The sequence below is a fragment of the Hymenobacter lapidarius genome, assembly GCF_001816145.1.
Taxonomy (GTDB): Bacteria; Bacteroidota; Bacteroidia; order Cytophagales; family Hymenobacteraceae; genus Hymenobacter; species Hymenobacter lapidarius.
Genome location: NZ_MDZB01000120.1, coordinates 1 through 57,343, shown reverse-complemented (window position 1 = coordinate 57,343; position 57,343 = coordinate 1). Strand labels below are relative to the sequence as shown.

General features: G+C 62.7%; 49 protein-coding genes and 1 tRNA gene (1 of these 50 cut by a window edge). 30 read left to right on the top strand and 20 right to left on the bottom strand.

What is annotated here, in order from left to right:
• The 3 genes from BEN47_RS13320 to BEN47_RS13310 all read left to right on the top strand — a co-directional run.
• On the top strand, window positions 1-2,459 hold the 3' portion of the coding sequence (locus BEN47_RS13320) for a D-alanine--D-alanine ligase family protein (protein ID WP_070728889.1). Its footprint begins 322 nt before the window's first position; the window shows 2,459 of its 2,781 coding nt (coding positions 323-2,781); its start codon lies off the left edge, out of view; the stop codon is at window positions 2,457-2,459.
• 130 nt (window positions 2,460-2,589) lie between these two features.
• Window positions 2,590-3,351: a PASTA domain-containing protein gene (locus BEN47_RS13315; protein ID WP_070728888.1), complete on the top strand. Its 762-nt coding sequence runs from the start codon at window positions 2,590-2,592 to the stop codon at window positions 3,349-3,351.
• Between the two features lie 255 nt (window positions 3,352-3,606).
• A complete protein-coding gene (locus tag BEN47_RS13310; protein ID WP_125921669.1) occupies window positions 3,607-5,388 on the top strand; it encodes a T9SS type A sorting domain-containing protein in 1,782 nt (593 codons plus the stop codon).
• Between the two features lie 112 nt (window positions 5,389-5,500).
• On the opposite strand, the gene BEN47_RS13305 is transcribed toward BEN47_RS13310, so the two are convergent.
• Complete coding sequence (locus BEN47_RS13305; protein WP_070728955.1) at window positions 5,501-6,013, bottom strand: fasciclin domain-containing protein; 513 nt, start codon at window positions 6,011-6,013, stop codon at window positions 5,501-5,503.
• 459 nt (window positions 6,014-6,472) lie between these two features.
• On the opposite strand from BEN47_RS13305, the gene BEN47_RS22900 reads away from it, so the two are divergent.
• On the top strand, window positions 6,473-7,141 hold the full coding sequence (locus BEN47_RS22900; RefSeq protein WP_369073819.1) for an META domain-containing protein: 669 nt from the start codon (window positions 6,473-6,475) through the stop codon (window positions 7,139-7,141).
• Here the strand turns inward: BEN47_RS22900 and BEN47_RS13295 are convergent.
• Together BEN47_RS13295 and BEN47_RS13290 are read right to left on the bottom strand one after the other, a co-directional pair.
• Window positions 7,039-7,647, bottom strand: coding sequence for a DNA-3-methyladenine glycosylase I (locus BEN47_RS13295; RefSeq protein ID WP_070728885.1), 609 nt, complete (start codon window positions 7,645-7,647; stop codon window positions 7,039-7,041). The two genes, BEN47_RS22900 and BEN47_RS13295, sit on opposite strands and share 103 nt — an antisense overlap.
• 61 nt (window positions 7,648-7,708) lie before the next feature.
• Window positions 7,709-7,780, bottom strand: a tRNA-Arg gene (locus BEN47_RS13290).
• A 159-nt stretch (window positions 7,781-7,939) separates the two neighbouring features.
• On the opposite strand from BEN47_RS13290, the gene BEN47_RS13285 reads away from it, so the two are divergent.
• Window positions 7,940-8,407, top strand: a complete 468-nt coding sequence (locus tag BEN47_RS13285; protein ID WP_070728884.1) for an Ohr family peroxiredoxin — start codon at window positions 7,940-7,942, stop codon at window positions 8,405-8,407.
• 83 nt (window positions 8,408-8,490) lie between these two features.
• Here the strand turns inward: BEN47_RS13285 and sucC are convergent, their stop codons facing one another.
• Together sucC and BEN47_RS13275 are read right to left on the bottom strand one after the other, a co-directional pair.
• Window positions 8,491-9,687: an ADP-forming succinate--CoA ligase subunit beta gene (gene sucC / locus BEN47_RS13280; protein ID WP_070728883.1), complete on the bottom strand. Its 1,197-nt coding sequence runs from the start codon at window positions 9,685-9,687 to the stop codon at window positions 8,491-8,493.
• Window positions 9,688-9,905: 218 nt separating this feature from the next.
• Window positions 9,906-11,069 carry a glycoside hydrolase family 113 gene (locus tag BEN47_RS13275; RefSeq protein WP_083322414.1) on the bottom strand — a complete coding sequence of 388 codons (1,164 nt, stop codon included), beginning with the start codon at window positions 11,067-11,069 and terminating at the stop codon, window positions 9,906-9,908.
• Window positions 11,070-11,205: 136 nt separating this feature from the next.
• On the opposite strand from BEN47_RS13275, the gene BEN47_RS13270 reads away from it, so the two are divergent.
• The 6 genes from BEN47_RS13270 to BEN47_RS13245 all read left to right on the top strand — a co-directional run bounded on the left by BEN47_RS13270 (window position 11,206) and on the right by BEN47_RS13245 (window position 18,617).
• A complete protein-coding gene (locus tag BEN47_RS13270) occupies window positions 11,206-11,865 on the top strand; it encodes an ABC transporter ATP-binding protein (RefSeq protein WP_035561930.1) in 660 nt (219 codons plus the stop codon).
• Between the two features lie 320 nt (window positions 11,866-12,185).
• Entirely contained in the window at window positions 12,186-12,965 is a 780-nt protein-coding gene (locus tag BEN47_RS13265; protein ID WP_070728882.1) for a hypothetical protein, read from the top strand.
• Between the two features lie 405 nt (window positions 12,966-13,370).
• Window positions 13,371-15,464, top strand: coding sequence for a PAS domain-containing sensor histidine kinase (locus BEN47_RS13260; protein ID WP_070728881.1), 2,094 nt, complete (start codon window positions 13,371-13,373; stop codon window positions 15,462-15,464).
• A 27-nt stretch (window positions 15,465-15,491) separates the two neighbouring features.
• On the top strand, window positions 15,492-15,890 hold the full coding sequence (locus tag BEN47_RS13255) for a response regulator (RefSeq protein WP_070728880.1): 399 nt from the start codon (window positions 15,492-15,494) through the stop codon (window positions 15,888-15,890).
• A gap of 94 nt (window positions 15,891-15,984) precedes the next feature.
• Entirely contained in the window at window positions 15,985-16,431 is a 447-nt protein-coding gene (locus BEN47_RS13250) for a DUF3828 domain-containing protein (RefSeq protein WP_070728879.1), read from the top strand.
• 290 nt (window positions 16,432-16,721) lie between these two features.
• Window positions 16,722-18,617 (top strand): RecQ family ATP-dependent DNA helicase, encoded by a 1,896-nt coding sequence (locus BEN47_RS13245; protein WP_070728878.1) that lies wholly within the window; start codon window positions 16,722-16,724, stop codon window positions 18,615-18,617.
• Between the two features lie 153 nt (window positions 18,618-18,770).
• On the opposite strand, the gene BEN47_RS13240 is transcribed toward BEN47_RS13245, so the two are convergent.
• On the bottom strand, window positions 18,771-19,070 hold the full coding sequence (locus BEN47_RS13240; protein ID WP_070728877.1) for a rhodanese-like domain-containing protein: 300 nt from the start codon (window positions 19,068-19,070) through the stop codon (window positions 18,771-18,773).
• 138 nt (window positions 19,071-19,208) lie between these two features.
• Between BEN47_RS13240 and BEN47_RS13235 the strand changes: the two genes are divergently transcribed.
• Window positions 19,209-21,548, top strand: a complete 2,340-nt coding sequence (locus tag BEN47_RS13235) for an endonuclease (protein WP_070728876.1) — start codon at window positions 19,209-19,211, stop codon at window positions 21,546-21,548.
• A 358-nt stretch (window positions 21,549-21,906) separates the two neighbouring features.
• On the opposite strand, the gene BEN47_RS13230 is transcribed toward BEN47_RS13235, so the two are convergent.
• Window positions 21,907-22,476 (bottom strand): DUF3575 domain-containing protein, encoded by a 570-nt coding sequence (locus BEN47_RS13230; protein ID WP_070728875.1) that lies wholly within the window; start codon window positions 22,474-22,476, stop codon window positions 21,907-21,909.
• 44 nt (window positions 22,477-22,520) lie between these two features.
• Entirely contained in the window at window positions 22,521-22,796 is a 276-nt protein-coding gene (locus BEN47_RS13225) for a GNAT family N-acetyltransferase (protein WP_070728874.1), read from the bottom strand.
• Between the two features lie 159 nt (window positions 22,797-22,955).
• Here BEN47_RS13225 and BEN47_RS13220 point away from each other — a divergent pair, with 159 nt between their 5' ends.
• Both BEN47_RS13220 and BEN47_RS13215 read left to right on the top strand, forming a co-directional pair.
• On the top strand, window positions 22,956-23,405 hold the full coding sequence (locus BEN47_RS13220) for a hypothetical protein (RefSeq protein ID WP_070728873.1): 450 nt from the start codon (window positions 22,956-22,958) through the stop codon (window positions 23,403-23,405).
• 118 nt (window positions 23,406-23,523) lie between these two features.
• A complete protein-coding gene (locus tag BEN47_RS13215; protein WP_070728872.1) occupies window positions 23,524-23,817 on the top strand; it encodes a hypothetical protein in 294 nt (97 codons plus the stop codon).
• Window positions 23,818-23,884: 67 nt separating this feature from the next.
• Here BEN47_RS13215 and BEN47_RS13210 read toward each other — a convergent pair whose 3' ends face one another.
• Window positions 23,885-26,014: a TonB-dependent receptor family protein gene (locus BEN47_RS13210; RefSeq protein WP_070728871.1), complete on the bottom strand. Its 2,130-nt coding sequence runs from the start codon at window positions 26,012-26,014 to the stop codon at window positions 23,885-23,887.
• Between the two features lie 199 nt (window positions 26,015-26,213).
• Between BEN47_RS13210 and BEN47_RS21025 the strand changes: the two genes are divergently transcribed.
• The 4 genes from BEN47_RS21025 (at window position 26,214) to BEN47_RS13195 (ending at window position 28,374) form a co-directional block, all read left to right on the top strand.
• Entirely contained in the window at window positions 26,214-26,936 is a 723-nt protein-coding gene (locus BEN47_RS21025) for a hypothetical protein (protein ID WP_125921668.1), read from the top strand.
• Between the two features lie 40 nt (window positions 26,937-26,976).
• The gene (locus BEN47_RS13205; RefSeq protein WP_070728870.1) at window positions 26,977-27,531 is read left to right on the top strand and encodes a hypothetical protein; all 555 of its coding nucleotides are present in this window, start codon (window positions 26,977-26,979) and stop codon (window positions 27,529-27,531) included.
• Between the two features lie 123 nt (window positions 27,532-27,654).
• Window positions 27,655-27,957, top strand: a complete 303-nt coding sequence (locus BEN47_RS13200) for a hypothetical protein (RefSeq protein WP_070728869.1) — start codon at window positions 27,655-27,657, stop codon at window positions 27,955-27,957.
• A gap of 138 nt (window positions 27,958-28,095) precedes the next feature.
• On the top strand, window positions 28,096-28,374 hold the full coding sequence (locus BEN47_RS13195) for a hypothetical protein (protein ID WP_070728868.1): 279 nt from the start codon (window positions 28,096-28,098) through the stop codon (window positions 28,372-28,374).
• 73 nt (window positions 28,375-28,447) lie between these two features.
• On the opposite strand, the gene paaN is transcribed toward BEN47_RS13195, so the two are convergent.
• Entirely contained in the window at window positions 28,448-30,106 is a 1,659-nt protein-coding gene (gene paaN / locus BEN47_RS13190) for a phenylacetic acid degradation protein PaaN (RefSeq protein WP_070728867.1), read from the bottom strand.
• A 254-nt stretch (window positions 30,107-30,360) separates the two neighbouring features.
• Here paaN and BEN47_RS13185 point away from each other — a divergent pair, with 254 nt between their 5' ends.
• Window positions 30,361-33,204: a S8 family serine peptidase gene (locus tag BEN47_RS13185; protein ID WP_158011011.1), complete on the top strand. Its 2,844-nt coding sequence runs from the start codon at window positions 30,361-30,363 to the stop codon at window positions 33,202-33,204.
• A 6-nt stretch (window positions 33,205-33,210) separates the two neighbouring features.
• On the opposite strand, the gene BEN47_RS13180 is transcribed toward BEN47_RS13185, so the two are convergent.
• Window positions 33,211-34,542, bottom strand: coding sequence for a Y-family DNA polymerase (locus BEN47_RS13180; protein WP_070728865.1), 1,332 nt, complete (start codon window positions 34,540-34,542; stop codon window positions 33,211-33,213).
• 52 nt (window positions 34,543-34,594) lie between these two features.
• Window positions 34,595-34,906 (bottom strand): LexA family protein, encoded by a 312-nt coding sequence (locus BEN47_RS13175; protein WP_239691609.1) that lies wholly within the window; start codon window positions 34,904-34,906, stop codon window positions 34,595-34,597.
• Between the two features lie 401 nt (window positions 34,907-35,307).
• On the opposite strand from BEN47_RS13175, the gene BEN47_RS21020 reads away from it, so the two are divergent.
• On the top strand, window positions 35,308-35,523 hold the full coding sequence (locus BEN47_RS21020; RefSeq protein ID WP_125921666.1) for a hypothetical protein: 216 nt from the start codon (window positions 35,308-35,310) through the stop codon (window positions 35,521-35,523).
• 203 nt (window positions 35,524-35,726) lie between these two features.
• Here BEN47_RS21020 and BEN47_RS13165 read toward each other — a convergent pair whose 3' ends face one another.
• Complete coding sequence (locus tag BEN47_RS13165; protein ID WP_070728863.1) at window positions 35,727-36,416, bottom strand: TIGR02117 family protein; 690 nt, start codon at window positions 36,414-36,416, stop codon at window positions 35,727-35,729.
• Between the two features lie 164 nt (window positions 36,417-36,580).
• Window positions 36,581-37,321, bottom strand: coding sequence for a Dph6-related ATP pyrophosphatase (locus BEN47_RS13160; RefSeq protein WP_070728862.1), 741 nt, complete (start codon window positions 37,319-37,321; stop codon window positions 36,581-36,583).
• Window positions 37,322-37,550: 229 nt separating this feature from the next.
• Here BEN47_RS13160 and BEN47_RS13155 point away from each other — a divergent pair, with 229 nt between their 5' ends.
• Window positions 37,551-38,294, top strand: coding sequence for an EcsC family protein (locus tag BEN47_RS13155; RefSeq protein WP_070728861.1), 744 nt, complete (start codon window positions 37,551-37,553; stop codon window positions 38,292-38,294).
• A 163-nt stretch (window positions 38,295-38,457) separates the two neighbouring features.
• Entirely contained in the window at window positions 38,458-39,003 is a 546-nt protein-coding gene (locus BEN47_RS13150; protein ID WP_070728860.1) for an REP-associated tyrosine transposase, read from the top strand.
• Window positions 39,004-39,244: 241 nt separating this feature from the next.
• On the opposite strand, the gene BEN47_RS13145 is transcribed toward BEN47_RS13150, so the two are convergent.
• Entirely contained in the window at window positions 39,245-41,536 is a 2,292-nt protein-coding gene (locus BEN47_RS13145; RefSeq protein WP_070728859.1) for an aconitate hydratase, read from the bottom strand.
• 246 nt (window positions 41,537-41,782) lie between these two features.
• Here BEN47_RS13145 and BEN47_RS13140 point away from each other — a divergent pair, with 246 nt between their 5' ends.
• The 3 genes from BEN47_RS13140 to BEN47_RS13135 all read left to right on the top strand — a co-directional run bounded on the left by BEN47_RS13140 (window position 41,783) and on the right by BEN47_RS13135 (window position 44,124).
• Window positions 41,783-43,105 (top strand): peroxiredoxin family protein, encoded by a 1,323-nt coding sequence (locus BEN47_RS13140; protein WP_070728858.1) that lies wholly within the window; start codon window positions 41,783-41,785, stop codon window positions 43,103-43,105.
• A 144-nt stretch (window positions 43,106-43,249) separates the two neighbouring features.
• A complete protein-coding gene (locus BEN47_RS21495; RefSeq protein ID WP_158011009.1) occupies window positions 43,250-43,345 on the top strand; it encodes a universal stress protein in 96 nt (31 codons plus the stop codon).
• Window positions 43,342-44,124, top strand: coding sequence for a universal stress protein (locus BEN47_RS13135; RefSeq protein ID WP_070728857.1), 783 nt, complete (start codon window positions 43,342-43,344; stop codon window positions 44,122-44,124). The genes BEN47_RS21495 and BEN47_RS13135 overlap by 4 nt, the downstream gene beginning before the upstream one ends.
• Window positions 44,125-44,171: 47 nt before the next feature.
• Here BEN47_RS13135 and BEN47_RS13130 read toward each other — a convergent pair whose 3' ends face one another.
• Window positions 44,172-45,584, bottom strand: a complete 1,413-nt coding sequence (locus BEN47_RS13130) for a cytochrome P450 (protein ID WP_070728856.1) — start codon at window positions 45,582-45,584, stop codon at window positions 44,172-44,174.
• A gap of 142 nt (window positions 45,585-45,726) precedes the next feature.
• On the opposite strand from BEN47_RS13130, the gene BEN47_RS13125 reads away from it, so the two are divergent.
• Complete coding sequence (locus tag BEN47_RS13125) at window positions 45,727-46,023, top strand: hypothetical protein (RefSeq protein WP_070728855.1); 297 nt, start codon at window positions 45,727-45,729, stop codon at window positions 46,021-46,023.
• A gap of 173 nt (window positions 46,024-46,196) precedes the next feature.
• Here the strand turns inward: BEN47_RS13125 and BEN47_RS13120 are convergent, their stop codons facing one another.
• On the bottom strand, window positions 46,197-47,207 hold the full coding sequence (locus tag BEN47_RS13120) for a polyprenyl synthetase family protein (protein WP_070728854.1): 1,011 nt from the start codon (window positions 47,205-47,207) through the stop codon (window positions 46,197-46,199).
• 140 nt (window positions 47,208-47,347) lie between these two features.
• On the opposite strand from BEN47_RS13120, the gene BEN47_RS13115 reads away from it, so the two are divergent.
• The 4 genes from BEN47_RS13115 to BEN47_RS13100 all read left to right on the top strand — a co-directional run bounded on the left by BEN47_RS13115 (window position 47,348) and on the right by BEN47_RS13100 (window position 54,634).
• Window positions 47,348-48,208, top strand: coding sequence for an alpha/beta hydrolase family protein (locus tag BEN47_RS13115; RefSeq protein WP_070728853.1), 861 nt, complete (start codon window positions 47,348-47,350; stop codon window positions 48,206-48,208).
• On the top strand, window positions 48,205-48,696 hold the full coding sequence (folK, locus tag BEN47_RS13110; protein WP_070728852.1) for a 2-amino-4-hydroxy-6-hydroxymethyldihydropteridine diphosphokinase: 492 nt from the start codon (window positions 48,205-48,207) through the stop codon (window positions 48,694-48,696). The genes BEN47_RS13115 and folK overlap by 4 nt, the downstream gene beginning before the upstream one ends.
• A 352-nt stretch (window positions 48,697-49,048) precedes the next feature.
• Window positions 49,049-53,584 (top strand): DUF8696 domain-containing protein, encoded by a 4,536-nt coding sequence (locus BEN47_RS22185; RefSeq protein ID WP_070728851.1) that lies wholly within the window; start codon window positions 49,049-49,051, stop codon window positions 53,582-53,584.
• 75 nt (window positions 53,585-53,659) lie between these two features.
• Window positions 53,660-54,634: a PorP/SprF family type IX secretion system membrane protein gene (locus BEN47_RS13100; protein ID WP_070728850.1), complete on the top strand. Its 975-nt coding sequence runs from the start codon at window positions 53,660-53,662 to the stop codon at window positions 54,632-54,634.
• Between the two features lie 154 nt (window positions 54,635-54,788).
• Here the strand turns inward: BEN47_RS13100 and BEN47_RS13095 are convergent, their stop codons facing one another.
• The 3 genes from BEN47_RS13095 to BEN47_RS13085 form a co-directional block, all read right to left on the bottom strand.
• Window positions 54,789-56,015 carry a glycosyltransferase family protein gene (locus BEN47_RS13095; protein WP_125921665.1) on the bottom strand — a complete coding sequence of 409 codons (1,227 nt, stop codon included), beginning with the start codon at window positions 56,013-56,015 and terminating at the stop codon, window positions 54,789-54,791.
• A complete protein-coding gene (gene fabD / locus BEN47_RS13090) occupies window positions 56,016-56,921 on the bottom strand; it encodes an ACP S-malonyltransferase (RefSeq protein ID WP_262490404.1) in 906 nt (301 codons plus the stop codon). It lies immediately after the preceding gene.
• 176 nt (window positions 56,922-57,097) lie between these two features.
• A partial coding sequence (locus BEN47_RS13085; protein WP_139147376.1) for a T9SS type B sorting domain-containing protein occupies window positions 57,098-57,343 on the bottom strand: 246 nt, incomplete at its 5' end.

Below are 57,343 nucleotides of genomic sequence, written 5' to 3'. Positions count from 1 at the left end.
CCCAGCTCATGGACTTCGCGTTTCTGGCCCTGCACGGGCCGGGTGGCGAGGATGGCGCCATTCAGGGCATGCTGGAGTGGCTGGGCATCCCGTACTCGGGTTCCGGCATTCTGCCCTCGGCCTTTGGCATTGATAAAATAGCGCAGAAGAGCCTGCTACACGCCCTGGGCCGGCCCACGCCCGCTTTCCGCGTCATCAAGGCCGAGGAATGGGACAGCACCAACCACGCCGCCACGCTCAGCTACCTGGTGCGCGAGCTGGGATTGCCGCTGGTGCTCAAGGCCCCGCGCCAAGGCTCCAGCATCGGCGTAAGCATTTTGAAAACCGACGATTTAACCAAGTTCGAGGACGCCGTGGAGCGCAGCCTGTTCCGCAAAAACCTGACGAAGGAGGAATGGCTGCGGCTGGGCGAAAAGGATAAGCTGGCCTGGGTGCAGCACCTCACCGACATCCGGGAGGGCATCGGCCTGCCCGTGACGCTTTCGCGTCACAATGAAGAATTAAGAATGAAGAATGAAGAATTGGAGGCCGATAATTCTTCACTCCTCATTCCTCATTCCTCATTAAGCGAAGCGACCGTCTACCACCCCGAAACCCTGCTTTCAGCCCTCAACGAGCGGTTTGAGACGGCCGACAGTGTGCGTCTGACCAACGTGGACGGCGAAACGCAGGTGCTGATTGAGAGCTTTGTGGCCGGCCGCGAGTTTAGCTGCATTGTGGTGGAAGACGCCAACGGCCTGCCCCTGGCCCTGCCGCCCACCGAGATTGTGAAGGGCGACGAGCTGTTCGACTACCGCTCGAAGTACCTGCCCGGCCTGGCGCGCAAAGTCACGCCCATTGACCTGCCCGAGGAGAAAATTCAGGAAATCCGCGAGGCCTGCGAGGAAATGTTCCGCACGTTCGGCTTCCAGGTGTATGCGCGTTTGGATGGCTTTGTGGGCCCCGATGGCAAGCTGTTTTTGAACGACCCGAACACGACATCGGGCATGCTGCCGGCCTCATTCTTCTTCCACCAGGCCGCTGAGATTGGGCTGAATCCCTCGCAGTTCCTCACCTACCTCATCCGCACGTCGCTGGCGGCGCGGCGCCGGGCCGGGTTGCGGCCCGTGAAGCTGGCACAACTGCTCGAAAAGCTCGACACCGCCGTGGCCGGCCGCCAGCACGAGACCACCGAGCGCATCCGGGTGGCCGTGATTATGGGCGGCTACTCGTCAGAGCGGCACATTTCGGTGGAAAGCGGCCGCAACATCTACGAGAAGCTCAGCTCCTCGGCCAAGTACGCGCCGGTGCCGGTGTTCCTCACCGGCTCGGCCGACGAGCACCGCCTCTACGTGCTGCCCGTAAATGTGATGCTGAAGGACAACGCCGATGACATCCGCGAGAAGATTGAGCACGCCGAGGCGGGCGAGGCCCCGCACCCCATTCTGGAGCGCATCCGGCGCGAAGCCGGCACCATCACCAGCACCTACGCCGGTCAGGCGCTGGCGCTGCCGCGCCGCATTTCCTTCGAGGACCTGGCCCAGCTGGCCGATGAGGTGTTTATTGCCCTGCACGGCCGGCCCGGCGAAGACGGCGCGCTGCAGCAGGAGCTGGAAAAATTCGACCTGCCCTACAACGGCTCGGGTGTGGCCAGCAGCAGCGTCACCATCAACAAGTTCGAAACCAACAAGCGCCTGCGCGCCGCTGGCCTGCTGGTGGCCGAGCACCGCATGGCCGCCAAGCTGGAATGGCAGGCCGACGCCGAAAGTTTCTACCGCGCCCTCGAAACCCAGTTCCCCTACCCTTTCATTGCCAAGCCCGCCGACGACGGCTGCTCTTCGGCGGTGAAGAAAATCAAGACCCGCGCGGAGCTGGAAGCCTTCAGCCAGCTCATTTTCCGGACCGAGGAAGACCTTCTGACGGGCCCCGCCGGGGTGCTGCAGCTGGGCTTCAAGGAGGAGTTTCCGCGCAAGGATGCTTTCCTGGTCGAAACGCTCATCGGCCGCGACGGGGCGGCGCATTTTCTGGAAGTCACGGGCGGCCTGCTCACGGCTTACGACGAAGCCGGGCAGCTCAGCATCGAGGTTTTTGAGGCCAGCGAGGCCCTGGCCACCGGCGAGGTGCTGAGCTTGGAAGAGAAATTCCTGGCCGGCGAAGGCCAAAACATCACCCCCGCTCGCTACGACGCGGACCACGCCGAGCGCCAGCGCATCTCTAACGAGGTGAAAGCCGTGCTGCGCCGCGTGGCCGAAGTGCTCGACATTCAGGGCTACGCCCGCATCGACGCGTTTGTGCGCGTGCGCGCCGGGGGCGAAGTCGAGGTGTTGATTATCGAAGTCAACTCCCTGCCCGGCATGACACCCGCGACGTGCATTTTCCACCAAACGGCGCTGGCCGGCTACACGCCTTATCAGTTTATCGACCGGATTCTGGAGTTCGGCAAGGCGCGGGTGGCCAAGGCAGTGCTCTCTAATCAATAAATTAAGAACGTCATGCTGAGCTTGTCAAGCATCTCTACCGCAATAGTAAAATCATTTAGTACAGCGGTAGAGATGCTTCGACAAGCTCAGCATGACGTTCTTTGGTCCATAACAAAGATTTTATTACTCAATGTCATTCTTTTCTGCTAATAGCCCCCTCGACGTTGTGAAGCACTTGGTGCTTATTGCCGTGGCCGGCCTGCTGCTGATTCTGGGGTTCTTCTACGTGTACTTGCCCATGACCACGCACCACGGCGAAACCATCACGGTGCCCAAGGTGACGGGCATGAACGTGGCCGACCTGGAGGACTACCTCGAGGAGCGCAACCTGGCCTACTTCGTGGACGATTCCAGCTACAGCCCCAGCATTCGGCCCTTTACGGTGCTGGTGCAGGACCCCGCGCCCGGCGAGAAGGTGAAGGAGGGCCGCAAAATCTACCTGCAGGTGAGCATGAAAAACCCGCCGGTAATCAAAATGCCCAAGCTCACCGATGGCTCTTCGAAGAATGCCATGCTCATCCTGAAAAGCTACGACCTGGTAGTGGGCCAGATTCAGCTGGTGCCCGACCTGGCTCAGAACGCTGTGCTCAAGCAGCTGGTGAACGGCAAGGAGATAGCGCCCGGCGCCCCCATTGCCAAAGGCACCAAGGTAGACCTGGTGGTGGGCGACGGCCAAGGCAACCAAACCTTTGCCGTGCCCAACTTGGTGAACATGCCCGAAGACGAAGCCATGACCCTGCTCGTGGGCCAGGGCCTGCAAAAAGGCGAAGTATTCCAGGTGCCCGCCGAGGATGGGCAGGTATCCGGCACGGTGGTGCGCCAGCGCCCCATTGCCGGCCCCGACGCCACCATTCGCATGGGCCAGCTGGTCGATATCTGGGTGGCCCAGTAATTCGTATTTGAGTAGCGCGAAGCACCGCTTTGCGCTACTGCACTTTTTCCGGTTCTGCCGTCGTTAGGTTACCAAAGCCCGATTTTATGACTTTACGCTTCCCCACCTACCGCCATTTCCTGTTGCCCACTTTGCTGCTGCTGACCGGCGCGGCGGCCGGCCAGGTGCGCCCGCGCTGCCCCTCGCCGCCGACCCGGCCCGCGCCGTGTACGCTCCCACCAAGGCCCAGCGCGCCCAGCAACGCGGGACGCCGCCGTGGCGCTGCCTTTTTTCGACGACTTCACCACGCCCCTCGAAGGATTGCCCAAAACTCTGAACTGGCTGCCCACCGGCGGGGCCTTGGTCAACAACCGCCTGGCCCTGCAGCCCCTGACCCGCGGCACGGCAACCCTCGATGGCCTGCGGGCCAACGGCCAGAGCTACAGCGGGCTGATTACCAGTTCGTACGGTGCGCTCGATTCGCTCACTTCGCAGCCCATCAATCTGGGCGGCCTGACGCCAAACGATGCCGTGTACCTGAGCTTTGCCTGGCAGGCGGGCAGCATTGTAGGCGTACCCAACGCCAGTGGCGGCACCACGCCGGTACGTCTGGAACTCTACGTGAGAAACAACGCCGGCACCTGGGAACTGGCCTGGAGCCAGGCCAGCACGCGCCGGCGCACTGGCTTCCGCCAGCAGGTCATCGACTTGAACCAGGCCAAGTACCTGCACGGCAACTTCCAGTTTCGGTTTGTGGCCACCGGTAACGCCTCCGACAACAGCGACAACTGGAGCATCGATTACGTGGTGCTGGACCGCGGCCGCACCCGCGGCACCTCCGATACCACCTTTGTGGACATTGCCACCAGCGCCGGCCTGCGCGGCGGCAATCCCTCGGGTGGCCTGCGCAGCCCCCTGCGGCGATTTTCGGCCATGCCGGTGTGGCAGTTCAACGCCGCCCCGGCGGGCACCAGCGAGCTGAACCCGCGCCTGGGCGTGAACCTGAGCAACCTGAACGCCGGCGTGCTGCCAATTCCTATCGATATAACCGGTTCGGTGCGCGTGCTGCCTGCGGGCGCCGCACTGGGCAGCTGGCTAAAAATCAGCCGCCCCCTGCCCGTGAACCCGCGCCTCGACAGCGTGACCGGTGCCGCCAACCGCCAGGCCGTGCCCACCACGGCTTTTGAAAAGCGCCTGCGCTACACGCTGGCCCTGAACACCCAGGAAACCAATCCGCGCACCCTGGCCAACGACACCATCTTCCGCGACGTGGAACTGAGCAACTACTATGCTTACGACGACGGCTCAGCCGAAAACATCACGCAGCTTGTGCCCTACTCCACGGGCCAGTCCGCCGCCTTCGCTTATCGTTTCGACCTCAACCAGCCCGACTTCGTGCGGGGCCTGCGCCTGTATCCCGTTTTCACGGCGTCGGATGCGGCCCCGCGCTCCGTCACCATCAACGTGTGGGCCGATGAGGCCGGCAGGCCCAGCCAGCAGCCCCTGGCTACTAAAACCGCTACCATCACCAACCCGTTGCCGGCCGGCTTCCAGTACGCCGAAATCACCTTCGATGCTCCCGTACGGGTTTCAGGGTCTTTTTACGTGGGCTATTCGCAGCCCTCGCAGGGCCGCGACCTGCACTATGGCCTCGACCTGAACAGTACGTTCCCCCCGCGCCACCTCTGGCGCCGCGACAATACCGGCGCCTGGGACACCGTCAATTTTGTGCCCCGCGGCCTGCCGCCCCGCGGTGCCCTCATGATGCGCGCCGTGATGACCAATGGCGTGGCCACGGCCACAGCTTCGGCCCGTGAGGCGGCTGCTTTCAGCCTGTTTCCTAACCCGGCGGCGCGGGGCACCACCGTCACGGTAGCGGGCCCTCGCTTTGCCCGCGCCACCGTATTCGATGCCCTGGGGCGTGTAGTATGGCAACAGCCCACGGCGCAAGCCGGGCAGGCGAGCCTGCCGCTGCCCGGCTTGCCACCGGGCATCTACACGGTGCGCCTCACCCTGCCCGATGGCCGCACCGTGGGCCGCCGCCTGATGCTGGAATAGCCAGACCGGAAAACACAAAAAAGAGGCCCGTCTGGACTGACGAGCCTCTTTTTTGTGGGCGTTGGGCGTGGCAGCAGCGCAGGCCGCTACTCGCCCAACCTAGTAGGCGCGCTTATTTAGCGGGCATCAATACCGTGTCGATAACGTGGGTTACGCCGTTGCTCGAAATCACGTCGGCGATGGTCACGCGGGCCATGCCGCCTTTGGCGTCTTTAATCATTACGCCATTGCCGTTTTTCATCACAGTCAGCGTCTCGCCCTGCACGGTGGTCAGGACCTGGCCGGCGGTGAGGTTGCCAGCGGTGAGGCGGCCGGGTACTACGTGGTAGGTCAGGATTTTGGTGAGCGTCGGCTTCATCTCGGGCGTCACCAGCGAATTGACCGTGCCGGCTGGCAGCTTATCAAAGGCAGAATTGGATGGCGCAAACACGGTGAAAGGACCAGCGCTTTTCAGCGTTTCTACCAGGCCAGCGGCCTTCACGGCAGCGACCAGGGTGGTGTGGTCGGAGCTGCCTACGGCGTTGTCTACGATGTCTTTGTCGGGCGTCATCATGGCGCCGCCTACCATTACGCCACCGCTTGTGGTGGTGGTGGTGCTACCCATGGTTTCGGTGGTGGTGCTCATGGCCTCGCCCTTGCGGGGCTTGGTTTTGGCTCTCATTTTGTCGCCCTTATCGGTTTTGCCTTTAACTTTCATTTTGCCGTCGTCGGCCATTTTGGTCTTGGTCATTGTGCCATCGGCCTTCGTTTTGGTCTTTTCGTCGTCACTTTTAGTTTTCATTGCATCCTGAGCGAATGCGGGAGTTGCGAACGCGACGGTGAGGGCCAGGGCGGCGAAGAGTGGTTTGCTGTTCATGAGAAGGTATTTGGAGTGATAAAATTAACTGGCCCCTATACGTGGCCCAACCCACTTTGGGTGTTCTTTATAATCAAGCATTAATATTCGCTATTGTTTATTCAATTGGCCTTGATGGTTTTTTACTGTTCCAGGCCCCTATTCCGTTGGCCCGGGACGTTGCCTGCTGCCCCGACCCTGGCAGCGCAATAGGCGTTGGAACAGATTCTCTCAAACCAAGGCAGTTACGTGAAAAGGCAGAACTTCACCTTCCCGCAGCGCCATGCTGCTGCCTTCCTTCCTTCGCCTCGCCGCCGCCTTCGCCCTGCTCTGCGCCACCTCCTGCAGCCACGACCTGGCCGAGCGCCCCAATGCCGGCCTCGTGGCCGATGCCGTGGACAACCAAGCGCCAGCAGCGGCTACTTCGCTGCTCAACGTGCGCTGGGAGCTGCGCGAGCTTGCGGGACAGCCCGCGCCCACTATGGAGGCCCCCCCCCCCATTTCGTGCCACGCGACGGCCTCGCCCGCACCGAAGGCCGGGCCGGCTGCAACCGGTTTTCGGGCCCGTACAGCGCTCCGGCCGTGGGCCAGCTGCGCCTCGGCCCGCTGCCCACCACCCGCACTGCCTGCCCCGACCTCGCCACCGAAGCGAAATTCCTGCGCGCCCTCAACCGAACACAGCAGTACCGTATCAGCGGCACCACCCTGAGCCTGTACGCAGCCGATACGCTCGGCGCGCCCCTGCCGGCGCGCCCCTGGCGCGCCGGCAGGCTGTGGCCGATGAATAGCGGCGGCGAGCCCGGTCCACTGGCCCGCTACGCGCCGGGCTGGCCGTCTGCCAGCAGCGCACACGCGGCGTGGCGGGGGCAGCTCACCCAGTGGTCATTGACCAGCCCAGCGGTTTGCAGGATATTGTAGCACGTCATCGGGCCGGTCATCACGAAGCCGCGGCGCTTGAGCTCCCGGCTCATGGCCACGCTTTCGGGCGTGGAGAGGGGCGCGGGGTTGATGGCGCTTCGCTCGTTGTCTACCGTTTGCCCGCCCACGAAATCGTAGAAGAACGGCAGGAGGCCCGCTTCCCCTACTTCTGCCCGCAGGCGCAGCCATGCCTGGGCGTTGCGCACGGTGGCCTCCAGCTTGCGGCGGTTTCGCAGGATGCGGGGGTTCTCCATCACCTCGGCAATATCGTCTTCGCCCCAGCGGGCAAGGCGGTCGGGGTCGAAATTCGCCAGCAGCTCGCGAAAGCCCTCGCGGCGCTTGAGTACCACCGGGAAGTCGAACCCCAACTGAAAGGTGTGCAGCACCAGATATTCGAACAGAATGGCCGCTTCCGCCACGGGTTCGCCCCACTCGTAGTCGTGGAAAGCACGCATCAGCGCGTTGCGGTCGGCCCAGGGGCAGCTGGTTTCGAGCGGAGCAGGCATGGGGTGAGCAGTGGGCATTCAATAAAAAAGCCCTCCTGCAATGTGCAGAAGGGCTTTTAAGTGGCCGCGTTAGGAATCGAACCTAAATCAAGAGCTTCGGAAACTCTCATACTATCCGTTGTACGACGCGGCCGGATTGCGGCTGCAAAAGTAGCCATAAAAGCGAAGGAGACCAAATATAACCTCACAATTCATACGAGCCAGCCGAGAACCGGTAAAACCCCAAGCCGGTAAAAACAGTTAAGCCAACCGTGTTAGTGCTTACACATCTTCAACCTCCTACACTGTTTTTATGAAAAAGAATCTGTACACGGCCGACGCTTCGGCCATTGGTGGCCGTAGCGGCCGCGTTCGTTCCGCCACGGGTACTATCGACATGGAAATGTCGGTGCCCGAAGGCTTGGGCGGCAAGAAAAGCGCCACCAACCCCGAAGAGCTGTTTGCCGCCGGCTACGCCTCGTGTTTCCAGCAGGCGCTGCTTGTTGTCGCCCAAAAAGCCGGCGATACCCTCGACAAGGAAAGCACGGTACAGTGCTCCGTTACGTTGTTTCAGGAGGGCGAAGCTTACGGCCTGAGCGCCGTGTTGGACGTGGATTTGAAAAAATTTGACGAGACTAAAACCGTTGAAATGGTGCGCCAGGCCCACAAAATCTGCCCTTACTCGGTGGGCACCCGCGGCAACATGGAAGTGGAGCTGCGCGTGATGGGCAAAGCCATTCCGGTGCAGGCCGAAGAGAATGCGGGCGTTGCCGGCGAGTAATTTTTAAGTAGTAGTTAAGAAAGAAAAATGGCCGCCGGATATGCTCCGAGCGGCCATTTTTCTTTCTTAACTACTACTTACCGCTACGCGGTAGCAAGTACTTCTTTCACGCGGGCGGCAGCGTCCTTCAGCAGGGTAGCCGACTTCACTTGCAGGCCGCTTTCGTCGATGATGCGCGCACCTTCTTCGGCGTTGGTGCCTTGCAGGCGCACGATGATGGGCACGCGGATGTCGCCGATTTTCTTGTAGGCTTCCACCACGCCGTTCGCCACCCGGTCGCAGCGCACGATGCCGCCGAAGATGTTGATGAGAATGGCCTTCACGTTCGGGTCCTTCAGGATGATGCGGAAGCCCGCCTCTACCGTCTGGGCGTTGGCTCCACCCCCTACGTCGAGGAAGTTGGCCGGCTCGCCGCCGCTCAGCTTGATGATGTCCATAGTGGCCATGGCCAGGCCGGCGCCGTTCACCATGCAGCCCACGTTGCCGTCGAGCTTCACGTAGTTCAGGTTGTTCTGGCTGGCTTCTACTTCCAGGGGGTCTTCCTCGTTGAAGTCGCGCAGGGCCACGAAATCCTTGTGGCGGTAGAGGGCGTTTTCGTCCAGCGTCACTTTGGCGTCAACGGCTAGAATTTTGTTATCCGAAGTCTTCAACACGGGGTTGATTTCGAACATGGCGCTGTCGGTTTCGTCGTAGGCCTTGTAAAGGGCGGTTACGAATTTCACCATCTCCTTCTGCGCTTCGCCCTCAAGGCCCAGGTTGAAGGCAATTTTGCGGGCCTGGAAGCCCTGCAGGCCCACGGCGGGGTCCACGTGCTCGCGGTGAATTTTCTCGGGATGCGCCTCGGCTACTTCCTCGATGTCCATGCCACCTTCGGTGGTGTAGATGATGACGTTTTTGCCCAACGCCCGGTCCAGCAGCACGCTCATGTAGTACTCCTTGGGCTCCGAAGCGCCGGGGTAGTACACGTCCTGGGCTACCAGCACCTTGTTTACTTTGCGGCCTTCGGGGCCGGTTTGCTTGGTAATGAGCTGCATGCCAATGATGTCCTTGGCAATGCCGGCCACCTTGTCCAGGCCTTTGGCGAGCTTCACTCCGCCCCCTTTGCCCCGTCCGCCGGCGTGGATTTGCGCCTTGATGACGAACCAAGTGGTGCCGGTGTCAGCCGTCAGTTTTTCGGCGGCGGCCACAGCCTCCTCGGGGGTATCGGCCACAATGCCTTCTTGGATACGGACACCGTATTTTTTCAGGATTTCCTTACCCTGGTATTCGTGAATGTTCATAAGGTTGGTAAAGGGGTGGGTTTAGCTACTCTTACCGTCGGTTGGTGGCACGAAAGTACGGCGGCCAGTCTTGATTGTAGCAATTGCGTGCTCGTAGTATACGCTCTTAGCTTGCGACGAGCGCAGCGAGTTCGGCGGCTGGCCTCGTCAAACGGTGCGTTACCGGCTGCTCGCTGCGCTCGTCACAAGCTAAAGCTAATGCTACGTTTTAGCTCGTGCTACATGCCGTACCAGCGGGCCAGCACGGCTTCGGCGGGCTTGTGCTGGGGCGTGAAATCGGCGTGGCGGCGGGCAGGGCCATCGGGTGCTAGGCCGGGGTACCACTTCCAGATAAACATGCCTTTCAGCCACGGCTGGCCCCAGCAGGCCCGAAACAGGGCCTCGTAGCAGCGGGCCTGGGTGGCTTCGTCGGGGGCAATGGGCAGGGCCAGGCGCTCGGGCCACTCCCAGGGCCGGGCCGCGGCGTCGGGGGTGGTTTTGTAGCCTACTTCGGTGAACACAATTGGCTTTTTGATTTTTTTCTGCCAGGCAGCCAGCGCGCGCAGGTGGGGCTGCCAGCCGGCTAGCAAGGTATCGAGGGAAGGATTGGCGGCTGGGCTCAGGGGGAAATAGGCCTGAATGCCCACGTAGTCGAGGGCGTCCCAGAAGCGGATTTGCTGGTACTCGCCGCTCCAGTTGGCCGCGTAGGTGAGCGGCCCGTGGTACACCTTCCGGATTTGGCGAATGAGGCGGCGCCAAGCCTTTTCGTGGGCGGGCCCGGTGGGGTGCAGCAACTCGGTACCAATGCAAAACGCGTCGAATTTGCCCTGCTCGGCCACTTGGGCGTAGTGCAGAATAAAGCTGGCGTAGCTGGCAAACCAGGCGTCCCAGTCGGCCTGGCTCTTCATGTTGATGTCGCCGGGCCAGGCACCGTTGCCGCGGACCCAGAGGTGGGGCTTGAGAAGGGTGCGGATGCCGTACTGGTGGGCCAGTTGCGCGGTGTGCAGCAGGCCGGCGTCGCTCTCGCCCCAGTAGCTGCCCCGGCCGGGCCGCCGCCCGGTGCTCACCCGAATAAGCGGCTCGTTGGCCCCGGCCTGCCAGCCGAAGGGCATCTGGGCTATCCAGGTCACGTGGGCTTTGCGCAGCGGCTCCAGGTCGGCGGCGGTAGTCGAGTCGCCGCCCACCCAGCTCACGCCGCGCAGGCGGGTGCTGTCGAAGGCGCCCGCGCCGCTGGGTGGGGCGGCCCCGAAGGCGGAGGGCATGGTGGCCAACTGCCGGTTGAGGGCCGGGCCAGCGTCCCCGCCCCCAACATGCCGGGGCCACGACCACAGGGCCAGCAGCGGCAGCGCCGCCAATAGAAACAGCAGCCACCAGCGCCGCCGCAAAACAAAAAATACAGGCATGAGCGAAAGGTCAGTCACTGGCAAATTTTCAAAACACGCCGCCCGGTTTGCAACACGTACGCGGCCCCGTAACGCACGCGTAGATTCTGCGTAGCTTTGCCACTACCGCATCACTCACGCTTTTCGTTGCCTTCCGTTGCTGCAAGCTATCAACATTCACAAGAGCTACAACTCCCTGAACGTGCTCAAGGGAATCGACTTGACGATTGAAAAGTCGGAAATTGTCAGCATCGTAGGCTCTTCAGGCGCGGGAAAAAGCACGCTGCTGCACATTCTCGGCACCCTGGACAACCCCGATTCGGGCGAGGTATTGTTTGATGGCGAATCCGTCAGCACGCTGGGACGCAACGACCTAGCTCGGTTCCGCAACCGGCACATTGGCTTCATTTTCCAGTTTCACAACCTGCTGCCCGAGTTCACGGCGCTCGAAAACGTGTGCCTGCCTGCCTATCTGGCTGGCCGCTCCGAAAAAGAAGTGCGCGTACGGGCCCGCGAGCTGCTTGGCATGCTCAACATGGAATTCCGGGCCGACCACAAGCCCAGCGAAATGAGCGGCGGCGAGCAGCAGCGCGTGTCCGTGGCCCGCGCCCTCATCAACTCGCCCGAAATCATTTTCGCCGACGAGCCCAGCGGCAACCTCGACACCAAGAACGCCCAGGAGCTGCACCAGATTTTCTTCCTGCTGCGCAAAGAGCTGGGCCAGACCTTCGTCATCGTGACGCACAACGACCAGCTGGCCGAAATGGCTGACCGCAAGATTGTGATGCGCGACGGCCACATCGTGGAAGGCGGGTAAAGAATACCAACGATTGGTTCCCGCAGAGGAACGCAGAGGATTTACGCAGAGGGCCGCAGAGGATTTATTTTTCTGCGGCCCTCTGCGTAAATCCTCTGCGCTCCTCTGCGGGAAAGCTTTATGGCCCACTCAACAAGCGAAAACCCTTACGCTGGCCACTCACCCAATCTGATTAGTCATGAAAATTTCACTAAACCATTCAACATCCTGATAAACAGCAATAAAATTTCCCAATATTTTTGGCTTTTCTGGCACGTTTCTCGCAATGCCTCGGTTATAAACCCGAACATCAGTTGGACACATTACTAAAGAACACAGCCATGAACGAGGCCACCAAAACCACTAAGGACATTACCAAAAAAGTGAAAGTCGAGAGCTACGACATCAGTCGCTCCGATGAGACGCTGGACCTGGCGAAGGACCTCGCCAAGTTCATCAAGGACAACAAGCTCACCACCAACGTGCAGGGTAAGGAGTTCGTGAACGTGGAGGGCTGGCAGTACGCCGGTTCGCGCCTGGGCATCGTGCCCATCGTGGAGCACGTCATCAACGTGAGCAGCCCCGATGAGATGAAGTACCAGGCCAAGGTGACGCTGTTTGACCTTCGCCACCAGACGACCGTGGGCGCTGGCTTCGCTGTGTGCTCCAATAAGGAGAGCGGGAAGAAATTCTACCAGGAATTTGCCATCATGAGCATGGCACAGACCCGTGCCATCGGCAAGGCCTACCGCAACTGCCTGGCCTGGATTATCCGTGCCGCCGGCTACGAGCCCACGCCCGCTGAGGAAATGGATTACAACACCAATACGGCCACCGTGGCGCCCGCTGCCGCCGTAGCCCAGGCCGTGCCTGCCATGCAGGTAGTGCCCACCGAAGTCCCTGCCGTGGCCGCCGAGCAGGCCGCCCCGGTACAGTACGCCACGGCTTCGCAGAAAGAGGAAATCATCCGCTTGCTGAACCACCCGGTGATCACCCGCCCCGAGAAGACCAAGATGCTGCTCAACATCAACCGGCTGGACGAGGAGCGCGCCATTCAGGCCATCGCCAAGCTGCGCAAGGCCATCGATGACCGTGAGAACGGCGAGAAAGCGGCTGCTTAAGCTTCGGTTTTGTTAGTAAAGGAGCCCGGTGCCGTGAGGTGCCGGGCTTTTTTGTTGCCCTTTCTACAGACGAGCGGGGCTACGTGTGTCTTCTAAAGCTGAAGCTGCCGCGTTTCGTTGGTAGTCCCTGGGGTGAAGTAATCCGTGGTCAGTGGTTCGTCGCACCTTCCTGGGCAGGCTGGTAACACAGTCCGCTGCCACCTGGCAGTTTCGTTTTTAAAAGCGTGGCAGCGAACTTCCATGCGCAAGGCAGCGTAACCGGGCGCAAAGGCTGGACCTGCAGTACCGTGCTCGACCGGCCGCAGTTGTCATTCAGCCCTTGGCAAACCCCTACGCTAAAGCCAGGCAAGCCGACCCGGAACCCGAAGCGAAGGAACCTGTATTCTAGCCTGCACATCTCCCCCTATGCTCGATACGCCAGCTTCGACCCTTCCCGCTGACCTGGCGGGCCCCAACGATTTCTCGCTCACACTAATGGAAATCGCCCTGACGGGCTTCGTGCTGTTGCGCCCGGTTTACGACGCGACCGGCGAGACGATGACCGACCTGGCCTACGAGTACCTCAACCCCGCCGCCCAGCAGATGCTGCGGCTGCCGCAGCGCCCCACGGAGTCTTTTCTGACGCGCTTTCCCAACGCCGGGCCGGTTGGTATTTTCGCCTTTTACCGCGATGCTTTCCTGTCGGGGCAAACCCAGCGCGAGGCCTTTAATTTTCAGCACGACGGCCTCGACAGCTATTTTCACTTGGTGGCCCGGCGGCAGGGGGCGCTGTTGGTCGTCAGCTTCCTCGACACCCTAGACCCGCTGCCGGCGGCCCAGGCCCGCGAACAGGCCGCCCGCACGGCCGAAACCCGCACCGCCCTCGTCGAGGCCGAGCAGCAACGTGAGCATCTCCGGGTGCAGCAGGGCCTGTTGGGCCAGATTATCGGCCAGGTGCCGGCCGCCATCGCCACGCTCAGCGGCCCCGAGCACCGCTATTCGTTCTTCAACGACCACTACCAGCGCCTGGTGGCGGGCCGCGCCGCGCAAGGCCGCACGGTGGCCGAGATGCTGCCCGAAATCAGGGAACAGGGTTTCCTGGCCCTGCTTGACCGAGTGTACACCACCGGCCAGCCCTTCAGCGGCACCGAAACGGTGCTCCTGCTGCCGGGTGCCGCCGCGGGGTCGGCCGAGACGCGGTACATCGACTTTATTTACCAGCCGCTGTTCGACGGCCAGGAGCGTCCGCAGGGCATCCTGGTGTTCATCGCGGACGTCACCGACCGGGTGCGGTCCCGCAAGCAGGCCGAGACGGTGCAGGCCGCCATGCTGGCCGTGGTGCAGCGCCAGGCCCAGCAGCGACAGGACTTGTTCCAGATATTCGAGCAGACGCCGGTGTCCATCGTGCTGCTGCGCGAGCCCGACCACCGCATCGACCACTTCAACCCGGCCTTCGTGGAGCTGTTTCCGCCCGAAGCGTGGACCGGGCCGCTGCGCGGCCACACCCTGTCGGAGGTATACCCACGCATCCGGCTGGCGGGCCTGGTCGAGCTGATGGACATGGTATACGCCACCGGCGAAAGCCAGGCCGTCATCGACATGCCGCTGGCCAAACTGCATCCCGGCAGCCCGCGCTACGTCACGTTTGCCTACCAGGCCTACCGCGAGGAAGGCCGCATTGTGGGCGTGGCGGCGTTTGTCTACGACGTGACTGACCAGGTGCTGGCCCGCCAACAAGTGCACGCCCTGAATGCGGAGCTGGCCGCCATCAACCAGGAAATGCTGGCTACCAACGAGGAGCTGAAAGTTGCCAACAACCGCCTCACGCGCACCAACTCCGACCTGGATACCTTCGTTTATTCGGCTTCGCACGACCTGAAGTCGCCCATCACCAACGTCGAAGGCCTGCTGCTGGCTCTGCGCGAGCATCTGCCGGCCACGGCCTTCGAAGTCCCGCTGGTGCCGCGCCTGCTCGGCATGATGGACGACGCGGTGGCCCGCTTCCAGCAAACGCTGGGCCACCTCACCGACGTGACGCGCCTGCAGCAGGGGCAGCCCGGCCACCTCGCCGAAGAAATTGACTTGCCCACGCTGGTCGACGCCGTGCGCCTCGACATGCTGCCCGAGCTGACCGCCGCCGGGGCCACGCTCACCGTGGACCTGGCCGCGTGCTTCACGGTCCGCTTTTCGGCCAAAAACATGCGCTCCATCGTTTACAACCTGCTCAGCAACGCCGTGAAGTACCGGACGCCCGACCGGGCCCCCGAAGTGCAGTTGCGCTGCCACGCCGCCCCCGACCAGGTGGTGCTGGAGGTGCAGGACAACGGACTGGGCCTGAGTGCGGCGCAGCAAACCGAATTATTCCGCATGTTTCGCCGCCTGCACGGCCATGTGCCCGGCTCGGGTGTGGGCTTGTACATGGTCAAGAAAATGGTGGAGAACGCCGGCGGCAGCATCGCAGTGCAAAGCCAGCCAGGCGTGGGATCCACCTTCACCGTTACGCTGCCTAACGCAGGCTAGCCCTTCATCTTTTATTCCCCTGCTGGCATGAAAAAGCTTTCGAGCGTGCTCCTGGTCGACGACGATTCGACCAACAATTTCTTGAACGAGCTGCTGTTTCAGAGCCTCGGCGTCACGGACCAGCTGCTGGTGGCCGAAAACGGCAATCAGGCCCTGGACCTTATTGAGAACAGCGCCGGCCCCACCGCACCCGCACTCATTCTGCTGGACGTGAACATGCCGGGCATGAACGGCATCCAGTTCCTGGAAGCATACAAGCGCCTGCCCCAGGCCCAGCGCAGCGCCACGGTCGTTATCATGCTCACCACCACCATGGACGCCCGCGACCTGTCCCGCCTCGAAGAGCTCAACATCGCCGGGCTGGTCAGCAAGCCACTGACCAAGGAGAAAATCGAGAACATTATGCAGCTGCACTTTCAACGGTAAAGCAACCGGGCTTTATGCGACGCCAGAAATTTTACTAAGCTAAAATTTCGACCGTTTTCCTAAACCACCTTTGTAGATAACCTAGCCCTTTGGAATGAACGCGGACATTCGATGGATTATCTTTTGCCTCGGCTGGGTGCTGCTGCCCTGCTATGGGAGTGGACAAGCGCGCTCCACCCCAGCGGACCGAGCGGCTGGGGCGATGTTAAAGGCGTTTTACACTGCGTACATCACGGTTGGAGCACAGGCACCCACGCGGGCTAACCTGGCCCAAGCATTGGCCTTGCAAAAAGAGTATTGCACGGCCAGTCTGTTCCGAAAAATTCAGGCACAATACGCCAGCAGGCACCTGGAAACAGACCCGTTTCTGTACGCGCAAGACGTGGACATTGCCTGGGTCAATACCTTGTCCGTCCAGAAAGATGCCAAGGTATTAAACGGGTATAGGGTTTCGTATGGGTCCGCCCCTACTGAAAAGACCACCATTCACGTGACGGTCCTCCAACAAGGCAAGGCGGTTAAAATAGCCTCCATCAAATAAAGGCTCCTTTGGGTAAACTCCTCGCAGATGCCCGGCACTAGGTGCCAGCGGGCCACTGCAGGGCAGTACGAGTTTAAGAAACCCGTCTACGATTCAAAGTTTACGAAATGCTGATTGGGGATGAGTTTCGTGAACTACTACTGAGGGTATGTTTCGCCCATTTGACTGTCTTACTGAGCAACGCAAAGGCAGCAAGGCCAGCAACCTTTGGTTAGCTACACGCGGCAGTACCTTCGCCCTATGCCCTCCCCTCCTACCGAAACCTCGCCTCTGGCGCTGCTGCGCGAGCATTGGGGTCACACAGCGTTCCGGCCGGCCAGGAGGACATCATTAATTCCGTGCTGGCCGGGCACGATACGCTGGCGCTGTTGCCCACCGGCGGTGGCAAAAGCATCTGCTTCCAGGTGCCAGCGCTGGCGCGGCCGGGCATCTGCCTGGTGGTGTCGCCGCTCATTGCCCTGATGAAGGACCAGGTGGACAACCTGCGCCGACGCGGGCTGAAAGCGGAGGCCATCTACGCGGGCATGAGCCACCAGGAAATCGACCACGCGTTGGATAACTGCGTGTACGGCCGTAGCGTGAAGTTCCTGTACGTGTCGCCCGAGCGGCTGCTCACGGAGCTGTTTCAGGTGCGGGTGGCGAAGATGAACGTGGGCCTGCTGGCCGTAGACGAGGCCCACTGCCTCTCGCAGTGGGGCTACGATTTTCGGCCGCCGTATTTGCGGATTGCGGAGCTTCGGGACGCTCTGCCGCCGGGCACGCCGGTCATCGCCCTCACGGCCACGGCCACGGCCCAGGTGCAGGCCGACATTGTGGAGAAGCTGAAGTTTGGTCCGGGTTCGGGCGTGTTTCGGCAGAGCTTTGCCCGGCCCAAGCTCTCGTACTCGGTGCTGCATACTGAGGACAAGCTGCGCCGACTGCTGGAAGTGGTGCGCGGCGTGGGGCCCAACAAAACCGCCATCGTGTACGCCCGCACCCGCCGGCAGACGGAGGACACGGCCGCGTTTCTGCAGCAGCACAAGTTTGCCGCCGCCGCCTACCACGCCGGCTTGCCTCCCGAGAAGCGCACCCAGGTGCAGCAGGATTGGATTGCCAACAAAACCCGCCTCATCGTGGCCACCAACGCCTTCGGCATGGGCATCGACAAGCCCGACGTGCGCCTCGTGGCCCACCTCGACGCGCCCGATACGCTGGAGGCCTACTACCAGGAGGCAGGCCGCGCCGGGCGCGACGGCCAGTACGCCTTTGCCGTGCTGCTAGCCGGTCCCAACGACGCCGACGAGCTGCGCCGCCGCACCAACCAGTCGTTTCCGCCGCTCGATACGGTGCGGCGCGTGTACCAAGCGCTGGCCAACTACTCACGCACGGCGGTGGGCGGCGGCGAACTGGCCGCGTTTGAGTTCGACCTACAGCAGTTTGCCGAGACCTACCGCATCAAAGCCGTAGATGCCCACAACTCGCTGAAGATTTTGCAGCGCGAAGGCTTCGTGCAGCTCAACGAGGCCGTGAACACGCCGGCGCGGGTGCACCTCATTCTGAACCATCAGGATTTGTACGCCTTCCAGGTGGCCAACGCGCAGCACGACCAATTAATAAAGGCGCTGCTGCGGCTGCACGGCGGCGAGCTGTTTGCCGATTTCCAGACCATTTCGGAGAATGCCGTGGCCACGCACCTGCGCCGTAGCGTGGTGGAAGTGCGCCAGCAGCTGCGTTACCTGCACACGGCCGGCATTCTGCACTACCAGCCCCGACAGGCGTCGCCGCAGGCCATGTTCACCACGCCCCGCTTCGATGCGCCCAAGCTGCCCATCGACCAGGTGCGCATGACGGCGGCCCGCGACCTGGCCCGCTCCAAAACCAACGCCGTGGGCCAGTACCTGGGCGGCACGCGCTGCCGGCAGGTGCTGCTGCTCACGTATTTCGACGAAACCGACCCGGCCCGCTGCGGCGTGTGCGATAGCTGCCTGGCCGATAAAAAGGCGGCCCAGGCCACGGCCGCCGTGCCCTCGCTGCGCGAGCCGGTGCTGGCCCAGGTGCGCCAGGCGAGCCAAAGCCCCCGGGAGCTGCTAGCGGCTTTCGAGCCTCGACATGCGGCGGCCGTCACAGCCACCGTGCGCGAGCTGGTGGACCGGGGCGAACTGGCGTACGCGGCGGATGGAAAATTGGTGGTAGTGGTGGCCCCGTAAACCTCACCCCCGGCCCCTCTCCCGCGGAGAGGGGAGCCACGGCGACCCTTTCGGCTGTAATCGTCAGGCTCCCCTCTCCGCGGGAGAGGGGCCGGGGGTGAGGTCAATGGCAGCGCCGCTTACGTGCGTAGCCAAAACGCCGGGCGCAACGCCCTATCCTTGCTGGTAGGCCTGAAAGCCACCTTCCAGGTTGCGCACGTTGGTGAAGCCCTGCTGGGTGAGGTACGCTTTGGCCGAAGTTGCGCGGCTGCCGCCCTTGCAATGCACGATGACTTCTTGGTCCTTCAGCTCGTCGAGGTCGTCGAGCTTCTCGGGCAGGGAGTTGAGGGGGATGTTCTGGGCGCCGGGGATGCGGCCTTCCTCGTGCTCCCAGGTTTCGCGCACGTCGATGATGGTGGGGGTTTCGCTGGCTTGCTGGCGCTGGTGGAGTTCGGCGGGGGTGATGTCGGGCATGAGTGAAAGGGTATGAAATGAGTGAAAATGACGCAGCGAAAGTACAGCCCAACTATACTTGGTTTGGTAACGGGCGGGCAGTTCGTGCCACCGGTCCGGGTTGTTATCTTTGTTTCTTTCCCGGCTTGTTATCATCGTATGAAACACCTTTTTACTTCTTTGTGCCTGGCGCTGGCTTTGCTGCCCGCCGCCCTCAGCGCCCAAACCGTGCCGGCAATGCCCGCCGCCGCCCCCGCCAACCTCGAAGGCGTGGCCCTGCGCGACTGGTACCGTGCCAACTGGTACGACGGCAAACGCGTGGTGTTGGACTACAGCACGGCCCGCGGCCGGATGTACAACTACATCGACAACGTTAACAACACCATCACCTGCGTGTATTCGGGTTATTCCGAGAACGTGCCCTTCAACTCGACCAGCACTAACCCGGGCGTGGTCCGCGACATCAACACCGAGCACACCATTCCGCAGTCGTGGTTCGATGAAGTGGTGCGCATGCGCTCCGACATTCACCACCTCTACCCCACCCGCATTCAGTGGAACTCGGACCGGGGCGCCGACCCGTTTGCCGACATTCCGGACGCCAGCACCCTGGGCTGGCTGCGCAACACCACCCGCCTGACCACCATCCCGACGAGCAACATCGACGAGTACAGCGAGGACACGAACTCGCAGTTTGAGCCCCGCGAAGACCACAAGGGCAACCTGGCCCGCGCGGCGTTCTACTTCTACACCATGCACGCCAACGAGAGTTTCGATGCGGGCAAGGGTGTTATCGGGGCACTGGCCGACCTGCCCACCCTGTACCGCTGGCATCTGGCCGACCCGGTTGATGCCCGCGAGATTGAGCGCAACAACCGCGTAGCCGCCAGCCAGGGCAACTTCAACCCCTACATTGCCCACCCGGCTTCCGTGGCCACGGCCTGGGGCTTCGCCCCGGCCGGCCCTACGTTTAGCTTTGCTGCCACCACCGGCACCATTGCCGAAGGCAACGCCGGCACCAGTGCCTACACCCTCACGCTGACCCTGAGCCCCGCCGCCACCACGGCCACGACTGTGCAAGTGAACGTGGACGCAGCCAACTCCACCGCCACCAACGGCAGCGACTTCAGCTTCGCCGCGCCGGCTACGGTGACGTTCGCGGCCGGCAGCACCAGCCAGACCGTGACCGTGACCGTGAACGGCGACACCCAGCCCGAAGCCGATGAAACCGTAGTCCTGAGCCTGACCAACCCCAGCACCGGCAGCAGCGTGGGCTCGCCGGGCGCGCACATCCTCACCATCACCAACGACGACGGCCCCGCGCCTACCATTGCCTTTGCCGCTGCTGCGGGCAGTATTCCGGAAGGCAACACCGGCACCACCACCTACACCGCCAACGTGACGCTGGCCAACCCCGGCAGCCTCGCCTTTCCCTTCACGGTGCCCGTGACCGTGGACGCCGCCGGCACCACCGCCACCAGCCCCACCGACTACACCTTGAGCACGACCAGCCTCACCTTCGCCAGCGCCACGGCCCTCACCCAGCCCGTGACCGTGACCGTGGCCGGCGATGCCACCTTTGAGCCCAACGAAACCGTGCGTCTGCTACTGGGCACGCCCTCCAATCCCTTCGTTCTCCGGGGCACCCCCAACGCCCACGTGCTCACGATTGTGAACGACGATACACCGCCGCCAGCCGCGCCGTGCACCAAGCCCTACTTCTCGCAGTACGTGGAATCGAACACGGGCAATACCAAGGTGCTGGAAATCTACAACCCCACCACCGCGCCCATGTCGCTGAACGGCAAGCGGGTGGTGCTGTACGCCAACGGGGCCAGCACCACGCCCACGTTCGTTCTGGGCCTGGCGGGCACCGTAGCGCCCGGCGACGTGTACGTCATCGTGAACACGGACGTGACGGATGCCACTGTGGCGGCCGCGGCCGACATTCAGAGCAACGTGGCCTTCTTCAACGGCGATGACGCCATTGCCCTCTTCGACGGCACGGACACGCTGGACGTTATCGGTGTGATTGGCCAGCGCCCCATCTCCTGGACCATCACCAACGGCTCGACGCTGAACAACACCATGGTCCGCCTGCCCGCCACCAACCAGGGCGGCCGCTGGAACGGTCCCTTCGGCAGCAGCACCTGGGCATCGGGCGGCGTGGATAACTTCTCGGGCGTGGGCAGCTACACCAGCACGGCCTGCGGCACGGTTTCGGCTACCCGCACGGCCTCGCTGCAGCGCAACACCCTCGAACTTGCCCCCAACCCCGCTACCGAAACCGTGCAGGTGCGCCTGCCCGGCCTAACGGCCGCCCGCACCGCTACCGTGGAGGTACTGGACATGCTGGGCCGCTCCGTGCGCCAGCGCACGGCTTCGCTCAGCGCCACGGTGGGCGCGCAGGTTGACCTGCACGGCTTGCCCGCAGGCATATACGCCGTGCGCGTAACCGTGGCCGATGCGGAGTACACCGGCCGCCTGGTGGTGCAATAGCACTTGTTTAGCCCCGAATCTGAAAAGTCCCGGCCGTGTGATGCGGTTGGGGCTTTTCGTTTTTTAGCACCCCAGGACTTATGCATCGGTTGACAGGAGGGTAGAAATATGCGGTTTTTGCAGGAGTTGGCATAGGCACGGCGCCCATTGCTGCTGCTGGACTTGGGCAAAAAATATTCCCTCTGCTTACTACTGTGCGTCAAGTTGACTGGTCCCGCGCCGGCGGCCATGCTCTGCACGGCCCCCAGTCTTGGCACTTGCCATCCCCATAAATCGGCTGTAGCGCTTGTCCTGGAGCCCTCATCAACCAGCAAAAAGGCTACAGACGAATCGTAGAGAAGGAACAATAGCGGGCTGATTACTTCTTAACGCGCAGTCCCACTGAGAACCCTGCGCGCAGCCAGAGAAAGACTGATTTTTGGCTGAAGGGAAGAGTGGCGTAACGCGTCGTCTCCCACCGATATGCTGGTCCGGCAAAAGCATCCAAAGTAAGCCGGGAAAAGACTTGCTGGTACCCGAGTAACAGGCCCGCCTCCTGCTCTGTGCGTTTGCCCCGCACAGCACCGGATAGGGGCACGTCACCCAACCCCAGCTTTAGCCGGCCTACGCCCAGAAAAGGGCTCGCGAAAAAGCCGGTTTGGGGCTGCTCAGCAGCGAAATAATACCGGTAGTCAAGATAAAGCTTGGGGCCGGTGTCGGGCTCCTCGTCCTGCGCCCGGAAGTGACGGTAGCTGCCAAATAGCTGTAAGGCGGAGTGCGACGTCAGGCCCACTTCCAGCCCCAGGCCAGCTGATAGGGGAATCCGTTCTTCCACAGAAAGCAGAGGATTAATGCTGGCTTTGACCGTGACCGTCTGGGCAGCAACCCGGCCTACAAAGGTCACCGAAAGTGCAGCCGTCAGGCAGGTAGCAGGTCGTAGAAAGTGCATGCGGCAGGTAGCTAAGCCGAGGAAAGATATGACTACCTAAGTATTTAAGCCAGCACGTCGGCGTACTCGTCCCTGTTGCGGGCCACGAAGCCGGCCATGAAGGTGCAGCTGGTTTTCACTTTTAGCTTTTTTTCCTGGGCAAAGGCCATGGCGGTGCGGGCCAGTTCGTCGGCCACGCCTTTGCCGCGGAGGCCTTCATCAACGAAGGTGTGGGTGAAGTCAATGACCCCATCGGCGGGGTACGAGTAGGCCAGTTCGGCCTCGAAGCCGTCGCGGGTAGTGGTAAACTGCTGGTCGTCGGGGCTGTGCTGAATGGACATAGGGAAAAGACTGGTAGGGCTACGCAATGGGAAAATAGAAGGTAAACGGTAGGCCATACGAGTAGAAATGACCGGCGGCGGCTGGTTTACGTAAAGAACCTCGGAAACGGGCTTGTCCTGTTTGTTCTTACTCTTTCTTCCCTTCTTTCTTCTTTCCCCATGGATACGCAAAACACCCCCAGCCCGCCGGACAACGATTCTCGTCCCGAAGACCAGCAGGAGCGTGCGGCTTCAGCCAATCCCAACCCCAACGACCCGGCGGTGAACGCACACAAACCCACCTATGGCGAATTTGGCGGCGTGAAACCCGCCAACTCCACGGGTACTGAGGACGCCACGGCCCGGCCCGCCGGCCGCGACGGCTCGAACGATAACCCGGACGAGTTCAGCGAGTTCCGCAGCGAAAAGGATGCGAATGACGCCCCCGCCAACCCCGCCGACCAGACCGGCCACGTGGAGCAGAACCAGGACCCCGCCGCCGTGCGCGCCACCCAAGACGAAAACAACGACGAGCAGCGTGCGGCCTGGGCCAAAGACGACCCCCGCTGGGCCGGTGGCGGCACCCACAACACCCGCAACGAATCGGACAGCACCGACACACATAAATAATTAGTTGCTGGTTGTTGGTTGTCAGTTGTTGGGCAATTCTCTCCGTGTACAAGGGCCGTCCCCAACTACCAACCAACAACGAAAAACTAACAACTCAGCACGACTAACGAACCCTCCCATGTCTCCTCAAAACGAAGAACAAAACGACAGTACCAGCCAGGACCCCAACATCGGCGACGGCGCTTCTACCGCCATGCTCAATGCGGCTACCTACGGCCAGGTCCTGGACAACAACAATTCCTCGGGCCAGGAAAAAGCCGACGAGATGGACGACTCCCTGCGGATAGATACGCAGGCGATGAACGCCGCCGGTCCCGAGCCGGCCTCCGACGAAAACCTGCCCCGCGAGCTGACCAACCCCAGCGACCGCGCCTTCACTCTGCCCGAAGAGCAAACCCCGAACCAGGGTTAAGCTTGCCATTTCAGAAAAAACGGCTTCCATCACGCGATGGAAGCCGTTTTTGGTTTCGACCCGCCCGTTACCAGCGCCAGCCCAGCTGGGCCCCGGTGTACCAGCTGCGGCCCGGCGCGGGCTGGAAATACCGCTTCCCGAAGGCGTTCAGGTCGTTGCCCAGGCTGTAGTTGCGGTCGGTGGCGTTGTCGATGCCCGCGTACAAATTGGTTTCGAGGTGGCTCGCCAGCGTGCGCCGCCAACCCCCGCGGGCGCCGAAAACCCAATAGCCGGGCACCCGCTCAGTGTTGGCATCGGTGAGCACTACCCGCGCCTGGTGGCTGAGGTTGGGGCTGAAATAAAAGCCGAGCCGCTCGCTGAAATCCAGGCCGGCGCTGAAGGTGTGGGGCGTGGTGCCCGTGAGGCGGTTGCCGCGCAGGTCCTGCCCGCCGGCGGTGTAGCTACCGAAACGAAAGTTATTGTAGGCGTAGCTGCCCCAGGCGCGCAGGCCGGTTTCTTCCTGTCGGGGCATCTTTTTGGTTGGGTCCCGATAAGTAACCGACATCACCCGGCGCTGCCGCCACAGCCAGCCGCTCACGGCTGCTTCGAGGCCGCGCTGGGTGGTACGACCGGTGTTGCGGAATACTACCACGCCCTGGTCGGTGGTGCTGCTGACCACGGTTTCGCGCAGCCGAAAATCGAAGGCATTCAACTCGTAGCGCAGGCGGTTGGCGAAGGCGCTGCCCCGCACGCCCACTTCGTAGCTCGTGCCGCGCTCGGCCTGCAGCTCGCGGTTGAGGCTGGCGTCGGAAGGGCGGATTTCTTCGATGGTGGGCGGCGAAAAACCGGTACTCAGGTTGGCATAGGCCGAAAGCGTGGGACTGAGTTCCTTGAGCAGCGCGATGCGGGGGGAAACTTCGGGACGGAAACCGCGGCTGAACTGGTAGGCATCGGGCTGGGTGGCTGCGTTGCTCACGCGCGCAATGCGGTAGCGGAGGCGGTTGTAGCTGGCGGCCACGGTGAGCAGGAAATCGGCGGGTAGGCTGTAGTCGGCCTGGGCAAATGCGAAGCCGGTGCTTGTCGTGATTTCGTCGTTGTAGCGCAAAGCACCCACAGAGCCGCGGTTATTTTGGTAGCTGCGCGCATCGGCAAAGCTGCCCTGATACTCGCCGCCGCCCTGCAGCCGCAGCACGCGCCCGGCCAGGCTGGTGCGGTAGCTCAGGGCCGTGCGCCCGCCCAGGCCCAGGGCGGTATTGCGCTCATAATCCACCAGAAAGGGCGTGCGAATGGCCGTACCGCTGCCGTAAAGGGTGGTTTGCAGCTCCAGCTGGTCGGTAAACCGGTATTCGTGCGTGAGGCCGAGCAAACCGTAGCGCGACGCGTAGGAAGCCCGCTGCGCCACGGTGCCGGGCGCGGTAGCCGTGCCCGGCCGCGCCTGCCGCGGGTTGGCCGCAAACTGCGCGCGGGTGAGACCGCCGGGCAGCTGGTAATTTATATCGGTGTAGAGCAAGTGCGCCGCCAGCGTGGTTTTAGGCGAAGCCACGGAGCGCACGTCCAAGGCAAAAACGTCGCGCCGGAGCGCGCTTTGCTCGCGGTAGCCATCCAGCTCCTGGTGGGCGTACTGGGCGCGCACGCTGCTGGTGGCGCTGCCCGTTTCGGCCGTGACGGTGCTGCGCCGTAGCCCGTAGCTGCCCACCGCGACGCCAGCCGCCACGCGGCTGGTGCCCGCCGCCACTTCCGGCGTGCCGAACAGGGCCACGCCGCCCGTACCCGCGCCGTACACGCTGCCGGCCGGCCCCTTCAGCACCTCCAGCCGCCCGATGAGGGCGGGGTCGAGCAGGTTGAGCGGGGTGCTGCCGCTGGCCTCGGTGAAGGGGATACCGTTGTAGTACACCTTCACGTTGCGCACGCCAAAGGGCGAGCGCAGCGTGCTGCCCCGAATACTGAGGCGGTAGCTGGCGGTGGCGCGCTCTTCCAGCCGCACCCCAGGCAGCGTATTCACGGCCTGCGTGAGAGCGGCGGGGTTGAACTGCTCAATAATAAGGGCATCAATCACGCCGATGGCGGCGGCGGTGCGACGCAGCGGCAGTTGCTGGCCGTAGCCCGTCACGGTGGCTTCGGGCAGGGCCACGGCGCGGGTGGTATCGGTGGGCGTTTGGGCGCGGGCGGGCCGCAGCGGCAGCGCCAGCAGCAAAAGCAACAGGTAGCGGAGGGACATGGAACGTGATGGCGTGACGAGGCAGACCAGCGGAGTACGCGAATTGTTGCTACCCGGCAATGATTCCTGTAAATTTTGGCAGTTGTAGAGACGCATCTTTGCGTCTCGTCGTTGAACATCTAGTCCAAGGTTCTTCGTGTGGAGTCGTTCGACGACGAAACGCAAGGATGCGTCTCTACAATCTCAACCCCAGTCAATAATGCGTTTTTACCTACCCCGCCGCCACCGCCGCAAGCTGCTGTTTCCGCCGGGCCTGCTGGCGCTGGCGGGGCTATTGTGGCTGGGGTGCGTGATGGTGGGGCTGTGGAAGGAGCAACTTAAACCGATGTATGTGGTGCAACTAACTGTGCCAACAATTAAACACTCCAATTCACCAGAGTTGGGCTATTACATAATCACGCCTGCCGAAGCTCAAAAGTTGCGTCCTTGGCGAGAAGCCTATTTTTCCGGCAATCCTAAATCTGATTTGCAGACACAGGATTGGATAACGACTGCTATACGTGCAATTAAAGCTGACACTGCTCAAGGTAGTGGAGTCCGAGTGCGATTTGCTCGAGAAGCACGCTACGAACAATTGGTATTTCTCTTAAATCTCATGAACAAAGAAGAGTTTAAAAAGTACTGGATTGATTTTCACCATTTCCCTGTCACTTTTTACGCATTAACTTATGCTTATAACCCACTGACAGACCTGGATGCTTGTTTGTCGGGCGATGACATTAGGTACATTAAGGAGCCTACTCCTCCCCCTTTGCCGTTTCGGGTGCAATTTGACAATTGGGTGACGGATTTTTGGCAGCTGGAATGGCTGCGGTTTCCTCAGTCACTTCGGCAACCGGAATGGCGGGCATCCCTCTGCGTACTTGCCTTGATAACGATGCTCAGCAGCTGGCGCATTATCCGAGCGTGGCGTGCAGCCTAGCCTGCGTTATTTTGATGCTGGTTCCCTTCCACTAACCACCATGCCCGTCCTCCCACCCGACCTGCGCAAGGCCCTTTTCCAACTTCCCCAAAAAGAAAAAGACCAGCTCTTGGCCCGCCTCGTGGCCCAGGATGCCCTGCTCACCGAGCAGCTTGCCTACCGCCTGCTCGAAGGGCCCCAGGCGCTGGAAAACCGCCGCGCCGCGCTACGCGCCCAGGTCGACGACCCCGTGCGCGGCTTTCACCAAACGCCCAACGACCTGCTCGTGATACTGCGGCAGCTGCAGGCGCGGCTGGCCTACCACGCTAAGGTGACCGAGGACCTGTTTGGCGAAACCGAGCTGAGCTGGCGCCTGCTGGCCAACGTGTTCCGGCACCAGCCGGGAATTACGGCCCGGCTGCACGGCCCCACCCAGCCGCTGCTCCAGCACCTCACCAAGCGCACGCTGGAAGCCCTTCGCCAGACCGCCCGCCTCCACGAAGACTACCACCTGGAGCTGGCCCCCACTGCCAACGCCGTACTGACGGCCCTGTGGCAGTCGGGCGCCGCACCGCTGGCCCGCGAAGCTGGGTTGCCGCGGGCCATGGCCGGGTAGCTCCCGCAGGGGCCAGCCTGGTGGCGGGGGCTGGGGGCCGCCAGCGGCAAGCGGGCCACGAAATCTTTTCGCGGGCGAATGCAGTAAAATAGGAACTTCGTTCACCTGTTTGTCTCCCCCGCCATGTCCAGCACGCCCTCCCCCGACGCCCAGCGCCTGCCCCAGCTCTCCGAGTACTCGCTCCGCCAGGCCCTGACCGAGCTGGACGCCAAAATCCAGACCCTGCACAACCGGGCACACACCACGGCCGCCGGCTCCACCAACACCTACGAGGCCCACGCCGAAGCCCTCGAAGCCAAGCGCGCCCTCCTAGCCGAGCAGCTCGTGCAGTACCCCACCCCCGCCGATGGCTCCGAGCCCAGTGTGTGGGACCAAATCCGGCGCGGCATCGACGGACTACGCGAAGACCTGCGGAAAATTTTATAGGCCCCGGCCACCATCGTTGAGCTTATCGCAACCCGCTGAATATTATCTGCGTTTCAACCTTGCAAGCCGGCAGACGAGTGGCCCCGCAATTCTCCTATTTCCGGCTATTCTATTTTCTTCCTTCACTGCTATACTATTATGAAAAAGCTCCTTCTCCTCCTCGTCCTTCCCTTTCTCGCCTCCTCTGCCAGCTTTGCGCAGGACCACGGGCGCAAACCCCGCGTGAAAGCCCACCGGGATTTCGGCTACTCGGCCGAAGCTTCAAAAAAAAGAAACTCGAAAGCCCGCTTCCGCCCGGAAAACAACGTTAAGCCCGTCATCGACATGAACCCCCGGAAGCTGGAAAGATTCAAGACAGCCAAGGCTCCCAAGGATTATAAATTTAGCGACGGCACCGGGTTCAAGCCCGTTAAGTAAGTACTAAAGACCCACGCAAAAGGCCCCGACTTCAACTGAAGTCGGGGCTTTTGCGTGGAATGGCGGGCGGTACTTACGCCACCGGCTCGCGGAAGCCTACCCAGGTGAAGCGCTTGATAACGAACTCCGGATTGGTGAAGCTGGCGTTGCCGGCGGGGTTGCCGCCGGTTACGTGGAAGTCGGAGAATCCCGCGTTCTGGTTCACGTAGATGCCGCCGGTGAGGTTGAAGCTGACGGGCGTGCCGGCCAGGCTCATCTCGTCCATAATCTGCTCTTTGATGGCAGCATCGGTGGTGTAGGCACCGCAGGAAATGGCGCCGTGCTCGCGGGCCAACTGGGCTGCCAAACGGATGCTCTCCTGCGTGTCCTTGGTTTTAATAACCAGCATGATGGGCCCGAACAGCTCCTGGCTGTACTGCTCCACGCGGCTGGCATCAACTTCGAAGATGCTGGGCGAGCAGGTGCGGGCGTTTTTGAAGGTGGGATTGTCCACGGTGCCGTGGGCCAGAATGCTGCGGCCGCCGTCGAAGGCCAGCTGCTTCACCCGCTCGTGCGTGGCCGGGTTCTGAATGGCGCCGAGCACGTGCGGGCCCGCCTTGGGGTTGGTGGCCAGGCCCGTAACGGCGGCCGAGATTTTCTGCACCACTTCTTCGTAGGGCACCTGCACGTCGCCCACTTTCACGCCCGTTTCGGGGATAAAGAAGTTCTGCGGCGCGGTGCACATCTGGCCCGAGTACAGGCTCACGGAGAAGGCCAGGTTCTGGGCCACTTTGTCGAGGTCGTCGCAGCTGTCGATGATGATGCTGTTGACGCCGGTTTTCTCGGTGAACACCGTTTTGCCCTTCAGGCCCTCCACATACTCGCCAAACTGCGAGCCGCCGGTGTAGTCAATCAGCTTCACGGCGGGGTTCTCGGCCAAGTCCTTGGCAATGAGGTGGTCGTCGGCGTCCACGGCCAGCTGGCAGATGCAGGGGTTCAGGCCGTGCTCCTGGAGCACCTTCTGCACTTCGGCAACGACGATGGCGATGGGCAGCACCGCCTTGGGGTGGGGCTTCACGATGGTGGGGTTGCCGGTCACGAGGCTGGCAAACATGCCTGGCACCGTGTTCCAGGTCGGGAACGTGGAGCAGCCAATGACCAGGGCCAGGCCCTTGGGCACGGCGCGCCAGGTCTTGTGCAGGGCGATGCTGTACTTGCCCATGGGCTTCTCCCAGCGGGTGTCTTCGGGGAAACGGGTCTGCTCCTCATAGCCGGCGGCAATGGCCTCTAAGGCGCGGTCGGCGGCGTGGGGGCCGCTGGCCTGAAACGACATCATGTAGGCCTGCCCCGTGGTGTGCATGGTGGCGTAGGCAATTTCAAAGAAGCGGCTTCTCATTCCTTCCAGCGCCTCGGTGAGCAGGGCCGCGCGCAGGGCGGGCTTCAGCTTGCGCCACTCGTCGAAAGCCCCCTGAGCGTTCTGAATCAGGGTTTCGGGAGCATAAAACGGGTATTTTATGTCGAGCGACTGCTGCTCGTAGGGCGACTCTTCCTGGCCGGCCCAGCCGGTGGGCTCGCCCTGCTGCAACTCGGTGAAGTGCTGCCCGCGCATGGCGGCGAATTTTTCGCGGCCGTGGGCGTCGGCGTCGGCCCCGTAGATATCGGGCGAGGGGTTTTCGGGGAAAGCGGCGAAGAACGTGCGCCCGTGCAGGGCTTGCACAGCGGCGTCGAGGGTAGCTTGGTGCTTGTTAATCATCGGGGTGAAACGGGTTGACGAATGACGGTGAGTGCATGGCCGGGGCCGGTGCGCAAGTTACGGCGGGGCAACTGCCCTGCCGCAAAGCCCGCCATTTTAACGGCGGCCACAGGCCAGTAATTCCCGCGGCCCGCCTGCGGAACAGCCCCCCCGGCCAGGCCGCGTTTTTATTTGCTCCATCCCACAGTCCAAATCCCCCACCGTTACGTAAAACCCTATCTTTACTATCCCTTTATATTTTATCCTTCTGCCTGATGCGAAACACGTTACACTTATTCTTTTTTTTATTTACGCTGGTCTTCGTTCGGTTGGCAGCAGCAGCGCCGTCCCCGCCCACCGTGCCGGGCAGGCTGGTGGTGAAACTGCGGGCCGGCCAGCCCGCCTCGGCGCTGGAAATAGCCTTATTGACGCTGGAAGCCCACGACCTGCAGCAGAAGTTCCCGCACACCCTGCCCCCCGACGTGGAGAAGCCCGGCAGTGTGGACCTGCGGGGCATTTACCAATTTCAGGTGCCGGCCACTACCAGCCTGGCGCATGCCCGCGCGGTGCTGCTGGCCACCGGCGTCGTGGAGTACGTGGAGCCGCTCTACATTCGCCAGCCCATGTACCAGCCCAATGACCCGCTGGCCGACTCCACCCTCACCAACCTGGCAGCCAGCCAGTACTACCTCAAGCAAATTCGGGCCTATCGCGCCTGGGATATCACGCGCGGCGACAGCGCCATCGTCATCGGCATTACCGACGGCGGGGTGCGCTTGGGCCACGAAGACCTGCGCCAGCAGATTAAGCACAACTACGCCGACCCCATCAACGGCCGCGACGACGACAACGACGGCTACGTGGACAATTTTACCGGCTGGGACCTGGCTAACAACGACAACGATGCCGGCTACGACATCGACATCATCCACGGGTCGCTGGTGGCTGGCGTGGCCGCCGCCCGCGTCGACAACGGCCGGGGCATTGCCGGGGTGGGCAACCAGTGCCGGTTTCTGCCTCTCAACATTTACCCCAACACCCCCACCGGCACCTTTGCCGGCTACGAGGCCATTGTGTACGCCGCCGACCACAACTGCAAGGTGATAAACATGAGCTGGGGCGCGCCCGGCGGCTATTCGCGCTTCGAGCAGGACGCCATCACCTACGCCGCCGTGAACCGCGACGCCGTGCTGGTGGCCGCCGCCGGCAACACCAACGCCGACCTGCGCTTCTACCCCGCTTCCTACGACCACGTCATTTCCGTTTCGGGCGTGAACAGCACCGACCAGAAAAGCCCCAATGCCACCTTCAGCTACCGCGTCGACCTCACGGCCCCCGGCACGAGCATTCTCACCACCCAGGGCTACCACACGGTGTCGGGCGGCGGCGTGGCCGATGCCGACTACGTAGCCGTGGGCGGCACCTCGTTTGCCGCGCCCATGGTGGCAGCCGCCGCGGGGCTGGTCCGGTGGCAGTTCCCGCGCTACACCGCCGCGCAAGTGGCCGCCCAGCTGCGCCAAACCGCCGATAACATCGACGGGCTGCCCGCCAACGCGGCGTGGGCCGGCCGCCTGGGTGCGGGCCGCCTCAACATGTTGCGGGCCCTCACCCAAACCACCCGCCAGGAGGCCCGCGTGGTCGGCAGCACCTTTGGCCCGGCCCGTCAGGCCTACGCGCCCGGCGAAACCCTGACGCTCAGCGCCAGTGTGCAGAACCTGCTGCAGCCCGTGGCCGGGCTCACGGTAACACTCACCTCGCTCTCGCCGCATATTGCGGTGCAGCAGGGCAGCTTTGTGGTGGGCGACCTACCCACGCTGGCCCAGACGGACAACGCCGCCGCTCCTTTTCGGCTGGTGGTGGCCGCCAGCGGCATTCCGCGGAATACCACGGCCACCTTGCGCTACCGCCTCACGGCCAGCGGCGGCTACCAGCTCGACCAGTTTGTGGAAGTACTGCTGAACCCAGATTACGTGGTGCTGGACGCCAACGACCTGGCCCTGACCCTCACCAGCCGCGGTAACATTGGCTACGACAACCTGAGCGGCAGCATCGGGGCGGGCGTCAGCTACAAGGGCAGCAGTAGCGTGCTCAGCGAAGGCGGCCTGCTGCTGGCCACCACCCCCACCCGCGTATCGGACCGCCTGCGCACCAGCGGCGGGCAGTCGCGGCAGTCGTTTTTCAGCCTGCGCCAGGCCACGCAGCAGCGCCCCGGCCCGCGCGCCGACCAGGAGGCCCGCGTGGCTTTTCAGGACAGCATTCCGGTGGCCGGCAGCCGCATTCGGAGCGTGGGCGTGGCCGTGCGCCAGCGCGCCTACGCTTGGAGCACACCCGGCCGGCGCGACTTCGTGGTGCTGGAATACTCCCTCAAAAACCTCACGGCCGATACCCTGAAGCCGCTTTATTCCGGCTTGTTCATGGATTGGGACCTGCCCACGGCCGACGGGGCGGGCCGCAACGTGGCCGACTGGGACAGCACCCGGGCGCTGGGCTACTGCTACGCGCTGGAGCCGGCCGCCTCGGCCAGCACGCCGGCCCAATACGCCGGGATACGGCTGCTGCGCGGGGGCGAGCCGGCCGTGTACTCCATCAACAATGCGGCACCCGTGGGTTCGCCCGTGCGATTTGCTGATGGCTTCTCCGCGGCTGAGAAATTCCTGACCCTGAGCAGTGGCACCGCCCGCGCCCAGCGTAGCGCCGGCCTCCCCAACGGTGCCGACGTGTCGCAGGTGGTGGGCACCCGCCTCGTCCGGCTGGCACCCGGTGACTCCACCACCGTCGCGTTTGCCGTGCTGGCGGCGTCCAGTCTGCTGCAGCTGCAAGCAGCGGCCGATGCCGCCGCGCAGGCCTACACCACGTTACTGCCCTCCCGGCTGGCCGTGCTGGCGTTGGGTTTTAATGTATATCCCAACCCCACCGCCGGACCGTTGCAGGTGGAGCTACCGCCGCAGTTTGGCCTCCAAGAAATTAGGATTTTCAACACCCTGGGGCAACTGGTGGGGCAGCAAACCGGCGGTGGCAGCACCGTAACCCTGAGCCTGGCGGGCCTGGCGCCGGGGCTCTACACAGTGCGGGCACTGGGCGCCGGCAGCGTGCTCACCCGCGCCGTACTGGTGCGCTGAGGCTCCCTAGCGCAGCTGCCACAGTTCGTCCCACGCCGTGGTGTAGAGCGGTGAGCGGTGCGCCGCCCGCCCGGCCCAGGCCGGCTCCCGGGGTTTGCCATCGGGCTTTTTGGCAACACCGGCAGCGGCCAGGCGCACCATCTGCCGGCCAAATTTCGCGTTCAGGCCATCGAGCGTGACCATGAGCTGCTGGCTGCGCTGTTGGTCGGGGGCGGTGCCGGCAAACAGGCCCAGCTGCGCCTGCCCGGCCGTTTCGAGGCCGCTGAACAGCACCCCCGCGCGTTGGTAGGCCACGCCGGGGCGGCGCAAGCGGTGCAGCCCCCGCAGGGCGGCCTGGGTGAGCACGCTCACGTCGTAGCTGGCCTGCGGCAAGCTGACCACCACCGTGTGCGTGGCGGGCTCGGAGCCAGCCGCAAACTTATCGGTGCCCAGAATCACGGTGACCAGGTGCGCGGCCAGGCCGTTTTTGCGCAGCTTCTCAGCGGCTTTGGCCGCGAAGGTGGCCACGGCTTCGCTCAGCACGGCGGCATCGTGTTGCGGCCGGCCAAAGGAGCGGGTGCAGGTCACGCTGTGGCGGCCGGAGGCGGCGGGGTACAGGTGGTCGTCTTCGTCCCACTGGGCGGGGTTCCACTCCAGGCAGGGCTGGCCGTGCAGCTCGCGCCACAGCCGCTGCCCCACCACGCCGCCCAAGTGCCGGCGCATCCAATGTTCCGGCATGGCGGCCAGAGCTGCCCCGGTACGGATGTCCAAATCGTACAACTTTTTGGCATAGCGCCGCCCCACGCCCCAAATGTCTTCGACCGGCGTGTGGGCCAGCGCCTGCTGCCAGTGGTCCGGGTGCTCGAACAGCATCACGCCGTTGGCACCAAGCCTACGGGCCAGCTTATTGGCTAGTTTTGCTAACGTTTTGGTGGGGGCGATGCCAACGCAGGCAGGAACGCCTGTGTGCTGCTTCACGGTATCGCGCACCCGCACCCCGTAGGCATGCAGGTCTTTTTCAATAAGCCCCATCCCGCGAAAGTCTAAGAATGCCTCATCGATTGAATACACCTCCACCCCCACCGCAAAGCGGCTCAGCACCTGCACCACGCGCCGGCTCATGTCGCCATACAGGCCATAATTCGACGAAAAAACCCGCACTTGGTGCTGTTCCAGCAGCGGCCTCACCAGGTGGTAGGGCTCGCCCATTTTCAGCCCCAGCGCCTTGGCTTCGTCGGAACGGGCAATGAGGCAACCGTCGTTATTCGAGAGCACCACTACGGGCTTGCCCTCCAGCTGGGGCGCAAAAACCCGCTCGCAGGACACGTAAAAGTTATTGCAATCGACCAGCGCGTACATCAGTTGGGAATAAATAAAATGGTGGTGTTTAGAGTTGAGCTTTACCCGCTACTTAGCCCGTGGGCTGGCCGCTGCCCAGGGCGTGAATGACGTGCGTGACCACGCCCCAGACCACCAAGCCCGCGCTGTGGTCCACGGCCAGGGGCGGGTACCGCGGATTCTCCGCAACCAGCCAGGCGTGGCCGGCCCGCATCTGCAGGCGTTTGATGGTGTGCTCGCCTTCTACCACGGCCACCACAATGCTGCCGTGGGCGGCGCGCAGGGCCCGGTCGACGGCCACCAAATCGCCGGGGTGAATGCCCGCCCCAATCATGGAATCGCCGCTCACCCGGGCCAGAAAGGTGGAAGCCGGATGACGAAACAGGTGCCGCGTGAGGTCAAGCGGCGCGTCGAGGTGGTCGTCGCCGGGGAGGGAAACCCGGCCGGAATGGCGCAGCCGAACAGGGGCAGCTCGGGCGTGAAGACGTGGGAGGAGGCAATGAAATCGTGCAGCGAAGCAACCATAGGCAGGCTCAACCGTCGGTGTGGTGCGGTTGAGGCTGCTATTTACTAATTAATTTAGTAAATAGTTATCCCTGCTGTCGCAATCCGTGCGCTCCCGGTCTGCGTATATAAAATAAGGTCGCAGTATAATTATGCTCTAGCAATGCAATTGACTTCTTTCTCCTTAAATAAGCCTAAAAAAGGCATTTCCAACCTTTTTAGTTTATTAAATAGTTTGTATCTTTGATTATGTCTAAAGTAAAGCTCCCTACGCCGCTGCCTATGCAGCAATTCGCCCGTTGTGTGAATGATGCGCAACGCCCTTCCGACTACATTGGTGACTGGCCCCAGGCCGGCCGTGTGTACGCCGTGCGCGTACTGCCGCACGTTCGCACGGGTCAGCCCCAGGTTCATGTCCTCGGCTTTTATGCTGAGCGCCCCTACGGGGCTTTTTCCGCCCATCGCTTCGAGCAAGTTGCAGACGTGTGGCTCAACTAAGCCCTGTTACTCCCCATCGGCTCGATGGCTCCTACCCATTTTGGCCCCGTTGGCGTTGCAGCCAGCGGGGCGGTTTGTTTTTAGGGCATTCGCGCCGTATCCGGCAGGTACCTCCGAGGCGCGTTACGTTGTCGGGGTTCACAATCATCTGACCAATAACCAACAACAAGCAACTGACAATCCGTTTACCTTTGAACGACCACCTATTTGCCGTACTGGTAAAGAATGCCGTACTCGGCGGGGGTCCAGAGGCAGGCTTTCTGGCCGGAGGCCTTAAGGGCGTTGTTGGTCCAGGTGTTGCAGGTATACAGGAAGCTGTACACGCCGTGGGCTTCGTAGAACGCGTCGTCCTGGCCGTAGCTGTGGCCTTTGATGTGCTGGGCGCGGCCGGCGGCATCGTAGCGGAAGCTCTTCTGAATGTAGGTAATGAGCCGGGCGTACTCGTCGTGGCTGAGGTAGAGCGGCACGGTATCGGGGCCGGGCGCGAGGCTGGGCAGGTAGGTGGCGTGCATGGCCGAGGAACCCAGCCAGAACGCCGCCACAAAGGCCGTGCTGAACTTGAGTTCGGCCCAGGTGGGCGTGTCGAGATAGAAGCCCTTGTCGCCCCAGCCAAAGGCCAGGTAGGGCAGGCTGGTGTCGCCAGAGGGGATGTTGCTGTAGGGCAGTAGCTGGCTCCAGTCCATTTGTGGGCTCTTCACGGGCACCACGATGTCGGTGTGCACGCCGTTGCTGTGGAGGTACACCAGCACATCGCGCGCGGCCTGGGGCTGGGCTTTGGGCACGGTAATGCGCGAAAGCACGAAGGCGGTGCCTACATACAGAGCCGCCACGCCAAGCAGCGCGCCCACCGCGTAGCCTATTGGCTTTACTATTTTCCGAAGGGTAATCGACATGAATTAAATTAGGTTTCTGGCCGTGCCGAAGCAGAGGGCGCTTGCGCAGGCTGGCAATTTACCGCTACCGGCTGCTTGCGCCGGCACAAGCCGCCATGCGCCCCTTACGGATGAAATTGCTGCAGTGGCTGAAATTTGCTTGGGCCTGGCCTGGTCTTGGGTTGCTACCGGGGCAGCAAGTCGCAGTACCAGAAGCCGGTATCGAACGGGCTGGGCTCGTCGGGCTCGGCGCAGTCGTAGCCGGAGTCGTCGGTTTTGGGGGCGGGCGTGTACTTGCGGTATACCACTTCGCCTTTTTCAAAGGGAATGGGCTGGGTGAAAATGGGCCCGTCGAAGACGAAGGTGTGGAACTCCCCGTTCTCGCCGCAGGGGTCCACGTTGGCAGGCAGGTCGCGCAGGAATTCTTCGTCAATCACGCGTCCCACGAAGCTGTGGTCCAGGTATTTTTCGTTGACACAGGTGGTTATGGTTTTGAAGCCCAGGTCCAGAAACTCGCGGATGAGCGCCGTGGTAGGCACGCCCCACAGCGGGAACACGGCCCGCAGGCTGAGCCGGGCCAGCTGCTCTTCGCGGTAGCGGCGCAGGTCTGCCAGGAAAATATCGCCGAAGATGGAAACCGTAGCGCCTTGGCGCTGCAAGTTCCGCAGCGCGGTGGTCATTTGCTGCTCGTAGGCCTCCATGGTAGGCATTTCGGGCAGTACCAGCTTGTGGCAGGGCAGCCCAACGCTGGCCACCTGCTGGTCGAGCAGCGCCTCGCGCACGCCGTGCATGGAAATGCGCTGGTACGGCTCGCTGATGCTGGTGAGCAGGGTCAATACCTCGTATTGGCCCGCCTGCCGCACCTTATAAAGTGCCAGCGCCGAATCCTTGCCTCCGCTCCAATTGAAAATTGCCTGCTGCTTCATGTCTGGGCAAAGAAACTGCATAAGTAGTGAGCCAATAGTTTTTAGCCAGTAGCTGTTGGCTTTCTTGCTCACATTCAGGTTGTTGCATTAGCATCATTGTGTAATTAATTGCAGTCGGATATTTAGCGTAGATTCTGCGGGTCGGCGCGTGCGTCGGGCTGCGGGCGGTGGCCAACTTCCCGAAATCAACCCTCGTAGCTTAGCGCACCCATCAATCCCTACCCACCTTATGTCTTCTGCCGAACAGCAGGCCCACGCTGAACTGCAAGCCTGGCAGCAGCAAATGCAGCGGCCGCCCTCGTTCATGAACCGCTTCACCCGGCGGGTGCAGGTGCGGCTCAATGCCCTGCTGCCCGAACGGGTGCACGTGGCCATCACGGCGGCCATCAAGCAGATGGTGCGGGGCGTCTTGTTTGGTTCCCAGCACACCACCCGGCAGCCGGTACTGGCCAGCCCGTTGGCGGCGCGGGAGTTTGCCGTGCGCAGTGCGGTGCGCAACTACCGCACCATGGCCACCACCGAGGGCGCCATCACGGGTGCCGGCGGCTTCCTGCTGGGCCTCGCCGATTTTCCCCTGTTGCTTAGCCTCAAGCTCAAGCTGCTCTTCGACGTGGCGGCGCTTTACGGCTACGACGTGAAGGACTACACCGAACGGCTCTACCTGCTGCACATCTTCCAGCTGGCCTTCAGCAGCCAGCACACCCGCAACGACACCTATCGCCGCCTCGCTGCCTGGGACACCTACCGCCACACCCTGCCCACGGACGTGCACGAGTTCGACTGGCGCACGTTCCAGCAGGAATACCGCGACTACATCGACCTGGCCAAAATGGCCCAGCTCGTACCCGTCATCGGGGCCGCCGTGGGCGCCGTGGCCAACTACCGCCTCATCGACCAGCTCGGCACCACGGCCATGAACTGCTACCGCATGCGGCATTTCGCGGCGGAAGAAACGCGGCAGCTACCCGAATAGACCTCGGCTGGCCTATCAAGGAGAACGCAGCTCTTTCGGAGTTGCACCCCGCAAGCCACCCCTCCCGGGGGCTTGCAGCCCCCGCCCCGTCGCCCATAGAAAGCGTATCCCTTCACTTACTTTCGAATCCACATTCCGCGAACACAGCTGAGTTAACACCCGCATGGGCCTGAAAAACCGCATTTTCCCCGGCCATACCTATTTCCTCACCATGACGGTAGTTGACTGGGTTGATGTATTCACTCGCCCCGCCTACCGCCACATCATCATCGACGCCCTCCGCTACTGCCAGCAGCACAAGAGCCTGGAGCTATATGCGTGGTGCCTGATGAGCAACCACCTGCACCTGATTGCCGCTACTCCGCCGGAAAAGAACCTGTCGGATATTCTGCGCGATTTCAAGCGCTTCACCAGCAAAGCCATTACCACCGCCATCGAGCGCGACCCCGAAAGCCGGCGGCAGTGGCCGCTGCACCGCTTCGCCTACAACGCCCGCATCAACCCCAAAAGCGAGATTTACAAGTTTTGGCAGGACGGCAACGAAGCCAAGGAGCTAATCACCTTAGATTTCACCCTGCAACAGCTGCATTACCTGCACCAAAATCCCGTGCGTGCCGAACTGGTGGCCGAACCCGAGCACTACCTCTACAGCTCCGCGTCTAACTATGCCGAGCAGGGCGGCCTGCTGGACGTTCTGTTGCTGGGCTGATATGGGACGGCTCTTTCGCTCTTTCGGAGTTCCACTCCGAAAGCCGCCCGTTACGGAGTTCTACTCCGCCCGCATAGCGTAATTAAAGAGTGTGCGGGGAGCGGGGGCTGCAAGCCCCCAACCGACGAGGCTTCCAGAGTATAACTCTGAAAGAGCAACGTGCCGCGCTACTATATGCAAGCAAAACGGCCGCCTCAGAAAACCGAGGCGGCCGTTTCAATTAACCAAAAAGCGGGATAAACTACCGCTGCGACAACTGCGCCGAACCGCTTTCTTTCAGGCGAATCAGGTTCAGGGCCGAGCCGGCTTTGAACCACTCAATTTGGCCTTCGTTGTAGGTGTGGTTGAGCGTGATGAGGTCGGTGTCGCCATCGGCGTGGTGCAGGCGGGCCTGCAGGGGCTGGCCGGGCGTGAAGTTGGTTAGGCCGAGGATGTCGATGGTGTCGCCTTCCTCAATCAGGTCGTAGTCGGCCTTGTTGTCGAAGGTGAGGCCAAGCATGCCCTGCTTTTTCAGGTTGGTTTCGTGGATGCGGGCGAAGCTTTTCACAATCACGGCGCGCACGCCGAGGTGGCGGGGCTCCATGGCGGCGTGCTCACGCGAGCTGCCTTCGCCGTAGTTCTCATCGCCCACCACTACCGTGCCGATGCCGAGGCTCTTGTAGCCCCGCGCGGCCTGGGGCACGGTGGTGTAGCCGTCGCCCTGGGTTGAGAAGTCCTTCACCTCGTTGGGCTTGCCGTTGAAGGCATTGGTGGCCCCGATGAGCATGTTGTTGGAGATGTTATCCAAGTGGCCGCGGTACTTCAGCCACGGGCCGGCCATGGAAATGTGGTCCGTAGTGCACTTGCCCTGGGCCTTGATGAGCAGGCGCAACCCTTTCAGGTCGGTGCCTTCCCAGGCGCGGAACGGCTCGAGCAATTCGAGGCGGTCGGAGCTGGGGCTTACCAGCACCTGCACGCCGCTGCCATCGGCCGCGGGCGCCTGGAAACCGGCATCTTCCACGGCAAAGCCGAGGGGCGGCATTTCCACGCCGCGGGGCTCGTCGAGCTTCACGGGGCCGTTGGCGCCGGGCAGGGTATCGGTGAGCGGATTGAAAGTAAGGTCGCCGGCAATGGCGAAGGCCGTCACGATTTCGGGCGAAGCCACGAAGGCGTGGGTGTTCGGGTTGCCGTCGTTGCGCTTAGCAAAGTTGCGGTTGAAGCTCGTGATGATGGAGTTGCGGCGCTTGGGGTCATCGGTGTGGCGGGCCCACTGGCCGATGCACGGACCACAGGCGTTAGCCAGCACCACGCCGCCCATCTGCGAGAACGTGTCGAGGAGGCCGTCGCGGGCCACGGTGTAGCGCACCAGCTCCGAGCCGGGCGTGATGGTGAACTCGGCGTTCACCGTCAGGCCCTTGGACACGGCCTGGGCGGCAATGCTGGCGGCGCGGGTGATGTCCTCGTAGCTGGAGTTGGTGCAGGAGCCGATGAGGCCGACTTCCAGCTTCTCGGGCCAGCCGTGCTCACGCACCGCGGCGGCGAACTCCGAAATGGGCCAGGCCGCGTCCGGCGTGAACGGGCCGTTCACGTAGGGCTCCAGCGTGTTGAGGTCGATTTCGATGAGCTGGTCGTAGAAACGCTCGGGCTGGGCGTACACCTCGTCGTCGGCGCGCAGGTGCTGGCGCACGGCGGCGGCGGCCTCGGCGATATCGGCGCGGCCGGTGCCGCGCAGGTAGTCGCCCATTTTCTCATCGTAGGAGAATACCGACGTAGTGGCGCCGATTTCAGCGCCCATGTTGCAAATGGTGCCCTTGCCGGTGGCCGAGAGGCTTTCGGCACCGTCGCCGAAGTACTCCACGATGGCGCCCGTGCCGCCTTTCACGGTCAGGATGCCGGCTACTTTCAGGATTACGTCTTTGGCCGAAGTCCAGCCGTTCATCCGGCCGGTCAGCTTCACGCCAATCACCTTCGGGAACTTCAGTTCCCAGGCCATGCCGGCCATCACGTCCACGGCATCGGCACCGCCCACGCCGATGGCAATCATGCCCAGGCCGCCCGCGTTGGGGGTGTGGGAGTCGGTACCAATCATCATGCCGCCGGGGAAGGCGTAGTTTTCCAGCACTACCTGGTGAATGATGCCGGCGCCGGGCTTCCAGAAGCCAATGCCGTACTTATTGGATACCGAGGCCAGGAAGTCGTACACCTCCTTGTTTTCGGTGTTGGCTTCGGCCAGGTCGGGCGTGGCGCCGTCCTTAGCCTGAATGAGGTGGTCGCAGTGCACGGTGCTGGGCACGGCGGCGGTGGGCTTGCCGGCCTGCATGAACTGGAGCAGGGCCATCTGGGCCGTGGCGTCCTGCATGGCCACCCGGTCGGGGGCGAAATCGACGTAGGAAACGCCGCGCTCGTACGCTTGCTTTACTTCGCCGCCAAACAGGTGGGCGTAGAGAATTTTCTCGGTGAGGGTGAGCGGGCGCGCCACGGCGGTGCGGGCCGCCTCGATGCGGGAACCCATGCCGGCGTACACGGCGCGAATCATTTCCAGGTCGAAAGCCATAGGATGCGGAGGTAAATAATGTGTTGGTGCAAATGTAGTACGTGCGTTAGGTTGGACCTAACCGGAATCCACAGAAGCCGTTTCTGCTACGCTTAACGCAGGATTTGGGCGTGGCGTTATATATGTGGCGCAGGTGCTGAGAGCCGTGGCTAGGCCACAGCGTGCCCACCAAACGCGGCGGCAGGCGGCAACCTATTGGCTCAAGTCGCGGTTGTGGAGCTTCCGTTTGCATTTTTGCGGTTACTTATGAATACACCTATTGTTCGCCTAGTGGCTACGGCCGCGCTGGGCCTGGGCCTGGGAGCCTGCCAGTCCAATACCGCTACTACTGAAACGGCGGCCGCTGGCGGCACCGCGGCGCCCGTGCTCACACTCGGCCCCTGGCGTGGGGTACTGGCCACGCAGGGCCAGGAAATTCCGTTTTTGTTTGAAGTAAAAACTGAGGCCGGCAAGCCGGTGGTCTACCTTGTTAATAAGGGCCTGGACGGTGAGGAGCGGCTGCGCTGCGAGGAAATCTCCTCGGCCGGCGACTCCACCACCATCCGGCTGCACACGTTTGACGCCGCGCTGGTGGTACGGGCCGATGGCAAGGACAAGCTGAAAGGAATTTGGGTGAAGTATGATGCCAAGGACCCGTACCGCGTGCCGATGACGGCGACTGCGGGCAACTCCAATGACTTATTTATTAGCGATGAGAAAATCACTTTTGGCATCTCCAAGGCGCAGGTCGAAGGCCAGAAATACAGGGTCGAATTTAGGGATAGCGAAGGCAAGACTTATCCGGCGGTTGGAATTTTTAAACAGAACCAATCCGATGGAAGCTACACTGGCACCTTTTTAACTACGACTGGCGATTACCGGTATTTATCCGGGAATATGGTATCGCGGGCCAAAAAACCTCATTTGATGCTTTCCACTTTTGACGGAAATCATGCGTTTCTCTTCGACGCAATACCTGATAAAAACGATTATAAAGGCGACTTCTATTCCGGCAAGTCCAGCCACGAAACCTTCACAGCCGTGCTCGACCCCACTGCCAAACTCCCCGATGCCAGCACCCTCACCTACCTCAAAAAAGGCGAGACGCGGCTGAATTTCAAGTTCCCCAGCGTGTTTGAGGGCGGCGTGGTGGACCCTACCGCGCCCAGGTACCGCGGCAAAGTGGTGGTCGTCCAAATCCTGGGCTCGTGGTGCCCCAACTGCATGGACGAAACCAACTTCCTGGCGCCGTGGTACGAGAAAAACAAGAGCCGCGGCGTGGAAGTCATCGGCCTGGGCTACGAGCGTAGCGCCGACTACAAAGCGGCATCGGCCCGGCTGCGCAACATGCGCGAGCGGTTTAACATCGGCTACGAACTGGCCGTGGCCGGCGTATCCAACAAGGACTCGGTGGCCAAGTCGCTGCCGCAGCTGGCGAAGTTCCTGGCCTTCCCCACCACCATTTTCCTGGATAAAAAGGGCAACGTGCGGAAGATTCACACCGGCTTTGCCGGCCCCGGCACGGGCAAGTACTACGAGGAGGAAATTGCCAGCTTCAACCGCGAAGTGGACAAGCTGCTGAAGGAATAGCGCACGCGCGGAAGCAGTTTAGGCCCTAATCAGTCGACATATAAGAGCTTAAGACAAACCCTGCTCTTTTCCGTATCTTGATTGGAACGAAGTGCGGCGTGATAGACACGGCGGCTTGTTCTGGCCTTTTCTCCTTGTTCAGTCATGAAAAACATCCTCGTCCCCACCGACTTTTCGGCCGAATCCCACCATGCCTACGAAGTAGCCCTGCAGTTGGCGCAGCATACGGGCGCAGCGTGACGCTGCTGCACGTGCTCGAAGCGCCTGAATCGGCCACGGCCAATTTCAGTGCCTATGGTGGGCCGGTGAATGGGTCGGAAATGCCAAACAGCGGCGGCGGCATGGATGCGTTGTTCACCATCAAGCTGATGGAGGTAACCAAGCGCCGCATGGCCGCTTTAAAAGAGGAAGCGCAGGGCCTCGCCCCCGGCGTATCGGTGCAGGACACGGTGGAAGTCTCGCGCATCGGCGACGGCATTCTGGCCGCCGTGGAGAAGCACGGCACCGACCTGGTGGTGATGGGCGCCCAGGGCCACGGCGCCATGGAGGGCTTTTTTGTGGGGTCGAACACCGAGCGCATGATTCGCCTGGCACCCTGCCCGGTGCTTACCATAAAGCACCAGCAAGCCCGGTTCGAGGTGCGTAACATGGTGTTCCCGTCGGATTTCACCGAAGAGTCGGCCACCGCTACCGAGGGCCTGCGCCGGGTGGTGGCCGCCTTCCCCAACGCTACGGTGCACCTGCTGCACATTGTGTCCGATGCCAATTCCGCCACGGGGCAGCAGCACATTCAGGCATTTGCCGAGCGGGCGGGGCTGTCGAATGTTGTGATAGAAATAGTGAAGGCGGCCAGCACCACCAGCGGCATTGAGCAATATGCCCAGCAAATACAAGCCGATTTGGTGGTTGTTCCCACCCACGCCCGCTCGGGGCTGAGCCGCTTCTTTGAAACCAGCATTGCCGAAACCGTGGCCACCAACGCCTTCCCGCCGGTTTTGACGTATCATTTGCAAGCGTAGAAATCAGGCATAAAGGACAGAGCCACCCATTCCCGGCGCGCCTCCTGTCAGACCAGGCGCAGCCGCACCTGGAAATCGCCCCGCGGCCGTAGGGTGATGAGCGGCTGCATGGTTACGGGCGGCTGCCCGGCCACCCACTCCACATTGAACTGCCGCAGGAGCTCCAAGGTCACGAGCTGCATTTCGGTGAGGGCAAACTGCATGCCGATGCACAGGCGCGGCCCGCCGCCGAAGGGCACGTAGGCAAAGGGCTGCACGGGACGGGCCGCGCCCGGCGCAAACCGCGCGGGCCGGAACTCCTGGGGCTGGTCCCAGTACCCGGCGTGGTGGTGCAGGCCGTAGAAATAGAGCGAGAACAGCGTGCCTTTGGGAATATGCAGGCCCTGGTAGGTGTCGTCGGCCAGGGCCACGCGGTCCACCATCCAGGCCGGCGGGTAGCGGCGCATGGCTTCCTGCACGGCGTGCAGGGCGTGGCCCAGGCGGGGCAGGTCCTCGAGGGTGGGCGGGCGGCCCTGGAGCACGGCGGCCATCTCCGATTGGATGCGGGCGGCCTCGGCGGGGTGGTGGGCCAGCAGGTAGAGCAGCCAGGTGAGGGCGTTGGCGCTGGTTTCGTGGCCGGCAATGAGGAGGATGAGGGCTTCGTCGAGCACACGGTCCGGGGTCATGGGCTGGCCGGTGTCTTCGTAGCGGGCATCAAGCAGCATTTGCAGCAAGTCGTCGGGCGGGGTGGCGCCGGGCTGCTGGTTGGCCTGCTGGCGCTGCGCAATGAACCGGGCCAGCAGCGTGCGCAGCTCGGCGGCCAGGGCGTCGTGGTAGCCAAACTGCCCCCGCAGCCGGAACCACGGCTTGAGGTAGGGCTGCCGGATGGAGCGCACGAAAAACGCCTGAATCTCGGTGATGAGCCCCGCCAGCCGGTCCAGCTCGGCTTCGGGAAAGCTGGTGCTGAACACCGAGCGGGCAATGATGCGGAAGGTGAGCCGCGTCATCAGCTCGTGGGCGGGCACGGCAAGGGCTCCTCCCCCACTGGCAGCCTGCGCGGCCAGCGGCGCCAGCGTTTCCGTTATTATTTCCTGCATCAGCTCCGTGAGGCCGGCCACCCGCTGCCGGTGAAAGCCCGGCTGAATGAGCCGGCGCTGGCGCAGCCAGTCGGGCCCTTCGTTGGTGAGCAGCCCGTGGCCCACGTAGCGCGAGAAACCCTGCGTAAACTTCGATTTGGCGTAGTTGCGGTGGTTTTTCTGGAGAATATGCTGGGTCAGGCCAGGGTCGCGGGTGAGAATGCTCTTCTCCACGCCGCCGATGAACAGCTCCACGGTGTCGCCGTAGCGGGCCAGGGTGTCTTCCAGCACCGGCAGGGGGTCTTTGGCCAGCGCAAACGAGCGCAGCATGGAGCGCCAGCGCGGCACCCGCGGCAGGAAATACGGGCCAGCTGCCGTTTTATCCAGGTTTTCGGCGTCGGCCATGGGGAAGCCGCAATGAGACACGGCCCCCAAAAATAGCCACCCGCGCGGCCCATCTCATCTCTTTACGACCTGCCCGCGTAAACCAACCCGGGCCGCGGCCCACGCCATTTCCTTCCTTTCCCTAACCCCCCTCCTCTCTCCTATGTGGATTCAGCAAAATTCCAGCACGCCCGCCCCGCTCGCCGACCTGCAGGGCCGCGCCGTAGGCCTCAAATTTGAGTGTTCGTCGTGCAGTACCGAAGTCTTCACCGACCTCATCGGCGTGCCCGCCCCCAACGACCAGGCCGACTCCGTCGAGCACGCCGAGAACCACGAAATCGAGGAAATCAAGTGCCCCGGCTGCGACATTATCCACTCCCTGGAAGTAGACAGCTCCTTCGACGGCGTGACGTTTAAAGTGAGCGACGCCAAGGAAGTGAGCTACCAAGTGGCGCAGTAACCCCAGAATACGGATTTGACAGATTATTTGTGGTCCCGCTTTTACACGGCGGTTCAGCCCCGAAATCAGTTGATACTATTGCTAATCAGGAAACAAAAAGCCGCTCAACTTGAGCAGCTTTTTGTTTCCTGTAGCTGAAGAAGGAACCACCAACAATCCGTTGAATCAGTGGTCTATTTTTCCCGCTCTATCGTGTAGTTAATCAGCTCCTCCAGCGACGTGCGGCTGGGCGACTCGGGGAAGGTGTGCAGGATGGTTAAAGCTTCGTCGCGGTAGCGTTTCATGGTGGCAATGGCGTAGTCTAGCCCGCCCGACTGCTTCACGAACTCAATCACCTGCTGCACCCGGTCGCGGTGGCCTTCGTTGTTTTTCACGTTGAAGATGACCTTGCGCTTTTGCAGCCAGCTGGCTTGCTGCAGGGCATAAATGAGCGGCAGCGTCATCTTTTTTTCCTTGATGTCGATGCCCACCGGCTTGCCGATTTCGGCGGTGCCGTAGTCGAACAGGTCGTCTTTGATTTGGAAGGCTATGCCCACCTTCTCGCCGAACAGGCGGGCGCGCTCAATCACCTCTTTGTCGGCGCCCACAGAGGCCGCGCCCACGGCGGTGCAGGAGGCAATGAGGGATGCCGTTTTTTGCCGAATAATGTCGAAGTATACTTCCTCGGTGATGTCCAGCTTGCGGGCTTTTTCAATCTGCAGCAACTCGCCCTCGCTCAGCTCGCGCACGGCGTTGCTCACTATTTTGAGCAGGTCATAGTCGTCGTTTTCCAGGGCCAGCAGCAGGCCGCGCGACAGCAGGTAGTCGCCCACCAGCACGGCAATCTTGTTCTTCCAGAGCGCATTAATGGAAAAGAAGCCGCGGCGGTAATTGCTCTCGTCCACTACGTCGTCGTGCACCAGCGTAGCGGTGTGCAGCAGCTCGATGAGGGCCGCTCCCCGGAATGTGGCGTCGGGCAGGGGGTCGCCAGTGGCGGGTTCGGCGCGGGTGGCGCGGGCCGTGAGGAACACAAACATCGGCCGGATTTGCTTGCCTTTGCGCTTCACGATGTAGCCCATTATCTTGTCGAGCAGCAGCACCTTGGTGCGCATCGACTGGCGGAATTTGTGCTCAAATTCTTCCATTTCGGCCGCAATGGGGGCCTGAATCTGGTCGAGAGTGAAGGTTGGGGGAGTGTGGGGCATTGCGGCGACAATGATACGGCAGAACTGGAAAGTCTGGGCGGGAGGGTAAGCGGGTAGGCGGGCAGGAGGTTTTGAGACGGCGCCAACTTCCGGCCCGCCTACCCGCTTATTCTGCTGCCGCAAACGCCCTACCTTCGCCTATGCTCACTCATACCCCCTTTCTGCTCACGGGCACGCGCCACGGCCGGCCGTTCGAGGCCGATGCCACGTACCGCGCTACTGGTCAGCCGAAACCGGTGGTGGTTTTCGTGCACGGCTTCAAGGGATTTAAGGACTGGGGCCACTTCCCGCTGCTGGCCGATTTTTTTGCCGAACAGGGCTTTGTCTTTATTAAGCTGAACCTCTCGCACAACGGCATTGTGGTGGGCGGCACCGGCGATTTGGAGGATTTGGACGCCTTTGGCCGCAACAACTTCAGCATCGAGCTCGACGATATTGGTCAGGTCATCGACGCGCTGTTTGCGGCCGATGCCCCGCCCGTGCCCGTCGCCGAAATGGACCTGAGTCGCCTGTTTCTGGCCGGCCACAGCCGGGGCGGCGGGCTGGTGCTGCTCAAAGCGGCCGAAGACCCGCGCGTGCGGGCCGTGGCCACCTGGGCCGGCATTGCTGATGTGGACCAGCGCTGGCCCCAACCCGTGCTGGACGAGTGGCAGCGCACCGGCGTGGTGCACGTGCCCAACCTGCGCACCGGCCAAGACCTGCCGCTGCACTACCAGATTGTGGAGGACTACATCGCGAACCGCCCGCGCCTCGACATCCCGCACAACGTGCGCCGCCGCCTGCGCCAGCCCCTGCTGCTGGTGCACGGCGACGCCGACGAAACCGTGCCTCTCGCGGCCGCCCACGCCCTGCAGGAGCTCAAGCCCAACGCCGAGCTGCTGCTCGTGCCCGGCGCGGGGCACATGTTTGGCGGGGCGCACCCCTGGCCCAATGGCACCCTGCCCGAACCCGCCCACCTGGTGGCTCAGCAGACCGCCGACTTCTTTAAGCGCCAGGCATGAACAACTCGGTGGTAGCGTATTTGCTGCTGGGCAGCAACCTCGGCGACCGGGCGGCGCTGCTCCGGGCGGCGCGGGCCCAACTGGCAGCGGCTGGCGAAATCCTGGCCGCTTCGGCCCTCTACGAAACCGCCGCCTGGGGCCGCGAAGACCAGCCCGTCTTCCTCAACCAGGCCCTGGCCGTGCGCACGGCCTTGCCGGCCCGGCAGTTGCTGGAGCAGTGCCTGGCCACGGAGCGCCGGGCGGGCCGCGAGCGGCTGGAGCGCTGGGGCAGCCGCACCCTCGACGTGGACATCCTCCTCTACGCCGATGCCATTATCGACGAGCCTGACCTGACCCTGCCCCACCCCCGGCTGGCCGAGCGCCGCTTTGCGCTGGTGCCGCTGGCCGAAATTGCGCCGCAGCTGCGGCATCCGCAGCTGGGTTTGTCGGTGGCAGAGCTGCTGGCCCAATGTCCCGACCCGCTGCCAGTACGACTGTGGCCGGGGTAGTAGGGAGCATATTTTTTGCCAAGAAAATGCCGCCGGTTGGTGGTATTTGTATGAAAAAAGCCCGTTCTGGTAAGGGCTGGGCGCTAACACAGGCATGCATTACTATTCAAACTTTGGCCTGTATAAAACAAGCGGGCAGTGCGTAGCTTTACTGAAACCGGCTGGCAGCATCATTTTGGCAATAACCAGCCATCGGGTTACGTTCTTTATAAGAGCGGTAGGCGGCACTTTTCATGTTGATTCGTGCTTATCTATTCGCCTCCTTACCTGCTCCCTTATGCTTGCAGAGCTACCGCATCCTGCCCCGTCTGGTTCCAATCGTTTTTCACTGCGTAAGTCTGAATCAGGCCGAATGGCAGGTTACCGACGCGCGGTTGGGTGGCTGTTCACGCTGTTATTCCTGCTGGTAAGCGGCGCGGCCACCACGGCCCTGGCGCAGGGCACGCCGCCCCCACCTCCGGAGTGCGCGGCCGATGAGAAGTTTGCCAACACCTGGTACTTCGGCTTCAAGGCGGGGCTGGACTTCAACCAGGCTACCGACTCCATTCCTCCGAAGGTGCTCACTGATGGGGCGATGATTGCTCCTGCCGGCTCGGGGGTGATGTCGGATAAAGATGGCAAAATCCTCTTCTACAGCAACGGTAGAACCGTTTGGAACGGCGACGGCACCGTGATGACTAACGGCAGGGGGCTGGCTGGCGACAGCACCACCACCGACGGCCCCCTGCCCCTTAGAACGCCGGGCATTGTGTTGCCGGGCCAACCGACGCGCTACCTGCTCTTCACGCTTAACAGCACCGTGGGCCTGAGCTACTCGGAAATTGTGCTTCCCGCGGGTGGTGGGCCGGGCACCGTCACGGCCGCTACCAAGAACAAGCCCCTGGCCCGCGGTACGGCGGAGAAGCTCACGGGTGTATTTCATAAAAATGGCTGCGATATCTGGGTTATCACGCACGGCTGGGGCGCCGCTAAGACTGGCAATAACAATCGCGGCGATGCTTTTCTGGCCTACCGCGTGCGCCTGACAACCGGCGTGGATACTATTCCCATTATTTCGACCGTCGGCAGCCTGCACGCGCCGAGCGTAGCGGCCCTGGGCTACAAAGGCCAGATGAAGGTAACCCCCGATGGCAAGCGGCTGGCCCTGGCCCGCTACAGCGAAGTGCTGGGCGACAGCAGCAGCACCGTCGAGCTGTTTGGGTTTAACACTGGCACGGGCCAGGTGAGCGCCAACCCGCAGGTTCCGTTCATCGTGGACCGTGGCGAAGGAAAATACTACGGGGTGGGGTTTTCGCCCGGCAGCTACCTCTACGCCACGGTGCGCAACCCGCCCAAACTGCTGCAATTTGACATTAGCGGCAATGGGCCGGTTACCAAGCAGGACATTCCGCTCAAGCAGAAAATGCCCGTCGACTTGGGCTCGATGCAGGCTGCGCCCGATGGCAAGATTTACGTGGCCCGCAACAACCAGCCTGCCCTGGGCTTCATTGCCTCTCCCGACTCGCTGGGAGCCAAGGCCCGCTACGCCGACGACAGCCTGAAACTGGACGGCCGCCTGAGTGGCCTGGGTCTGGTCAACTTCAACCAAAGCTCCCTGCTGCGCGTGGGCCCTTCGGCGGAGATAACGGGTTGCCGGCAAATCTCCTTTAAGGCCCCGCCCATTGACTTTGACGGAAAAACCTACTCTTGGAAGTTTGGCGACGGTACCACTTCGACCGAGGAGAATCCCGTTCACATCTACGCTACACCCGGCCTCTACACCGTAACGCTACGCATCACGACCGAATGCTTTTGCCGCGAAAGCTCGGGCAGTATCCTGGTGCCGGCTCTACCCGAGCCGGGCAGAATTGCTGCCCCCCAGACAATATGCGCCGGCAGCCCCGTAGCCCCGCTCACTAGCACGACGGCTGCTTCGGGAGATGCCGGCCTGCCGCTCGTTTACCAATGGCAATCCTCATCGGATAACACCACTTTCACGAATATCAGCGGAGCCACCGGTGCCAGCTACACACCGCCAAATTCACTCCCGGTTGGCATAACTTATTTCCGGCGGCTCGCTCAGTTACTGCTGCCTGACCAATCAGGCCCCTACTGTGAATCCGTACCTACCGCCCCCTCGGTAGCCATCACGGTGACTCCAGCGCTGACAACGGGCACCATTGCCGCTGACCAGACCGTGTGCGCCGGCAGCCCCGTTGCCCCGCTCACGAGCGCTACCCCCGCCACGGGTGGCGACGGCACGTTCGTTTATCAGTGGGAATCCTCCCCGTCGGCCAATGGCCCTTGGACGGCCATCGCCGGTGCTACTAGCGACACTTATACCCCCGGTCCGCTCACGGTTACCACTTCCTTCCGGCGCCAGGTAACTTCCGGCCCCTGCACCACCCCGCCCTCCAACGTGGTAACGATAACCGTAGTACCTGCTCTGACGGCAGGTACCATTGCGGCTAGCCAGGCCCTATGTGCGGGCACTCCCGCCGCTCCCCTCACCAGCACCGCACCCGCCACGGGTGGCGCGGGTGGCATTGATTACCAGTGGGAATCGTCTGCGGATAATGTGACGTGGACGGCCATTGCGGGCGCCACCGGGGCGAGCTATGACCCGGGCCAGGTGCCTGCTACCACTAGCTACCGGCGCCGAGCCAGCTCCGGCACGGCCTGCACCCCGGTTTTCTCCAACGTCGTTACCATCACCGTGACGCCGGCACTGACAACGGGCAGCATCGCCGCCGACCAAAGCGTGTGCGCTGGCAGCCCCGTGGTCCCGCTCACAAGCACTGCTCCAGCTACGGGCGGTACCGGCACGCTTGCCTATCAGTGGCAATCGTCGCCGACGGCTACCGGTCCTTGGACCGCCATTGTCGGCGCCACCAACGAAACCTATGCCCCTGGCCTGCTCACGGCTACCACCTCCTTCCGGCGGCTGGTGAGTTCGGGGGTCTGCAATGCCCTGCCCTCGAATGTGGTAACCGTGACCGTGGTACCGGCCCTAACGGCTGGTAGTATCGCCGCCAGCCAGGCCCTGTGTGCCGGCACCCCCGTGGCGCCCCTCACAAGCACCGCCCCGGCTGCTGGCGGTACGGGTGCTGTGGCCTACCAGTGGCAGTCGTCGCCGACGGCCACCGGTCCTTGGACCGACATCGCCGGCGCCACCGGTGAAACCTACGCTCCCGGCCCGCTCACGGCTACTACCTCCTTCCGGCGCCAGGCCAGCGCGGGGTCTGCCTGTGCCCCGGTTTTCTCCAATGTGGTCACCATCACCGTCACGCCGGCGTTGACCGCTGGCACCATTGGCGCCAGCCAGACGCTATGCCCGGGCGCTACCCCGACCCCGCTCACGAGCACTGCCCCGGCCACGGGCGGCACCGGCACCTTTGCTTTCCAATGGGAATCATCGCCGACGGATAACGGTCCCTGGACGGCTATTGCCGGCGCCACCAACGAAACCTATGCCCCTGGCCCGCTCACGGTTACCACTTCCTTTCGGCGCCGGGTTAGCTCCGGGCTGTGCGGGCCGGAGTTTACGCCTGCCGTCACCCTGACGGTGCTGCCGGCACTGGTGGCCGGCAGCATTGCGGCCGACCAAACCATCTGCGCCGGCGCTACGCCAGCGCCGCTCACCAGCAGCGCCCCGGCTAGCGGCGGCACCGGCGCATTTGCGTATCAGTGGGAATCTTCATTGGATAATGCAAACTGGACTGCCTTGGCAAACGCCAGCGGACCCAATTATTCCCCCGGCCCACTTTCGGTCACCACTTACTTCCGGCGCCGGGTAACTTCGGGCACCGGCAGCTGCGCCACGGCGGTTTCCAATGTGGTGACGATACGCGTGCAGCCCCTGGTGACGACTGGCGTGACCCTTGCTACTCCGCCTGTGGTGTGCCCCGGCACTCCGCTGACCTTTACGGCGGTGGCCACCAACGCGGGCGCCACGCCCACTTTCCAGTGGTTTGTCAACAACGTGGCCGTGGCCAGCGGGCCTAGCTTCACGAGCAGCACCGTGGTTACCGGCGATGTGGTGCGCGTGACGGTAACGCCCACGGCGGGGCTGTGCAGCACGGGCCCTGCCACGGCCTCCGTCACGGTGACGCGCACGCCCACGCCGGTGCCTACTCTTCTGATTACGTTCCAGCCGGGCGGGCCCGTTTGCCTGGGTGCGCCAATTACGTTCAGCATCGCTACGGTGACCGAAGCCGGCTCGGCTCCCCAGTACCAGTGGCAGGTAAACGGCACCGACGTGGCGGGCGAGACGCGCCCGGTATTTACCAGTACGACGCTACGCGAGGGCCAGACCGTAACGCTGCGGCTGCGTACGACTAATGCGTGCGGACAGCCAGTTGAGGTTGTTTCCAATGGCATAGCGGTGCGCATTCAGCCGCCGGTTGATGTGGATGCCGGCCCCGACAAGGAGATTCTGGCGGGCACCTCGGTGACGCTGGAAGGCCGCGCCGACGGCATTTACCCCGTGACGTGGACGCCGACGGCAAGCCTCACCTTCCGTCCCAACGAGCCGTTGCGGCCCATTGCCTCGCCCACCGTTACCACCACCTACACCTTGTCGGCCGGGACGGACGGCTGCACCGACTCCGACCAAGTGACGGTGGTCGTGCGGCCCCCCATTCGCATTCCCAATGCCTTCACGCCCAACAACGACGGGCGCGACGACACCTGGCAGATTGAGTTCATCGAGCAATTCCCGGAAAATACTGTGACCGTATTCAACCGCTGGGGCAACCAGATTTTCTCGGCCAACAACTACAGCCGGGCCAACGAGTGGCGCGGCGACATCAACGGCCAGCCCGCGCCGGTGGGCACTTACTACTACGTGGTGGTCACGAAGGGTCCGCTGGGCCGGTCCTACAGCGGCTCGATTACGATTTTGTATTAACAGCATATCCGGCGGCAGCCATCGCCACCGGACTACCTTCTTCTTGGATAGACTGACGCTAAGGCCATTACTGTTATGAAAAGAGCTCTAATTCTACTGCTGTTTCCGCTGCTACTGCTGGCCGCCGCGCCCGCCCGGGCCCAGCAGCAGGCGCAGTACAGCCAGTACATGAACAACAATTACATCCTCAACCCCGGCGCCACGGGCGTGGAGGACTACATTGATGTGAAGCTGAGCTACCGCACCCAGTGGACGGGCCTAGAGGGCGCCCCAAAAACCTACTACGCCAGCGCCAGCTCCTCGCTGGGCAAATGGCGCAGCACCCCCAAGCGCACCATCCGCGACCTGCGCCGGCCCTTTCACGCCGTGGGCGGCATCGTGTACAACGACGTGACCGGGCCCACGAGCCGGGCCGGGGCCTACCTCTCCTACGCCTACAACATGGTGCTCACGCCCGACCTGCGGCTGGCGTTGGGCGTGACGGCGGGCATGCAGCAGTTTGCCGTGGACGGCCAGCAGCTGCAGTTTTTCGACCGCACGACCCGGGCCGCCAGCTCTGCTTCGCGGGTGCCCGATGCCTCGGTGGGGGCCTGGATGTACAGCTCCAAGTTTTACGTGGGCGTGTCGGGCGCGCAGCTGCTGGGCAACCAGCTCAAGTTTTCCTACGGCCCCAACTCCATGGGCGAGGGCGCACCCGGCAACTCCCTGAAGCGGCACTACTTTGCCACGGCCGGCGTGCGGCTGCCTATCAACGACGACTGGTCTCTGGTGCCGTCGGTGCTGGTGAAGGCTGTGAACCCGGCCCCGCTCTCGGTCGATATCAACGCCAAGCTTAAGTACCAGGACCTGCTCTGGGCCGGCGTGTCGTGGCGCGCCTTCGACTCGGCTGTGGCCATGGTGGGCCTTAGCTACGAGCAGTATACGCTGGGCTATTCCTACGATGCAGGCCTCTCCGAGCTGGCCGGCTACAACGGCGGCAGCCACGAAATCCTGGTGGGCCTGCGGCTCAAGAAAAAGGCGCAGGTGGTGTGCACCAACCGGTTCTGGTAGGAAAGGCTCTTGTTAGTCGTTCAGCAGTGCCCACCAAACTAAAACAATCATAAATTCAGTCATGCTGAGCGCAGCGAAGCATCCTATACCCGCTGAACGACTTGTTCAGCCCTGATAGGATGCTTCGCTGCGCTCAGCATGGCAGGGCTTTTCACTATCTGATAACAGGCCACTCCAGCGGGGCCAGCTGGCGCAACGCGGCTGCGTTGCTGCCGGCGCGGCCCGCGGAGTAGGCCAGCCACAGCCCCACTACCCCCACCACCAGCCAGGAAGGCCACTTTTGGCTACCTAACGGCGACGTAAACCAGCGTCCTACGCCCAGCAGGGCCAACAGCACCACCGGCCCAAAAAGAACGCTGGCGTACCGCTCGGCATCGTAGAGACCGGCGGCGCTGCGAGTAAAGGTGGTGGCAACGAGCAGCAGCAACAGGAAACAGGCGACGGCCACCCACAACACGACGGGGAAATGCCGGACCCACGGCGAAAAGACGGGTGAAGCCGCCGGGCGTTCCTCCCAACCTACACTGCGGGGCCATAGCCATGCCAGCAGGCCCGCCAGTGCCAGCACCCAAACAGCCGTCAACTCGGGCCGCCAGGCGGCGCGCACCGGCAGCAGCCACCGACTCAACACGAAGCCGTAGTCGGCGGCGGAGCTGAAGAACTGCGCCCAGCCCTGATTCATTTTGTACACGGTGGGCGCGGCGAGCAGTAGGGCGTAAAAGTGCCACGCCAGGCCGCCCAGGCCCGTGAACACGAAATGACAGGTCACCAGAAGGCGCTGCCTCGGCGCCAGGTGCTTGTGCTGCACCACCAATCCCAGGGCCAGGCCGGCCAGCAGAAAAAGCCCCGCCGTGCGCTGCAGCGGCAGCAAAAACCCCATGGCCGTAGCCGCGGCCCACCACTGGCCGCGCCACGTTTGCAGCCCCCGGAACAAGGCCAGCACGTAGCCCGCCACCAGAGTTAGAAATACGGTTTCGCCCCACACAAACTTGCTCACCACCAGCCAGGGCGTACTCAGGGCCAGCGCCCACGGCACTGCCAGGGCCGCAGCCCGCGGCAACAGCTGCCGCCCCAGCTGGCTCCAGGCCAACAGGCTCATTGCCAGGGCGACGCCGTGCAAAATCCGCAGCGCCCCCAAACTGCCGCCCAGCGCCACCAGCACGGGGTAGAGCGGCGGCCAGTAGCGGTAGGCCGTACCATCGGGGTTGAGCAGGTGGCCGCTGGCCCGCAGCGTACCGGCCGCGTGCAGGTAAAAGCCGGAATCGGCGGTGCCAGCCAGGCCGGGGGCCGTGGCCCAGGCATACAGGCCGAGCTGCACCAGCAGCGCCAGTGCCACCGACCAGCCAAACCACCGCTCGGCTCCCCTCACGCGCGGCCCCACCTACCCGATAACGGCCGTGGGCACAATCTTCTTCACCAGCCCTTGCAGCACCTTGCCGGGGCCGCATTCCACAAACTCGGTGGCGCCATCGGCGGCCATGTGCTGCACGGCCTGGGTCCAGCGCACGGGCGCGGTGAGCTGGCGCAGCAGGTTGGCCTTGATTTCGGCCGGCGACGAATGGGGCCGCGCGTCCACGTTCTGGTACACGGGGCAGCAGGCCTCGTTGAAGGTGGTTTTCTCAATGGCCTCGGCCAGGGCGGCGGCGGCGCTCTGCATCAGGGGCGAGTGGAAGGCCCCGCCCACAGGCAGCGGCAAGGCACGCTTGGCGCCAGCGGCTTTCAGGGCCTCGCAGGCGGCGGCCACGCCCTCGGCCGAACCAGAAATAACGAGCTGGCCGGGGCAGTTGTAGTTGGCGGCAACCACCACGTGGCCCGCGCTCGAAATCTCCTTGCAAATGCGCTCCACAATGGCATCGTCCAGCCCCAGAATGGCGGCCATGGTGCCGGGCTGCTCCTCGCAGGCGGCCTGCATGGCCTGGGCGCGGCGGGCCACCAGCGGCAGCGCATTCTCGAAGCGCAGCACGCCCGCGGCCACCAGCGCCGAGAACTCGCCCAGGGAGTGGCCGGCCGTCATGGCGGGCCGCAGCTCCGGGCGGGCCACAAACTGAGCCACCGAATGCACGAAGATGGCGGGCTGAGTTACGTCGGTGCGGCGCAGGTCCTCATCGGAACCCGTAAACATGATGGTGGTCAGGCTAAAGCCCAGAATGTCGTTGGCTTGCGTGAGCAAGGCCCGGGCCTCCAGGCTTTGGTCGAACAGCTCGCGGGCCATGCCCGGAAACTGGCTGCCCTGGCCGGGAAACACGATGGCGGTTTTTACAGAATCAGAAGCGGAAATCGGGTTCACGTCGAAGCTTGTTAGGAGTTAAAAAGGACCTCTGAGCGGGCCGCCGGGCTGCCAGCCACCGCAGCAGTTGGGGCTGCAAGCTGCACAAAAGCGGCCATTCGCACAAATCAACACGAAAAAGGCCACCCCTGCGGAGTGGCCTTTTTTAGGGTGCGGGCGATGAGCGCGGCCCGGTGCTAGCGCACAACCTCCACCCAGCCCTTGTAGGTGCGCTTGGTGTTGGCGAAGTCGGCAAACTCTACCTCGGCCAGGTAGTAGTAGATGCCGCCGGACACCCGCGTACTGGTACTGGCCCCCGATTCGCTGCTCTGGCTGTTGCCGGTCCAGTTGATGAGGACGCGGTCGGCGGAGGTGGTCACGTTCTCGAAGACCTTCACGCCCCAGCGGTTGAAGGCCTGGAAGCGGATGCGCCGCACCGGGCT

Coding starts and splice junctions, on each gene's coding strand:
- BEN47_RS13250 (WP_070728879.1), top strand. CDS start 15,985: ATGAACGCGGACATTCGATGGATTATCTTTTGCCTCGGCTGGGTGCTG.
- BEN47_RS13240 (WP_070728877.1), bottom strand. CDS start 19,070: ATGCCCGACATCACCCCCGCCGAACTCCACCAGCGCCAGCAAGCCAGC.
- BEN47_RS13225 (WP_070728874.1), bottom strand. CDS start 22,796: ATGTCCATTCAGCACAGCCCCGACGACCAGCAGTTTACCACTACCCGC.
- BEN47_RS13145 (WP_070728859.1), bottom strand. CDS start 41,536: ATGGCTTTCGACCTGGAAATGATTCGCGCCGTGTACGCCGGCATGGGT.
- BEN47_RS13200 (WP_070728869.1), top strand. CDS start 27,655: ATGTCCAGCACGCCCTCCCCCGACGCCCAGCGCCTGCCCCAGCTCTCC.
- BEN47_RS13100 (WP_070728850.1), top strand. CDS start 53,660: ATGAAAAGAGCTCTAATTCTACTGCTGTTTCCGCTGCTACTGCTGGCC.
- BEN47_RS13185 (WP_158011011.1), top strand. CDS start 30,361: ATGCGAAACACGTTACACTTATTCTTTTTTTTATTTACGCTGGTCTTC.
- BEN47_RS13150 (WP_070728860.1), top strand. CDS start 38,458: ATGGGCCTGAAAAACCGCATTTTCCCCGGCCATACCTATTTCCTCACC.
- BEN47_RS13295 (WP_070728885.1), bottom strand. CDS start 7,647: ATGCCTGCTCCGCTCGAAACCAGCTGCCCCTGGGCCGACCGCAACGCG.
- BEN47_RS13275 (WP_083322414.1), bottom strand. CDS start 11,069: ATGCCTGTATTTTTTGTTTTGCGGCGGCGCTGGTGGCTGCTGTTTCTA.
- BEN47_RS21020 (WP_125921666.1), top strand. CDS start 35,308: ATGCAGCAATTCGCCCGTTGTGTGAATGATGCGCAACGCCCTTCCGAC.
- BEN47_RS21025 (WP_125921668.1), top strand. CDS start 26,214: ATGCGTTTTTACCTACCCCGCCGCCACCGCCGCAAGCTGCTGTTTCCG.
- BEN47_RS13230 (WP_070728875.1), bottom strand. CDS start 22,476: ATGCACTTTCTACGACCTGCTACCTGCCTGACGGCTGCACTTTCGGTG.
- BEN47_RS13155 (WP_070728861.1), top strand. CDS start 37,551: ATGTCTTCTGCCGAACAGCAGGCCCACGCTGAACTGCAAGCCTGGCAG.
- BEN47_RS13195 (WP_070728868.1), top strand. CDS start 28,096: ATGAAAAAGCTCCTTCTCCTCCTCGTCCTTCCCTTTCTCGCCTCCTCT.
- BEN47_RS13255 (WP_070728880.1), top strand. CDS start 15,492: ATGAAAAAGCTTTCGAGCGTGCTCCTGGTCGACGACGATTCGACCAAC.
- BEN47_RS13220 (WP_070728873.1), top strand. CDS start 22,956: ATGGATACGCAAAACACCCCCAGCCCGCCGGACAACGATTCTCGTCCC.
- BEN47_RS21495 (WP_158011009.1), top strand. CDS start 43,250: ATGAAAAACATCCTCGTCCCCACCGACTTTTCGGCCGAATCCCACCAT.
- BEN47_RS13285 (WP_070728884.1), top strand. CDS start 7,940: ATGAAAAAGAATCTGTACACGGCCGACGCTTCGGCCATTGGTGGCCGT.
- BEN47_RS22185 (WP_070728851.1), top strand. CDS start 49,049: ATGGCAGGTTACCGACGCGCGGTTGGGTGGCTGTTCACGCTGTTATTC.
- BEN47_RS13205 (WP_070728870.1), top strand. CDS start 26,977: ATGCCCGTCCTCCCACCCGACCTGCGCAAGGCCCTTTTCCAACTTCCC.
- BEN47_RS13180 (WP_070728865.1), bottom strand. CDS start 34,542: ATGTACGCGCTGGTCGATTGCAATAACTTTTACGTGTCCTGCGAGCGG.
- BEN47_RS13305 (WP_070728955.1), bottom strand. CDS start 6,013: ATGAGCACCACCACCGAAACCATGGGTAGCACCACCACCACCACAAGC.
- BEN47_RS13160 (WP_070728862.1), bottom strand. CDS start 37,321: ATGAAGCAGCAGGCAATTTTCAATTGGAGCGGAGGCAAGGATTCGGCG.
- BEN47_RS13125 (WP_070728855.1), top strand. CDS start 45,727: ATGTGGATTCAGCAAAATTCCAGCACGCCCGCCCCGCTCGCCGACCTG.
- BEN47_RS13260 (WP_070728881.1), top strand. CDS start 13,371: ATGCTCGATACGCCAGCTTCGACCCTTCCCGCTGACCTGGCGGGCCCC.
- sucC (WP_070728883.1), bottom strand. CDS start 9,687: ATGAACATTCACGAATACCAGGGTAAGGAAATCCTGAAAAAATACGGT.
- folK (WP_070728852.1), top strand. CDS start 48,205: ATGAACAACTCGGTGGTAGCGTATTTGCTGCTGGGCAGCAACCTCGGC.
- BEN47_RS13120 (WP_070728854.1), bottom strand. CDS start 47,207: ATGCCCCACACTCCCCCAACCTTCACTCTCGACCAGATTCAGGCCCCC.
- BEN47_RS13115 (WP_070728853.1), top strand. CDS start 47,348: ATGCTCACTCATACCCCCTTTCTGCTCACGGGCACGCGCCACGGCCGG.
- BEN47_RS13140 (WP_070728858.1), top strand. CDS start 41,783: ATGAATACACCTATTGTTCGCCTAGTGGCTACGGCCGCGCTGGGCCTG.
- BEN47_RS13165 (WP_070728863.1), bottom strand. CDS start 36,416: ATGTCGATTACCCTTCGGAAAATAGTAAAGCCAATAGGCTACGCGGTG.
- BEN47_RS13210 (WP_070728871.1), bottom strand. CDS start 26,014: ATGTCCCTCCGCTACCTGTTGCTTTTGCTGCTGGCGCTGCCGCTGCGG.
- BEN47_RS13315 (WP_070728888.1), top strand. CDS start 2,590: ATGTCATTCTTTTCTGCTAATAGCCCCCTCGACGTTGTGAAGCACTTG.
- BEN47_RS13215 (WP_070728872.1), top strand. CDS start 23,524: ATGTCTCCTCAAAACGAAGAACAAAACGACAGTACCAGCCAGGACCCC.
- BEN47_RS13130 (WP_070728856.1), bottom strand. CDS start 45,584: ATGGCCGACGCCGAAAACCTGGATAAAACGGCAGCTGGCCCGTATTTC.
- BEN47_RS13235 (WP_070728876.1), top strand. CDS start 19,209: ATGAAACACCTTTTTACTTCTTTGTGCCTGGCGCTGGCTTTGCTGCCC.
- paaN (WP_070728867.1), bottom strand. CDS start 30,106: ATGATTAACAAGCACCAAGCTACCCTCGACGCCGCTGTGCAAGCCCTG.
- BEN47_RS13265 (WP_070728882.1), top strand. CDS start 12,186: ATGAACGAGGCCACCAAAACCACTAAGGACATTACCAAAAAAGTGAAA.